Genomic DNA, 54,179 nt, shown 5'->3' with positions numbered 1-54,179 from the left:
AGCCAGCTGTACATGGCCAATGCGCGGCAGATACTTCTGCAGGGTCGCCGCCAACTCACCTTCCATGCGCTGTGCGTGGTAGAGGTCGTACTGCACGAAGGCGTTGTCAGCACTCACCTCGTCCAGAATTGACACGGCCTGCAGGGTGCGATTGAGGTAAAAGCCCGGAATGTCGAAAGTGTTGATTGGCTCAATCAGAAGCTTCAAGCCGGCCTTCTTCAGCTCGGTTGCAGCAAAGCGCAGGTTCTCGACAAAGGTTTGGCGCAGAACGTCCTCAGTTACTCCAAGCGGGGCCTTGCCCGCCAGGCAGTTGAGTTGTGTAACGCCCAAGGTTTTGGCATAGCCAATGGCCGTGGCCACGCCGTTGCGAAACTCGGCCACGCGGTCGGGGCGGCAGGCGATGCCGCGCTCGCCAGCGTCCCAGTCGCCGGCAGGCAGGTTGTGCAAGACGAGTTGCAGGCCGTTAGCGTCTAGCCCTTGCCGGATCTCCTCGGCGGAATAGGCATAGGGGAATAAAAACTCAACGGCCCCGAAGCCTGCTTTGGCGGCGCGTTCGAAACGGTCGAAAAATGGAACCTCGGTGAAAAGCATGGTGAGGTTGGCGGCAAACTTGGGCATTCGGGTCTCCGTTCAGTCAAGCATTGAAATGGCGGTGGGGGCATCGGCCTTTCCAGTGGCAAGTTCCTCGAACTCACCGACATTGTCGATTTCGCTTCCCATGGAAATATTGGTCACACGCTCCAGCATGACCTCGATCACGACGGGCACCTGAAACTCCATCATCCAGGCTTCGGCCTGCTTGATCGCTGGCGCCAACTCCTCCTGACGATGCACGCGAATCGCCTTGCAGCCCAGACCTTCAACGACCTTGACGTGATCGACACCGTAGCCCTCGACATTGGGCGAATTGATGTTGTCGAAGCCCAGCTGCACGCAATAGTCCATCGTGAAGCCGCGCTGCGATTGACGGATCAGGCCGAGGTAGCTGTTATTCACGACCATGTGGATATAGGGCAGCTTGAACTGCGCGCCCACCGCCAGCTCTTCGACCATGAACTGAAAGTCGTAGTCGCCCGAGAGCGCAACGATCTTGCGTGTCGGGTCGGCGGCACGTACGCCCAATGCGGCGGGAACGGTCCAGCCCAGCGGGCCGGCCTGGCCGCAATTGATCCAGTGGCGGGGCTTGTACACGTGTAGGAACTGAGCGCCGGCGATTTGCGACAGGCCTATGGTCGAGATGTAGCAGGCATCCTTGCCGAAGGCGTTGTTCATGCACTGGTAGACGCGTTGTGGCTTCATGGGAACGGTGTCGAAATTGGTCTTGCGCAGGTAGTCGACTGACGACTTGCGAGCCTGGCACTCTCTGGCCCAGTCAGACCAGTCGCGCAGCTTGCCGGCCTGCCTCCATTCGCGCGCTAATTCGACGAAAAGTTGCAGCGCGGCTTTCGCATCCGAGACGATGCCGTAGTCGGGCGCGAACACCCGGCCAATCTGCGTCGGCTCGATGTCGACGTGAATGAACTTGCGGCCCTTGCAGTAAACCTCGGGTGAGCCGGTATGCCGATTGGCCCAGCGGTTGCCTATGCCCAGCACGAAGTCGCTGGCCAGCATGTTGGCGTTGCCGTAGCGGTGGCTGGTTTGCAAACCAACCATGCCGACCATCAGCGGATGGTCGTCGGGAATCGTGCCCCAACCCATCAGCGTCGGAATCACCGGAATGCCAGTCAGCTCAGCAAATTCCACCAGGAGATCAGACCCGTCGGCGTTGATGATGCCGCCACCGGCCACCATCAGCGGCCTCTCGGCGCTGTTCAGCATCCCAAGCGCTTTCTCGATCTGCTTGCGGCTGGCGGCCGGCTTGTAAATGGGTAGCGGCTCGTAGGTATCAATATCGAATTCAATCTCGGCCATCTGCACATCAAACGGCAGGTCAATCAACACCGGGCCGGGGCGACCCGAGCGCATCAGGTGAAAAGCCTGCTGGAAGGCGCGCGGCACCTGCGCCGGCTCCATCACGGTGGTGGCCCACTTGGTGACCGGCTTGGCGATAGAGGCGATGTCTACCGCCTGGAAGTCTTCCTTGTGCAGGCGCGCGCGGGGCGCTTGGCCGGTAATGCACAAAATGGGGATGCTGTCGGCCTGCGCAGAATACAAACCGGTAATCATGTCGGTTCCGGCCGGGCCCGAGGTGCCTATGCACACGCCGATGTTGCCGGACTTGGCGCGGGTGTAGCCCTCGGCCATGTGCGAGGCGCCCTCAACGTGACGCGCCAGAATATGGCCAATAGATTGCCGCTCGCGCAGCTGCGAATAGAGCGGGTTGATCGCCGCACCCGGCACGCCGAAAGCCTGCGTCACGCCTTCTTTTTCCATCACCAGCACCGCGGCCATCGCGGCTTTCATTTTTGCCATTGCTTGCTCCTGTTAGGTGTTCGTATCATTCGCGCAGCAGGCCCCGCTGTGAACCCCAGTAAAAAGATAACTACTATTCCGTGATGGAATGCAGGCAGCCAACACTATTACAGTCGGGCACATGGACCGAATCACTGGCATTGAGCTTTTCATCCGCGTCGTCGAAATCGGCAGCTTCAGCAAGGCCGCCAGCGAGGTCGGTGTCACCCAACCCACGGCCACCAAGGCCGTGGCCGCCATGGAGCACAGGCTAGGCACGCGGCTACTGCACCGCTCAACACGCGGTGTGACGCCGACCGAGGTCGGAGCGCTGTACTACAACAAATGCAAGCTGATTGCGCGCGAAATCGACGAGGCCGACAACCTTGCGACACTACTGCAGAGCAAGGTAGGCGGCACGCTACGTGTCAGCACTTCGGTGGCCTTCGGGCGACGCGTGGTGACACCGCTGGTGCTGAGCTATATGCGGCAGCACCCCGAGGTGACTGTAGATCTAAGCTTTGACGACCGCTACGTGAACCTGGTTGAGCAAGGGGTGGACCTGGCCATTCGCATGGGTCCGCTGGCCGACTCGACCCTGGGTGCGCGTTACCTGGGCACCAACCCCTGGGTCATGGTGGCCGCGCCTTCGTATCTGAATGCGCGCGGCACGCCGCGCAGCGCGGCTGATCTTCCGTCGCACGCCTGCGTGGTGTACAGCAGCGTGCAGGGCGATGATCGCTGGAGTCTGATGACTGTGGCGGGCGAGAAACTGTCAATTCCCGTCAAGGGTCCCCTGCGCTCGAACAACCTTTCGGCCGTTCTTGCCGCGGCGCGCGCCGGCATGGGACTGGCGGTGCTGCCCTGGTACGTGGCGCGCGAATCACTGGCCGACGGCACGGTGCAGCCTGTGCTGACCGACCATAGCCTGCCGGAGCAGGAAGTGCATGCGGTCTTCCCTTCACCCAAGCTGGTGCCCCTGAAAGTGACGAGCTTCAGCAGCTTCCTGCAGCAGGCACTGGCCGACGATTGGTGGCGCGAAGCGCTGTAGATGAGCGATTGGCGCCCCGCGCTTGCACTGCAAACCGTAGACCGTAGACCGTAGACCGTAGACCGTAGACCGACCTTACGCTACACAATTATGTGTACCCCAACCATAGGTTGGTAGGCACGAATTTCAGATATTGAGACTGTGCATTTGGCGTCGGTTCAAGGCCGAGTTCGGTGGGTGACCAAACCACTCGGACTGTCCGCCCCCGCTGCACAGGAGCCGTTCGCGCTGCTCTCTTGGCCCGTGTGCTTACGCACTTTAGGAAATCGTCACCAAAATCCAACGCCCCGCAAACCAGTATGAATGCCCGAGGCGGGATTACGATTTTGTTAGCCGGTTTTCGGCGCACCAAATCTACAACAGGCAAAGTTAAAGTCGTAAACACATTTCCACGTCCATTCTGATTGGGAACTTCAGGTAAGCACCGCTCCCGAGAACGCGCTGGTTCAGACCGCCGCCAACACCGTTCGGACGTGGTTCAAAATGCGATTAGCGCGGCGTTTCCGCATTGCGGAATCACCCACACCCGCATCTATCAGCAAGGAAAAATTGAACACGGCTCTGGACAAGTTGCTGACAGCAAACCCGGCGGTGACCGAGGTCGAATTGGGTTCCGAGGCAAAAGGCCAACTTGGCAGGCCGAAAAAATACTACCGACGCTGTCAGAAATTGGCGAAATAAGTCCCGACATATTGAAAGTACCGGATGCAACCAACTTCGCCTATTTCTCAGGCGTATCCAAAAAAATGCGGTTCCTGCTGACGACGTGGAGGTGTTCTAAATGCCTGCCTGAGTCTCCACGACATAGGCCGAAAGCTTGGCATCCTTCATCGGTTTCTGGATGGGTGAGTCTGTTTCGGGTGGTCTCAAAAGTCCAAGTGCAACAATTGCGGGTCATTTGACGGTGCTGGGGAGGGGTGGCACCACCACCCTTCCTTGCCTACGCCGCCGGATTACCAGTTAACCAGCGTCCCATCATGCTGCAGCCGGTTCACCGGCAAATAGGCGCGCTGGTAGGGGTATTTGGCGGCCAGCTCTTCGTCGATGTCCACGCCGTGGCCAATCGTTTCGCCGCAGTGCATGTAACCGTCCTTGAACGAATAGCTGTGCGGGAAGACCTCGTCGGTCAGCTCGGTGTGGCGCATGTATTCCTGGATGCCGAAGTTGGGCACCCAGGTGTCGAAATGCAGGGCCGTGCCCATGCAGACCGGCGACAGGTCGGTGGCGCCGTGGCAGCCGGTGCGGACCTGGTGCATGGCGGCAAAGTCGGCGATGCGGCGCAGATGCGTCAGGCCGCCGGCATGCACGATGGTGGCGCGGATGTAGTCGATGAGCTGGTTCTGGATCAAGTCCTTGCAATCCCAGATGGTGTTGAAAATTTCGCCCACGGCCAGCGGCGTGGTGGTGTGCTGGCGAATCAGGCGAAAGGCCTCCTGGTTTTCGGCGGGCGTGGCGTCTTCCAGCCAGAACAGATGGAAGGGCTCCAGCGCCTTGCCCAGGCGGCCGGCTTCGATGGGCGTGAGGCGGTGGTGCACGTCGTGCAGCAGGTGAATGTCCGGGCCGACGGCCTGGCGCACGGCGTCAAATAGCTTGGGCGCATGCAGCATGTATTTTTCGGTGCTCCAGTCATGCTCGCTGGGCAGGCTGCTGTCAGCCGGCTCGTAAAACATATTGCCACGGCCGACGCCATAGACTTTTTCGAGGCCAGGCACGCCGCTTTGCGCGCGGATCGCCTTGTAGCCCATTTCCTTATAGCGCAGCACTTCATCGACCGTGTGTTCGATGTCGCTGCCGTTGGCGTGGCCGTAGACCATCACGCCCGAGCGGCTGCGGCCGCCCAACAACTGGTACAGCGGCATGTTGGCGGCCTTGGCCTTGATGTCCCACAGGGCGGTGTCGACGGCAGCGATCGCGCTCATGGTCACCGGGCCGCGGCGCCAGTAAGCGCCCTTGTAGAGGTATTGCCAGATGTCTTCGATCTGGTGGGCGTCGCGGCCTATGAGGCAGGGAATGACGTGGTCGTTCAGGTAGCTGACCACGGACAGCTCGCGACCGTTCAGCGTCGCGTCGCCGATGCCGGTCAGGCCTTCGTCGGTTTCGATCTTGAGGGTGACAAAGTTGCGGCCTGGGCTGCAGACGATCACGCGGGCGTTGGTAATTTTCATAACAAGTGGGGTCTTTAAAAGGCTGGATTGCCGGAAAAATGGGATGTCTGAAGGCAGGGGCAAGCGCGCGACTTTAGCCGTTCCAGCCCAGGTGGCCCAGGAAGTCGCGCGTGCGCGCCACCGTGGGGTTGTCGAAGATCTGCGAGGGCGGGCCCTCCTCCATGATGGCGCCGTTCTCGAACACCACGACCCAGTTGGCCACGCGCTGGGCAAAGCTCATCTCGTGGGTGACAACGATCATGGTCATACCTTCCTGGGCGAGCTTCTTCATCACGTTGAGCACCTCACCGACCGTCTCCGGGTCCAGCGCCGAGGTCGGCTCGTCGAACAGCATGACTTCGGGCTCCATCGCCAGGGCGCGCGCAATCGCTACGCGCTGCTGCTGGCCGCCGGACAGGTTGGCCGGAAAGTTGTCAGCCTTGGACGCCAGGCCAACCTTGTCGAGTAATGCGCGGGCGCGGGTGCGGGCATCGGCTTCGCTCATGCCCAGCACCGTGATCGGGCCCATGGCCACGTTGTCCAGGGCCGTCTTGTGCGGAAAGAGCTCAAAACTCTGGAACACCATACCCATGCGCTGGCGCACCTTGCGTACGTCGGCCTCGCGTGTCGGCAGCGGCACCCCATCGAGCAGCACGCGGCCGCCGTTAAGGGTTTCCAGCGCATTGGTACAACGCAACAGCGTTGACTTGCCGGAACCGGACGGGCCGATCAGGCACATCACCTCACCCTTGTTGACCTGCAGCGAAACGCCGTTGAGCGCCACAAAGTCGCCGTACATCTTGCGCACGTTCTCATAGACCAACACCGGCGGCTGGTCGGCGCCCTTGCGCGGCTTTGTCACGGAGGCAGCGCCTACGGCCAATTGTTCTGTTGATGCGTTCATTCCTTGACTCCATATTTTTTGTGAATCCAGTCCACGAGCTTGGCCTGCGGGTAACCCATCAGCCAGTAAAGCGCAGCCATGGCCGTGAGCATTTCCAGCACGCGGAAGGTCTGCGCGCGAATCTGCATTGACGTGTAGGCCAGTTCGCTGACCGCGATTACCGACACCAGCGAGGTGTCCTTGAAAAGCGCAACCCAGGTGCTGGCCATCACCGGCAAAATACGCCGCCCGGCCTGCGGGATCACAACCTTGAACATCGCCTGCCGGCGCGACATGCCCATGGCCAGCGCCGCCTCCATCTGCCCTTTGCGGATGGAGTTGATGCCGGCGCGAAAGGTCTCTGCGTTGTAGGACGACACATTCAGCACCAGGGCCACCAGCGCCGTCGTCAAGGCGGAGAACTGCACATTGAAGGCAATGGGCATGACATAAAAAGCCCAATAGATCACCAGGATCAGCGGCAGGTTGCGAAAGAACTCCACAAAGGCCAGCGAGGCGTTGCTGACGAGCTTGTTGGACGACAGGCGCATTAGCGCCAGCAGGATGCCGCCCGGAACGGCCAGCAGCATGGTCACGACCGTGAGGCCGATGGTCATCGCAGCGCCTTCAAGTAGCGCCGCGCGATGGGTCCAGATGACGTTCCAGTCGAAGTTCATGAGCGCCCCAGGTGTGCAAGTTTTTGGTACAGGCGATCGACCACGCGCGTGACCGGAAATAGGGTCAGGAAATACAGCACCATCACCGTGGTGAAGACTTCAACCGGCCGGTAACTTTGACCGGCGACGGTCTCGGCGCGGTGCATGAGTTCAGGCACCGCAATCACCGTCGCGATGGCTGTGTCCTTGATCGCCATGGTCAGCACCGAGCCGAAGGCCGGCAGCATGCGAATGGTGGCCTGCGGCAGGATGATCTTGCGCAGGATCTGCGCCCGCGACATGCCGAGCGCCAGGCCGGCCCGCGTCTGTCCGGGGCGTATGGACTCAATGCCGGCGCGGATGATTTCCGACGCATAGGCCGCGATGTGCAGCGTCAGCCCGACCAGCGCCGCCCAGAATGGCGGAAAGGTCACGCCAGCCAGCAGCGGGAAGGCAAAGTAAATCCACACCAGCACGACCAGAATCGGGATGGCACGCATGCTGTCGACATAAAACACCAGCAGCGTACTAAGCCAGCGCGGGCCGTACAGGCGCAGCAGCGCAATCACCAGCCCGGCCGCAATGCTGGTGATGGCGCTGATGACGCTAAGCAGGATCGTCACGCCGAGCCCGCTGGCAAAGAATTGCCAGTTGTCGACGATCGGTGAAAAATCCACGTCCATGGAAGGTGTCCGTCAAAGTTGGAGGAATGCAGCGGCCACGCAGGCTGCCTTTGAGGCAGGCCGCGTGGTCGTTACGGGAGGGATGGGAGGCCTGAGCCGCCCCTGGGCTTACTTCAGCGTCTGCGTCATACGCACTTCTTCGGCGGCCAGCGCCGGTTGCATGCGCTTTTCGACTTCACGCAGCCAGTCCAGGTAGACCTGCTCGTTCTTGTTCACGCCCATGCCGGCCTTAATCTCGAAAATCTTGCTGTCCTGGCAGTTGTTTTCCTTGGGGAAGGCGGCCAGGCCCTTGACCTTCTTCTGGATGTTGGGCCACAACATGCGGTTCAGCGGCGCCACGTCCGAGCGACCGGCCAGCACCTCCTCGATCGGTGCGACGGAGCCCGAGTTGGTCACGCCGCGCAGCGTGGCCTTGGAGAACTGCTCGCGCACCATGGGCTCTTCACCGGCGCCCGAGAAGTAGGCCATGGTGATCTCCGGCTTGTTGAAGTCCTCCACCTTCTTGGCATTGGTGAACTTCGGGTTGTCGGCGCGTCCGAACATGCAGACGCTGGTGCTGGAGAAGGTCACAAAGTCGATGATCTTGGCGCGCTCGGCATTCTGGTTCAGAGGGCCGATCATGATGTCCATCTGGTTGGCGATCAGCGCCGGCACCTTGGTTTCGTGGCTGACCGGCACCGGCACCATCTTCACGCCCAGCAGCTTGGCAAACTCCTTGCCCAGCAGCCAGGACGGACCCGACCAGTCCTCGCCCACGCCAGTGGTGTTCTGTGCCAGCCAGGGCGGGTTGTTGACGACGCCCACGCGCAGCACGCCAGCCTTGCGGATGGCATCTATGCGCGGGCTGGCGCCGGGTGCGGGCGGCGTCTGGGCGAAGGCAGCGCCTGCCGTGGCGGCCAGCGTAGCGGCCAAGGCAATGGCCTTACAGCCATGAAATATCGATGGAAAAGCTGTCATGTGATGTCTCTTGTTGTCGTAATGTGAACTGGGATGCCGTGTTGACTGCCGGTCTTACTACATGCTATCGATGACTTGCTTTTCCTCGCTGGCCAGGCGGGGTGCCAGGGTTTTTTCAACCTCGCGCAACCAGTTGAGAAAAGCTGGCTGGTTCTTGTCGATGGCCAGACCGATATCCGCCGCCATCTCGACCGAGTCCTGGCAGTTGTTGCCATCGGGTAGCGCCTTCAGGCCTTTGACCTTGCGATTCAGCGCCTGCCATGGCACGCGGTTGATCGGCGTCACATCGGCACGCTTGGCGATGATTTCCTCGACCGGTGCTGCCGTGCCGGCAATGGACACGGCGCGAAGCTTGGCTTTGGGGAAGCGCTTTTTGACCCAGTTCTCTTCGCCGCCGCCGGTGAAGTAGGCGACCGTGATGTCCGGGCTGTTGAACTCGTCGATTGACTTGGCATTGGCGACCTTGGGGTTATCGGCGCGGCCAAACACGCACAGCGCGGTGCGTGAGTAGGTCACAAAGTCCACCACGTTCAGGCGTTCGGGTGTGACCGAGAGCGGCGAGATCGTCATGTCCGCCTGATTCGACGCGAGCACCGGCACCTTGGTCTCGTGCGAGACAGGAACGGCTTGCAGCTTGACGCCGAGTTGCTTGGCCACCTCGTTCGCCAGCGACCATGCCGGGCCGGACCAGGCATCACCGGAACCGGAGGTGTTCTGGAGCAGCCAAGGCGGGTTCGACAGCACGGCCGCGCGCAACACGCCCGCCTTCTTGATCGCGTCAATGCGCGGGCTGACGCCTGCGGCGGGCGGTGTCTGGGCAAAGGCCGCCGCGCTCAGGCCGAACAACAAGCCGGCCACACTGGGCCGAAATCCGGGGAGTCGAAGGTGCATGGTCATGTCTCTTTTGATTTATGGTTGAAAGAAAACGCGCGTTAGCGCCAAGCCTGGGCAAACTCACTGATAACGCGCTCCAGGTGCGCGCGCATGGCGGCCCGCGCCGCGACCGGGTCGCGTGCCAACAGAGCCTTGAAAATGCGCTGGTGATCGGCATGCGAGGCCAGGCGCAGTTCGGGGGTATGAAAGTGGTGCTCGATCTTGGTCCAGACCGGGCCCCTGGCCTGCGCCCACATGGCGGTGACCATTTGCAGCAGTACGCTGTTCCCGGTGGATTCCGCGATGCGCAGGTGAAACAGGCAATCAGCCTCCTCGTTGGCGTCCTTGTCATCGATGTGCTCGCGCATGTCGGACAGGGCGCTGAAGATCCGGTCAAGATCGCCGTCCTTGCGCGTCTCGGCTGCCACCGAGGCGATTTCCGACTCGATCAGACAACGGGCGCGCAGCAGTTCAAACGGGCCCGGCCCGGTTTCCGGCATATATGAGGGGGTCGCCACGGAAGCGCTGGTTTGCGTAACGTAAATGCCCGAGCCACCGCGCACCTCGACCACGCCCTGCAGCTCCAGTGCGATCATGGCTTCGCGCACCGAGGTGCGGCTCACATCAAAGCGCTCTGCGAGGGCGCGCTCCGACGGCAGGCGTTCGCCAAGCTTGAACTCCCCTTGCACGATCAGCGCCAGCATTTGCGCGGCCAGGCGCTGGTAGGAGCGATCCGAGCCCGCCTTGGGTGCCTGCGCATCGTCGTTGGGAGAAATGAGGTGAAGTGCCATGTCTGCCTAAAGTGGTTGGACCAAATATAAAGTGGTAAGCCAAATATGCGCATAGTGGTTTACCACTATTGGTGGAGTGGTCTGTCCAGATGTTCAATCAAGCTCTTTTTCCTTGAGCACCCGGACCTTATGCACGCATTTTCCCAAGCCTCTCTCGACGAGCTCAAAGCCTCCACGCGAGGCCATGAAACCCGACTGCAACTGCCCCGCTACGAGCGCCAGCGGGCAGCGGCGGGAGTCGTGCATTTGGGTCTGGGGGCCTTTCACCGCGCGCACCAGGCGATGGTGTTTGACACCCTGCTGGCCCAAGGCGATGCGCGCTGGAGCGTGTTGGGCGTGGCCATGCGCAGCACCGCGCTGGCCGATGCGCTGGAGCCGCAAGACGGCCTCTATACGGTGCAGGTGGCTAGCGCGGCGGGCCGGCGCTGGCAGATCGTCGGCGCCGTGCAGAAAACCTGCGTGGCGGCGCGTGAACCGCAGCTGGTGATAGACGCCATCGCCGCGCCGTCCACGCGCTGGATCACGCTGACCGTGACCGAAAAAGCCTATGGCCCCGAGCTGGCCGCGCTGCTGGTGAAGGGACTTGCTGCACGACATGCCGCCGGACTGGGCGGCTTGACCCTGGCTTCCTGCGACAACCTGAGCGGCAACGGACACAAGCTGCGCCAGTTGTGCCTGGACGCCGCACAACACAAGGACGCCGCCCTGGCCGCCTGGATCAGCGCGCGCTGCACCTTCCCCAACAGCATGGTGGACCGCATCGTGCCGGCGGCCACGCCGCTGCACCGCACCGACGCCGCCGCAGTCACCGGCCTGGACGACGCCTGCGCGCTGGGCACGGAAAGCTTTTGGGAGTGGGTGATAGAGCGCGACTTTGCCGACCCGCTGGATGCCGCTGCCCTCGCATCAGCGGGAGTGACCGTGGTGGACGATGTGCTGCCCTTCGAGCAGGCCAAGCTCTGCATGCTCAACGGCAGCCACACCGCCATCGCGCTGATGGGCGCGGTGATGGGCCTGCCCACGGTTGCCGACTGCGTGGCCCAGCCCGACATCCACTGGTTTGTGCATCAACTGATGACCGGCGTAATGATGCCGCAGCTACGGCGCCCGGATCTGCCGGCCTACCGCGATGCCCTGCTGGCGCGCTTCGCCAACCCCGACCTGCGCCACAAGGTGCACCAGATCGCGTCCGACAGCTCACTGAAGATTCCCTTGCGCTGGCTGGGCACGGTCCAGGCGCGGCTGGCATCCGGCCAAGCGGTCGAGCCGCTGGCCTTTGCCAGCGCTGTCTGGCTGCGCTACCTGCTGGCCGAAGACGAGCAGGGCCAGGCCTATGCGATTTCCGACCCGCTGGGCGAGACGCTGCAAGCCCTGGCGCAGCAGCATCGCGGCGATGCCGCCGGCACGGTGCAAGCCCTGCTGGCGCTGCCCTCGGTCTGGGGCGACGCCCTGCCCGCCAACCCGCAATGGACCTCGCGCCTGAACTTCTGGCTGGAACGCATCCAGTCCGTGGGCGTGGCCGCTGCGCTGTCGCAACTGCGGGCGGCCGAGACCACTTCACGCTGAGCTGGCCGGACATCACAGACCAGCCTTCACTCTTTCAATTCATCCACATCAACCGAGCACTTATGAAACCTAACACCCCCCTCATCCAAGACCAGGTCGCCCTTGTCACCGGCGCCAATGCCGGCATGGGCCTGGCCACCGTGCGCGCGCTGCTGGAGGCCGGCTACCGCGTGGCGGCCACCGACCTGCGCACCGACCAGGTGGCCGGCCTGTCGGCCACGCACGGCGACCGCCTGGCCTGCTTCACCATGGACGTGAGCGACCATGGCGCGGTGTATGCCGCCTGCGACCTGATCGAGGCGCACTTCGGCCGCATCGACGTCTGCGTCAACAACGCCGGATTCTTGCAGTACGCCAATTGCGAGCAAACGACGCCCGAGCTCTGGCACAAGACCTTGCGCATCAACCTGGACGGCGTTTTTTATGTCAGCCAGCGCGTGGCGCCAGGCATGAAAGCGCGCGGTTTCGGCCGCATCGTCAACATCTCCTCCTACGGTGCCAAGACCGGCGGGCTGTCGCCCCTGCCCGCCTATGCCGCCAGCAAGGGCGGGGTCATCTCGCTGACCTTCAGCTTTGCCCGCGAATTCGCGCCCTTCGGCGTGACCTGCAATGCGCTGGCCCCGACCTTCGTCAAGACACAGATGCTGACCGAGCAGGTCAGCGCCGAACGCCAGGCCGAGCTGCGCAAACAAATACCCGTCGGCCGTTTCTGCGAATTGGAAGAACTCGCGCACAGCGTGCTCTTCCTGGCGCACCCACTCAGCGGTTTCATCACCGGCGAGGTGCTTGATCTCAACGGTGGCTTGCAGTTCGATTGAAGCACCCCCTGAAAGCCTCAGGCCCCTGGAACGGTCAGTTTGCATTTCGGCAGCGGCCCCTACACCCTGGAGTCGATCACCGCACGCACCTCGGCAAACTGGTACATTCGGCGCGATTGGCGCGATCAAGCACATCGCAAGCAATCGCCGAAGTGAATTTGATCTCGGGAAACAACCGCAACAACCACCACGCCTCTTCTTCCGCATGCGCAACCTTGGTGGCTTTCTTATTGGTTTGTCAAGTTTTCGTGCTGCACCATTTGCTATTGACGGAAAATTGAGACTCTCTATGCTGGGGTATCAGCGTTCATTGTGATCAAGAGCAAAGCTACCGGTAAGCTGACATTCGCGACCGGCAGCAACCGCTCTTGGATTCAACCGGTCGATGCAACAAGTTGGCTGAATCGACCGGTTGAATCCAAGCTGCATTGCGGACGCTCAAGCGAAACCCGTTGATCGGCTGGTTTGGGCCCGATGCAGCCGGTCACAGTTCTCGCTTGAAGGCCGGCTCCCAGTCTCTTGCAACCCATCACCGCCACAAGTTGATGAACCGGGTTGCAGCGTTTGCGGGCATTCGCCATCGGCAGCTTTCGGGACGTCGAATTTTTATGGTTGAATTGCCAGTCTGCGGTCGGTCGTGGCGGTCTGGGAACCGCGCGGCTGGCACGTGTGCCCGTGGCAATCAGCAAGCGGACTAAGAAGGCGCTCGCTATTCTGCTACGTCACGCCTCCGGACCACTGGAAGGCGCCATGAATAGCGCAGCGAGAGCAGGCGGATTGCAACGCAAACCAAAGCCCCTAACCACGGCGTGACAGCGAGGCTCCACTCCATGAGTTGTCCAAGCACTTGGGTGGCGGATCCAACTAACGCCGCAACCGCGTAAATTTCTTTCTCCAGGATGATGGGCACGCGGTTGAGCATTACGTCTCTTGCCACGCCACCGCCGACTGCGGTCACCATGCCGAGAATGATGGCCACCTCGACGTTGTGGCCAAACAGCAGCGCCTTGTGCGCGCCAATGACGGCGAAGAAGCCCAACCCAAGCGCGTCAAAGAAAACAATGGGCTGCTTGAGGTGCTCAATGATGGGACGTGCCCAGATGGCCATCCCGGCGGCTAACGCCGCAGTCGCGAGGTAGCGCCAATCAGAAATCGCGACCGGCGGTAGCGAGCCAAGGCACAGGTCTCGAACAAATCCGCCGCCACAAGCTGTCAGGTAGCTAATGGCCAGGACGCCAAACAGGTCGAGCCTTCTTTGCTCGGCGGCGAGAGCACCGCTGACTGCAAACGCGAAGGTTCCCAGCAAGTCGACCAATACAAAGAGGTTGTGTTCCATCATGCCTGCGGCGAAGGGCCGAGCCAGGCCGAGGTAGCCGTCAGCATGGCGTGCAGGCCCGTTTCCAGCGTTGGGTGAATCACCGGTGCGAACTTGGGCGAATGATTGCTTGGTATCTTGTTGACTTGTTTGGCCGCCTTGGCTTGTGCATATATGCCAGGGTCGGTCCCTCCGACGAACCAAAAGACGTAAGGCACATTCCAGGTCCGGCCGAAGACGCTGAAGTCTTCACTGGCCGAGGCGGGTGCCGCTTCGTAGGCCTTGTCGCCAAACTGGGCCTTGAAGGCATCGGAAACCTGATGCGTGGCAGCGGCATCGTTCTCGGTCAGCGGGTATTGGCTGAGCGTGGTGAACTCCGGTGGTCGCTCGGCATTGGACGCATCGCTCTCTGCGCAGCAGATTCGCTTGATGGATGCCAGCATGTACTCGCGCACGTCCTCGTCGAAGGTGCGCACATTCAGCTTGAGGGTGGCTTCGTCGGGGATGATGTTTTCTTTGGTACCCGCTTGCAGCGAACCAATGGTAAGCACGGCGTTATCCATCGGCGAAATTTCACGCGAGACGATGGTCTGCAGGCGCAGCGTCGTGGAAGCGGCCATGATAACCGGGTCAATGGAAGTTTGCGGCTGTGAACCGTGCGAGCCGCGCCCGAACAGCCTGATCTTCAGGCTGTCTCCTGCTGACAAAATAACCCCCGGGCGGTAGCCGACCGTGCCGCTAGACCCCACCATGACGTGCTGGCCCAAAATAATGTCTGGCTTGGGAAAGCGTTCAGCGTCCCAGTCGTCAACCATGCTGCTGGCACCGCGCCCAATCTCTTCGCCCGGTTGAAAGACCACCATGGCCGTGCCTTTCCAGGCGTCACGGTGCTCGGCAAGAACGCGAGAAGCACCCATCAGCCATGTCACATGCATGTCATGCCCGCAAGAATGAGCAACGTCGACTTCGACGCCATCTTCATCTTTGGATTTGACCGTGCTGGCATAAGGTAAGCCGGTGTTTTCGGCCATAGGCAGCGCGTCCATATCTGCGCGGAGCATCACCGTGGGGCCCTCGCCATTGCGGAGTACCCCAACGACACCTGTGATACCCACCTCACGTGTAACTTCGAAACCTAACGCCTCAATGTAGTCTGCCGCGACCTTGGCGGTTCGGACCTCCTGCATCGACAGCTCCGGGTGCTGGTGAAGGTCCTTGTAGATGGTTTCAAGTTCCGCCAACAGGGTGTCGCTGCGGCCCGGCAGCGCTTGGACGAGCGAGTTCATGGAGAACCTCCAGACTTTGGATATTCAGTATGCCCCATGCAGCGGTCTCCGCCAAGAGGAGCTACATGCTCATGAGACCAGGTAGCAGGTTCGCGAAGAAAACCGCCATCTGCTCGCGCTTGACGGCATCTCCCGCGACCGCACATAGATGTCTATGACCGAGGTAGGTCTCGCACCGCTTCATCGGTCAGCCTAGCGGCAGCCACAATTTCCTTGAGGCGCTGCTGGGTTGCCTGCGGACCGCGTGCACCGGCACTCAGGTCGCCGAAGGTGTAAATACCGAGTTCCAAGATGACTACTCCTTCACCGGTTCAAGCGTGACTTGCGCAAAGCTCAGGTGGTGCATAAATTCCCGCAGCATCAACATGGCAGCGAAGAAGCGGGCATCCGTCGGCAGGGTTTCCTGGCTTGCCGGTCGGCCTTGGCTGACCGACACCAATCGGTTGAACAGCGCCTCCACCTCATCCAGGGTGAGCGCAGTCTGCGCGATGCCACCGGTCTTCAGGCTGTGGGCGATCAGGGATGCGCCCAGGCCTTGCAGGATGAGCCCGGAGCTGCCTGCAAACTGGGCCGCCAGCGGCATCACCGCTTCTTCCGTCAGTTCAATAGCATGTTCGAGTTCGATGGGCCGCGGCAGTTCATGCCTGAAGCTTTGCCGCACCAGCGAGTCGACGCCCAGTGGGAATTCCCTGAGGAGCAGCGTTTGCGCACCAGCCACACGTTGCACCAGGCTGGTGTTGCCGCGCATTTCCAGCACGGTGACATCGACGACAGTCATTGTTGATCTGACTGGATCGTGTTGCAGTGCATCAGGGCTCACTGAAAACCCTGCCATGCCGGAGCGATGGCGGTGCCACGTCCTGCGCCATAGGCGAAGTAGATGTTCAGTCCGGCCACGGGTTCCAGGTAGCGCGCGTTCTTCAGACCACCGGCATCGGCTGTAGCAAAGCCCAGGCTCTCGGCCAGTGCTTTCACGGTCGTCTTGGCGGCTTCGTTGTCACCGGCAACGAACACGGTGACCTTGCTGCCGTCGGCCAATACAGCGCCCTGACCCAGCACCTGCGCGAGCACAGTGTTGAAGGCCTTGACCACTTGCGCACCGGGAACAGCCTTGGCAATTTCTTCCGAGGCCGAAGTGCTGTGACCCAGGGTCAAGCCCATGTAGTCGGCGGTCAGCGGGTTGGTGATGTCCACCACCACTTTGCTTTGCAGGTTGCCAACGGATTGCAGCGCTGAGACGGCATCGCCGTAGCCCGTGGCCAGAATCACCACATCCTGGCCTTCGGCAGCACCGGCGGCAGGGACTGCCTTGGCGTTGGCGTACGGAGAGGCTGTGGAAGCAGCTTTGGTGGCATCACGAGCGGTAACGCTCACGATGTGGCCAGCGGCAGAGAGTTGTTTGACAAAGCCGGAGCCCATGTTGCCGGCACCAATAACGAGAACTTTCATACGATGTCCTTTCAAAGATTTAAGGTGGCCTTCCCGGCAATCGACTGCTTGCGCTCAAGGCATGGGTTGAACTTTATTTGTTTCTTAATTAAAGATAAATATGACTTAATGGAATTAATCGTTCCTAAAAATGAGACAAATGGATAAGTTTCTGGAAATGCAAACCTTTGCCGCGGTGGTGGATGCCGGCAGCTTTGTGCGGGCGGCGCAGGCGCTGGACATCTCCAAGGCCGCGGTGTCCCGCTATGTAGCGGACCTGGAAGAGCCGCTGGGCGTGCGCCTCTTGCACCGGACCACACGCAAACTCTCACTCACCGAAGAAGGGCGTGCCTTCCACGTCCGGTGCAAAGCGCTGCTGAGCGAATTGGAAGAGGCCGAATCCGAGATCACGGCCAGTTCTGCGCAAGCCAGCGGGCTGGTCAAGATCAATGTGCCGGTGAGCTTCGGCATCATGCACTTGGCACTTGGCACTTGGCACTTGGCACTTGGCACTTGGCACTTGGCACTTGGCACTTGGGGCGATCTTCATCCCAGGAAAATTCAAAGTTAAATGAACGAAATACCGAAAAATTCAGAGTTAGGTGAAACAGCAATTCAGAGCTGGCTGAGTAAGGGGCCGCTAAGTTATTGATCTATATGGATCATCGGTATAGAGTTAAATGGGAATCGACAGTGTCGGCTTACCGGCAATCCAATTGATTTCCTGTCAAAGGTCGTTCATGACGCACACGCCGCGAATGAGCAATATCTCGGCGGAAAGAGGGCTGCAGTCCCACACTGACCAAGCGTGCTGCCAGTCCCACCGGAAGTCGTTTTAGACGTACACAGCAGCGCCTGCCCGGTGGCTACCAGCCTGTGTCCTCGTCGCTGGAGGATGCGCCTAGCTTGGCGATCACCTCATCCAATGTGGTGTAAAGGCGTTCGATGAATTCGGCGCCAATCTGCTTCTCGAGCTCGCGGTAAGTCGCCTCAATCGTGGGCGCCAACTTCGCAGCCAAGGCCTGCCCCTTCACGGTCACCGAAACCTTCACCCTACGCTGATCATTCTCCAGGCGCTCGCGCAGCACCAGACCAAGGTCGGCCATGCGCGCCAGCATGCCTGCCAGACTTGGGCTCGACAAACGGCAAATTTCGCCAATCTGGCGTGGCTCCAAGGGGCCATGGTCGAGCAAGGCGCGTATCACACGCCATTGCTGCTCCGTGACGCCTGCGGCATTGAGGATGGGCCGAAATCGGGCAAAGATGCTCTCACGTGCCTGTAAAAACAGCAGTGGCAGGTTGCGGTGGACAAGGTCCAGTGAATTTGAATCCATAAGCGTGAATCATCCTCGAAACGCGTTGAGACGCAGCTTCTGCGTACAAACCCGGAGAAAAAAAGTTGTCGAGCCGTTGACTTACTCACATGTTAGCAAATAAACTACTCACATATTAGCAATGTACTCAATCATGAACACTGCCCCCTCTCATCTGGAATTCGATGTCGCGCCCTACCGGCTGTCCGGCGTCGTGTACGGCACCCTGCTTAATCATCAGCCGGCGATCGCCGCGCTGGACGCAGCCGCCCGGCAGCCGCCCTACAAGGCCCCAGCCAAGGCGCCGGTACTTTATGTCAAGCCGCGCAATACGCTGATCGGTCACGGCGATGCCGTCAGCGTGCCGGTGGACGCGCCCGAGCTGGAGATCGGAGCCTCCCTGGGTATCGTCATCGGCCGAACAGCCTGCCGTGTGACTGAAGAGCAGGCGTTGGACTATGTGGCCGGTTACACCATCGTGAGCGACATCAGCGTGCCGCACGACGTGTTTTATCGGCCGTCGATACGCCTCAAAGCGCGCGACGGCTTTTGCCCGGTCGGACCCGCGGTGGTGCCCTGCAGCGAGATTGCCAATCCCGACACCTTAGCGGTGCGGGTCTATATGGATGGCGCCTTGGTTCACAGCACCACCACCGGCGAGCGCCGGCGCACGGTGGCCCGCCTGCTGGCCGACGTCAGCGAATTCATGACCCTCTCACCCGGCGATGTGCTCATGCTGGGCGTCTCCGCCGGCGCCCCGCGCGTGCGCGCCGGGCAACAGGTTCGCATTGAGATCGAGGGCGTGGGCCAGCTCGATAACCGATTCGTGAACGAAGGAGCTTCGCAATGAAAAAGGCCAGAGTTGCCTACGCAGGCGCCATTCACGAGGCGACGCCTCATGGCGAACAGATCCGCCTCGCGGACGGCCGTGTGCTGGCGCAAGACGCCGTCGTCTGGCTGCCGCCGTTCGAAGTCGGCACCATCATCGCGCTCGGCCTGAACTATGCCGACCACCTGAAGGAGCTGTCCGGGGAGTTGACCATCACCGCGAAGGACGAACCACTGGTGTTCCTCAAGGGGCCGGGGGCCTTGATCGGCCACAACGGCCAGACCCGCCGCCCGGCCGACGCGACCTTCATGCACTACGAATGCGAGTTGGCCGTGGTCATTGGCCGGACGGCCCACCAGGTGAAAAAAGCCGACGCCCTGCAGCATGTGGCCGGCTACACGGTGTGCAACGACTATGCGGTTCGCGACTACCTGGAGAACTGGTATCGGCCGAACCTGCGCGTGAAAAACCGCGACACCTGCACCGTGCTCGGTCCCTGGTTCGTCGATGCCGAAGATGTGCCGAACCCGCACGACCTGAAGCTGCGCACCCTGGTCAATGGCCAGGTGACGCAGCAGGGTCACACCGGCAACATGGTCAACGACATCCCGGAGCTGATCGAGTACCTGAGCAGCTTCATGACGCTGCGCGCGGGCGATGTCATCCTGACTGGCACGCCGGAAGGCGTGGTGAACGTCAACGTGGGCGACGAAGTCGTGACCGAGATCGACGGCATCGGCCGGCTCGTCAACACCATCGTCGGCGACGAGGCCTTTGGCCGCTGAACACACAACCCTCTATTTCTGGAGACCCATTTCATGCGCATTAACCATCTGATTGGCGGAAAATCCGTCGAAAGCACGGACTATTTCGAGACTGTCAACCCAGCGACCCAGGAAGTGCTGGCCGAGGTGGCCAGTGGCGGTACAGCCGAAGTCAACGCGGCAGTCGCTGCGGCCAAGGACGCTTTCCCGGCCTGGGCCGGCCTGCCATCCACCGAGCGCGCCAAGCTGCTTCGCAAGCTCGGCGACCTGATCGCCAAAGAGGTGCCCGAGCTGGCACAGACCGAAACCAAGGACACCGGCCAGGTCATAGGCCAGACCGGCAAGGCACTGATCCCGCGCGCCGCCGACAACTTCTACTATTTCGCCGAGATGTGCACCCGCGTTGATGGCCACACCTACCCGACGCCTACGCACCTGAACTACACGCTGTTCCACCCGGTGGGCGTCTGTGCCCTGGTCTCGCCCTGGAACGTGCCCTTCATGACGGCGACCTGGAAGGTGGCCCCTGCGCTCGCTTTCGGCAACACCGCCGTGCTCAAGATGAGTGAGTTGTCCCCCATGACGGCAGCGCGCCTGGGCGAACTAGCGCTCGAAGCCGGTATTCCGGCCGGCGTTTTGAATGTGGTGCATGGCTACGGCAACGAAGCGGGCGAACCCCTGTGCACCCACCCCGACGTGCGCGCCATTTCGTTCACCGGCTCCACGGCGACGGGTAACCGCATCGTGCAGGCGGCCGGCCTGAAGAAGTTCAGCATGGAGCTCGGTGGCAAGAGCCCGTTCGTGGTCTTTGCCGATGCCGACCAGGATCGCGCACTCGACGCCGCCATTTTCATGATCTTCTCCAACAACGGCGAGCGCTGCACCGCCGGCTCGCGCATCCTGGTGCAGAAATCCATTTATGCGGACTTTGCGCAGAAGTTTGCCGCGCGCGCCCGACGCATTGTGGTCGGCGACCCGCTCGACGAAAAGACCATCGTCGGCCCGATGATCAGCCAGGCCCACCTGGCCAAGGTACGCAGCTATATCGAACTCGGCCCCAAGGAGGGCGCGACGCTGCTGTGTGGCGGACTGGCCGCGCCGGACCTGCCGGCCCATCTGCAAAAGGGCAACTTCGTTCTGCCTACCGTCTTTGCCGACGTGGATAACCGCATGCGGATTGCGCAGGAAGAAATTTTCGGCCCGGTGGCCTGCCTGATCCCGTTTGAAGACGAAGCCGAAGCAATCCGCCTGTCCAACGACATCCAGTACGGCCTGTCGAGCTACGTCTGGACCGAAAACATTGGCAAGGCGCACCGTGTGGCGGCGGGCATTGAGGCCGGCATGTGCTTCGTCAACAGCCAGAACGTGCGCGACCTGCGCCAGCCCTTTGGCGGAACCAAGGGCAGCGGGACTGGACGCGAGGGCGGCACCTGGAGCTACGAGGTATTCCTTGAACCGAAGAATATTGCGGTGTCGATGGGCAGCCACCACATCCCGCGCTGGGGTGTCTGAACCGCAGCCTGCGTTGCCCCATTGCCGAACAATTACACAGGAGACAACCCATGAAAACTTCTCGCCGCGAACTGTTGCACATCGCCCTGGCCGCCGCTGCTGGCAGCCTGCCCCTGATCAGCCGGGCGCAAGCCATTGAAACCGCGAAAATCCTGTCGGGCTTCGCGGCCGGTGGCACCTTGGACACGCTCGCCCGCCGTGTCGCCACCCAGCTGAACGGCAGCTACGCCAAGGCCACAGTCGTCGACACCCGCACCGGTGCGGGCGGGCAGATCGCCATTTCGGCGCTAAAAGCTTCGGCGCCGGACGGCGCCACCTTGCTGGCGACGCCGATGTCGATGCTGGGCATCTACCCGCACACCTACAAAAAGTTGCCGTACGACCCGATGCTTGACTTGACGCCGGTATCGCTGGGTGTCGTGTTCGACATGGGGTTCGCCGTGGGCCCCCAAGTGCCGGTGTCGGTCAAGACCGTCCCTGAATTTCTGGAGTGGTGCAAAGCCCATCCCAGCAACGCCAACTTCGGCTCGCCAGCGCCGGGGTCCGTTCCGCATTTTGTCGGCGAGCTGATCGGCCGGGCCGGCAAGGTCAACATGCAGCATGTGGGTTTCCGCGGTTCGCAGCCCGCCATCCTGGACCTGCTGGGTGGGCAGATCGCCGCCGTGTCGGCACCAGTGGGCGAGTTCTTGCCGCATTTGAGCGGTGGCAAGGTCCGCCTGCTGGCCACCTCGGGGGCCAGCCGCAATAAATTCGTCCCCGGCACCAGTACCTTGGTGGAACAAGGGCTCAAGGACCTGGTCTTCGGTGAGTGGTTTGGCTTCTACCTCCCGGGCAAAGCGTCCGTGGACATGGTGTCAAGAGCCAATGCCGCCATTCGCACCGCCCTGGCCAACAAGGAGGTGGTCGAGGGTCTGGCCGTCATGGGCCTAGAAGTCCGATCGTCCAGTCCGGCGGAACTGGCCGCCATGCTCAAGGCCGACACCGAAAAGTGGGGCCCGATCGTGAAGGCGATCGGTTTCACCGCCGAATCCTAGGCCCGTGCTCACCCAACGAAGGAGACAAGCTCATGACTGCATTGCCTCGCCGCGCCCTGCTGGGCGCCGTTGCTGCGCTGGCCGGGGCGCCCTGGCTGGCCAGCGCCCAAAGCGCCTGGCCCGCCAAGCAGCTGCGGGTCGTCGTGCCCTTTACGCCCGGCGGAACCACCGACTTCGTGACGCGCTTGGTGGCGATCGAGTTGGCCAAGTCCCTGGGCCAGCCTGTGGTCGTGGAAAACAAGCCCGGCGCCGGCACCGTGATCGGTGTGGACGCGGCCGCCAAGTCCGCGCCCGACGGCTACAGCTTCGTGACGGTTGCCAACAGCTTCACGGCCAACCAGACCCTGGTCAAGCGGCTGCCGTACAGCACCTTGGGTGACTTGCGGCCGGTGGCGCTCATGGGCATGTCCGAGCATGTGCTGGCCACCCATCCGGGCAGCGGCCTGCGCACGCTGTCCGATCTGCGCGAGCAGGCCCGGCGCCGCCCTGGTCAGTTGAGCTATGCCTCGTTCGGCAACGGCACTTCCGCGCACCTGTCGGGCGAGTTGCTCAAGCAGCGGCTCGGCGTGGACCTGATCCATGTGCCGTACAAGGGACAGGGACCGGCGCTTGCCGACCTGCTGGGCGGGCAGGTCAGCGTGATGTTCGGCAACTGGCCGGAATTTCGCAGCCACGTGCAGTCGGGCAAGCTGGTGGCACTGGGCATGGCCACGGCCAAGCGCTCGGGCTACGCCCCCGACATCCCGACCCTGGCCGAGCAAGGAACGCTGCTCGAATCCAACTCCTGGAACGGACTGCTGGCCCCCGCCGGCACGCTAGACGCCGTGGTGCAGCGCATGAACGCGGAAGTCAACAAGGCGCTGGGCAGTCCTGCGGTCATGCAGGCCTTCGCACAGGGAGGCATTGCCTCGCAGTCGGGCACACCGGGGCAGTTTGCTGACTTCATTCGCAGCGAGATCGACAAGTACGCCGAGATCGCCCGCAAGGCCAACATCCAACTGGATAACTGAGAAGACTGGAAAAAAAATGGGAAAACTCGCACTCGCGGCCAAAATCACCCACGTGCCCTCCATGTATGTGAGTGAACTGGAGGGACCGCAAAAAGGGTTTCGCCAGGCCGCCATTGATGGCCACCTTGAAATTGACCGCCGCTGCCGTGAGCTCGGCGTGGACACCATTGTGGTGTTCGACACGCATTGGTTGGTCAACGCCAACTACCACATCAACTGCGCGCCGCACTTCAAGGGCACCTACACCAGCAACGAGCTGCCGCACTTCATCAGCAACATGGACTACGAGTTTCCGGGCAACCCGGAACTCGGCCTGCTGCTGGCCAAGGCCTGTAACGAGCACGGTGTGGAAACACTGGCCCACCCGGCCACCACGCTGGCGCCCGAGTACGGCACCCTGGTGCCCATGCGCTACATGAATGCCGACCAGCATTTCAAGGTGGTGTCGGTTTCGGCCCTGTGCCAGGTGCACTACCTCAACGACAGCGCCCGTCTGGGCTGGGCCATGCGGCGGGCGGTGGAAGAGCATTACGACGGCACCGTGGCCTTCCTGGCGAGCGGTAGCTTGAGCCACCGCTTTGCGCAAAACGGCCTGGCGCCTCAGTTTGCCGAAAAAATCTGGAGCCCCTTCCTGGAAACGCTGGACCACCGCGTCGTTGAAATGTGGCAGTCGGGCGACTGGAAGACCTTCTGCGACATGCTGCCAGAGTATGCGGCCAAAGGCCATGGCGAAGGCTTTATGCACGACACCGCCATGCTCATGGGCGCGTTGGGTTGGTCGGAGTACGACGGCCAGGCCGAAGTGGTGACGCCCTATTTCGGCGCGTCAGGCACGGGGCAGATCAACGCCATTTTCCCGGTCACGCCCCAAACGGGCCGTGCCATCCCCGCAGCCCAGGCGTCTTCGGCCAACGGGTACCAGTCCTTCAGCCGCCTTTGATCCGGAGCCTGCGCCATGCCCCATCTGGTGATTTTGTACACGCCTAATCTTGATCAACCCGCCGACCGGGGCGGCAGCGACCTGACGGCGCTGTGCCGTGCGTTGGCGAGCACCATGTGCGCCCAGGTGGACGAGGCTGGCAAGCCGGTTTTCCCCACCGGTGGCGTGCGCGTGCTGGCTTACCCGGCGGCGCATTACGCGGTAGCCGATGGCGGAGCGGCCGGGCAGGCCGCAGGCGGCAGCGGCGACTATGCCTTCGTCTACCTGAACCTGCGCATGGGGCGTGGCCGCAGTGCCGCCACTCATCTGTCCGTGGGCCGGGCGCTGGAGACGACGGCCCAGGCTCATTTCGCTGCGCTGCTGGCGTCGCGCCACATTGGCATCACCTTGCAGATCGATGAAGGTCCCGAGGTGTTTGACGCCAAGCACAGTTCCCTCCACCCCTTGTTTCAAAAGCCGGCAAACGGCTGACACCATGCTTTCACAAGACATCCTTAGCGCCCTGGCGCGCCAGCTCCAGGAGGCGCGCAAGACGCGCACCCAGCTGCGCCACTTCTCCATGCAATACCCCGAGATGACGATTGAAGACGGCTACGCCATCCAGCGTGAATGGGTCAAGCTGGAGCTGGCCGACGGTCGCACCATCAAGGGCCGCAAGATCGGTCTGACCTCGCGCGCGATGCAGCTGTCTAGCCAGATCACCGAGCCCGACTATGCGCCGTTGATGGACGACATGTTCTTTGATGCCGGCGGCGACATTCCCTTCTCGCGCTTTATCGCGCCGCGCGTCGAGGTGGAGCTGGCTTTCATCTTGGGAAAGCCCCTGAAAGGCCCCGGCGTCACGCTGTTCGACGTGCTCTCAGCCACCGACTATGTGGTGCCTGCCATCGAGATCATTGACTCGCGCATCGAGCAGTTCGACCGTGAGACCAAGGCGATGCGCAAGGTCTTCGACACCATCTCCGACTTCGCCGCCAACGCCGGCATCGTGCTGGGCGGCCGGCCGGTGCGGCCGCTGGACGTGGATTTGCGCTGGGTCGGCGCACTGCTGCACAAAAACGGTGTGATCGAGGAAACCGGCCTGGCCGCCGCGGTGCTGAATCACCCGGCCACGGGCGTGGCCTGGCTGGCCAACAAGATCGCGCCCTATGACGAGCAGCTCAATGCGGGTGATGTCGTTCTGGCGGGCTCGTTCACGCGCCCGACCCCTGCCGCGCCGGGTGACAGCTTTCACGCCGACTATGGCCCGCTGGGTTCGATCTCGTTCCGCTTCGCCTGAAAACTTATTGTGAGGAGACACAACATGAGCCAAGCCTTCATTCGCCCCACCCGGTTTTCTCCCGAGGAGTGGGAGGCGCGCGTTCAGCTCGCCGCCGCCTACCGTATCTTTGATCACCTCGGCTGGGCCGAGCTGATCTACAACCACATCTCGCTGCGCGTCCCCGGCGAGGACGCTCACTTCCTACTCAACCCCTTTGGCCTGCACTACCGCGAGGTCACGGCGTCCAACCTGGTGAAGGTCGACGTGAACGGAAAAATCGTGGGCCACAGCGACTGGCCTATCAATCCGGCCGGCTTCACCTTCCACGGCGCCATCCATTCCACCCTGCCCGATGCGCACTGTGTGATGCATGTTCACACCACGCCGACCCTGGCCGTGTGCTGCCTGGAAGAAGGTTTGTCCTTCACCAACTTCTACGCCGCGCAACTATGGGGCAAGGTGGCCTACCACGACTTCGAGGGCATCACCGTCCATCTGGACGAGGGTCGGCGCATCCTCGCCAGTGCCGACAACAAGCCTGTGCTGCTGTTGCGCAACCACGGCCCGGTGGTAATCGGTCACACGCTGGCACAGGCCTTCTCGCTGATGTGGCTGGTCAACCGGGCGTGTGAAGTGCAGCTGGCCTCACAGGCGCTGGGCCCGTTGCGCGCCATTCCGGTGCCGGTGCTGGAAAGCTGCGTTAGGGACTCGCTGAACTTCAACCCCAAATTCGGTGCGGGAGAAGACTCATTCGCCGCTCTGCAGCGCTTGATCGACCGGGTCGATCCGAGCTACCGCGCCTGAACCCCTATGACTTCAACTCCGAAGACCAAAGTCGCCATCGTCGGCGCGGGTGCGATTGGTGGGCTGTTCGCTGGCTGGCTGGGCTCTCGTCTGCCCGTCGGCCAAATACAACTCGCCGCGCTGGCGCGTGGCGAGACCTTGCGCGCATTGCGTGAGCAAGGCCTGACCTTGAGCGATGCGGCCGGCACCGTGCAGGTGCCGATCCAGGTCAGTGACGACGCCGCGGCGCTGGGCCCGCAGGACTTGGTCGTGGTGGCTGTCAAGGGACCAGCGCTGGCCACGGTCGCGCCGGCGGTGCGCGCATTGATGGGGCCGCACACCCAGGTTTTGCTAGCAATGAACGGGCTACCCTGGTGGTTCTTCGACGGCCTGCCCGGCGAATGTGCCGGCCTGGCACTGCACTCGGTGGACCCGGAAGGCGTGATTGCAGCAGCGATCCCGTCGAACCAGGTGATCGGCTGCGTGGTCCACATCAGCAGTACCGCGCCAGCACCGGGCCAGGTACGACATGTCATGGGCAACGGCCTGATCATCGGTGAGCCTGCCGGAGGCCCTAGCGGGCGTGTCGCATCGCTCGCGGCGCTTCTGGACGGTGCCGGTTTCCGGGTCACCGTGTCCGAGCGTATCCAGCGCGACATCTGGTTCAAGCTCTGGGGCAACATGACGATGAACCCGGTCTCGGCCATCACCGGCGCCACCTGCGACCGCATCCTCGACGATCCTTTGGTGCGCGGCTTCTGCAACGCGGTGATGAGCGAAACGCAGGCCATCGGCGCGCGCATCGGCTGCAAGGTTGATCAGAGCGCTGAGGACCGCCACGCCGTCACGCGCAAGCTGGGCGCCTTCAAGACCTCCATGCTGCAGGACGTGGAAGCCGGCCGAACACTGGAAATAGATGCCCTCGTCGGCGCCGTGTACGAGATTGGTCAACACCTGGGCCTGGCCACACCCAACATCGGCGCGCTGCTAGGCCTGGTTCGGCTGATGGCGCAAAGCCGAGGTCTCAATCCTGCTTCTTAAGCACTCACAACCAATGATTCAACTCCCCCTCAACACCTTCCGTGATGCGCTGCGCGCTGGCCGGCCTCAGATCGGCCTGTGGGTCGGCCTGGCCGATGCGAATGCCGCTGAAGCACTGGCCGGCTGCGGCTTTGACTGGCTGCTGCTCGACGGCGAGCATGCACCCAATGACGTTCGCACCGTGCTCGAGCAGCTCCGTGCTGTCGCCCCCTATCCCGTGCATCCCGTGGTGCGCCCGGTGCAGGGCGATGTGGCACTGGTCAAACAGTACCTTGATGTGGGCGCACAAACCCTGCTGATCCCGATGATCGACACCCCAGAGCAGGCGGCGCTCATGGTGCGCGCCATGCGCTACCCGCCCGAGGGCATCCGGGGCATGGGCGCCGCGCTGGCGCGCGCGTCACGCTGGAACCAGGTGGAGGATTACCTGAACCGGGCCAACGACGAGATGTGTCTGCTGGTCCAGGCAGAAACGCCGCTGGCGATGAAAAACCTGTCGGCCATCGCTGCGACGCCGGGTGTCGATGGCGTGTTCTTTGGCCCGGCGGACTTGTCCGCCTCCATGGGCTACCGCGGTCAGGCCAGCCACCCCGAAGTTCAGCGCGCCATCCTGGAGGGCATTGCCACGGTGCGTGCCGCCGGCAAGGCCGCCGGCATTCTGATGGCGGACCGTCAGCTCGCCCAGACCTACCTGGACGCCGGCGCCTTGTTTGTGGCCGTCGGGGTCGATACCACGCTGCTGGTGCGCGCTGCCACCGAGCTGGCGCGCAGCTTTGGCACAAAGCCGGCGCAGGCGCCGGCTGCCCCTGCAGCCGCTGGAAATCCCTATTAACCCTGGTGGGCTCTGGTGACATCCACCGAAACCGCCTTCGATTTCATTTCCCGCAGCGTCAGCCACCCGGCCGACTTTTTAACTATCAGTTTGTAAGGAGACACCCCATGTCCAGATTTAACCTGTCCCGTCGCGCTGCCCTGTGCACCGCCGCAGTGGCCCTGAGCGGCCTGTCCTTGACCGCCATGGCGCAAGACAAGCGTCCGCTCGAATGGGTGGTCGGTATGTCGGCCGGGGGCGGCACCGATATTGTTGCGCGTACGGTTGCAGACCAAATGGGCAAGACGCTGAACCAGACCATCGTGGTGGTCAACAAGCCGGGCGCGGCACACAACATCGCTGCTGACTATGTGGCGCGGTCCTCCACCCCAGCCAACCTTCTCCTGACCGGCGACTATGCCGTGCTGGCCACCAATCCGTGGCTTTACAGCAAGCTGTCTTACAACGCAGACCGGGACCTGTCTTCGGTTGGCATGCTGGTGCGCTTTCCGCTGATCCTGGTGGTGTCACCCAAACTGCCGGTCAAGAACTTCAAGGAGTTCGTCGCCTGGGCCAAGGCACAGCCGGGCGGTGCCAACTATGCCTCGCCCGGTGCCGGCGCGCCGCACCACCTGGCCATGGAACTGTTGCGCCAGAGAACCGGGCTGAATATGACGCATGTGCCTTATCGTGGCGTCACGCCCGCCATCCAGGACATCATGGGGGGTCAAGTCCCCTTCATGTTCGTCGAGTCGGCAGGCGGCATGCCGAATATTGTCGGCGGCAACCTGCGTGCCATTGGCGTGGCCAGCGCCAAGCGCATGGATACGTTACCCGAGGTGCCAACGCTGATGGAGCAGGGCCTCAAGGACTTCGAAGCTTTCGCCTGGCAGGGCCTGTCGGTTCACTCGTCCACGCCGCCCGCCGAAATCCAGCGCTTGAACAACGCACTGCAGGCCGCGTTGAATTCCACGCCGGTCAAGGCCCGATTCCAGGCGCTGGGCGTTGAGGCCATGCCCGGAACGCCCGAGCAAATGAACACCTTCGCCAAGGCCGAGCGTGAACGCTGGGGCAAGTTGATCAAGGAAATCGGCCTGAAGATCGATTGACCCCCTGCGATTTCCCTACCCTCCGTCCAACCTCTTTCATCCGACAACACCATGCACGCACTTGCACTCACAGACCCCGGCCTACTCAAGGCCAGGTGTTACATCGACGGCCAGTGGGTCGATGCCGACAACGGCGCGACCCTCGAGGTGCGTAACCCCGCCACCGGTGCGCTGATCGGCACCATCCCGAACGCGGGCGCCGCTCAGACGAAGACGGCCATTGCTGCCGCCGAACGGGCATTTGCACCATGGAAGGAGCGAACAGCGGAGGAGCGGGCGCGTATTTTGCGCCGCTGGTTCGAACTCATGATGCAGCACCAGGACGACCTGGCCCTGCTCATGACCAGCGAGCAGGGCAAGCCACTGGCCGAAGCCAGGGGTGAGATTGCCTACGCTGCGTCGTATATCGAGTGGTTTGCCGAAGAGGCACGCCGCATCTATGGCGAGGTGATCCCCTCACCCTGGCCGGACAAGCGCATCATCGTGACGCGTGAGCCGGTCGGCGTCTGCGCGGCTATCACGCCGTGGAACTTCCCCGCCGCCATGATCACGCGCAAGGTGGCGCCGGCCCTGGCCGCGGGCTGCACCATCATCGTCAAGCCGGCCACGCAAACGCCGCTCTCGGCGCTGGCCATGGCCGAATTGGCAGCGCGTGCCGGCGTGCCTGCCGGTGTATTCAGCGTCATCACCGGCGATGCGCGCCCGATCGGCGGCGAACTCACGGCCAGCCCGGTGGTGCGCAAGCTGACCTTCACCGGCTCAACCGAAGTCGGCCGCGTGCTGGCCGCGCAATGCGCATCCACGCTCAAGAAAATGTCGCTGGAACTGGGCGGCAACGCACCCTTCATCGTGTTTGACGACGCGGATCTTGACGAGGCCGTGATCGGTGCCATGGCCTCGAAATACCGCAACACCGGACAGACCTGCGTCTGCGCCAACCGCTTGCTGGTGCAGGACGGCGTCTATGACGCTTTTGCAGAAAAACTGGGCCGGGCCGTCGCGGCGCTGAAGGTCGGCAATGGCCTGGAAGAAGGCGTCGATCAGGGCCCGCTGATTGATGAACCATCGGTGGCCAAGGTGGAAGAACTAGTCGCCGATGCCACGTCCAAGGGCGCCCGCGTGGTGACAGGCGGCAAACGCCATGCGCTCGGACGAACCTTTTATGAGCCCACCATTCTGGCGGACATCACACCTGACATGCGCATGGCCAGGGAAGAAATTTTCGGCCCAGTCGCCCCGTTGTTCCGCTTCAAGAGCGAGGCCGAAGCGATCCAGATGGCCAACGACACGGAGTTTGGCCTCGCCGCCTATTTTTACTCGCGGGACGTCGGGCGCGTCTGGCGCGTCAGCGGCGCACTGCAGTACGGCATGGTCGGTATCAACTCGGGGGTGATTTCCACGGCGGTGGCCCCGTTCGGCGGCGTCAAACAGTCGGGCATGGGCCGCGAAGGGTCAATGCATGGCATCGAGGGGTATGTGGACACCAAGTACCTCTGTATGGGTGGCGCCTGAAGTCGGGCATGACTTCGACCAGTAAGCCTGTATCCATCAAATGCAGTGAGCCACGAATAGGTGCTTGGATGAGACCCAGGAGCTCTACAAGTCGTTGACATGGGATCGGGGTCATGAGATTGCTGACCACAAGCGTTTCACATTGGCCACAGACATCAGTGTCGACTTCTGTGATCCCCAGAGTCCTTGGCAGCGTGGGAGCAATGAAAATACGAACGGACTATTGCGGCAGTATTTCCCCAAAGGGATCGATCTTTCCGATTACTCACAGGCACAGCTAAATGTAGTGGCGAGAAAACTGAACGAACGCCCAAGGAAAACTCTAAACTACGAAACGCCCGCTGAACGATTCAGTCAACTTGTTGCATCGACCGGTTGAATCCAAGAGCGACAGCAGACGGTACGCTCCTGGTCTCCTGCCCGCATTTTCACGCGACAAATTGGCAAGCACAAGTGCCAAGAAAGACGAGATAGGCTCGCGCCGAAAAGCGAAGACGTCTGTTTCGAACACTACTCCATGTAACTGCGAAGCTTATAAAAGTCAGGAAGCCCTTGCGTCACACTACAACTCAGCCCCACCTTTGATCCAGACGGCGTCATCAGAAAGACGCTGTAGTTTTTCTGTTTCAAACTCTATTTTTTTCAGCCCAGATCAAGGTAATAGAATTCAAAACAAATGCAGAATGGGTGGCAACGCGAACATCCAGCTCGAGACTGAGGGTCGGCAGGGATTCATGTAAAAAACCGCAGAAACAAGCTTAAGTCCTTGCCCATGCTTGGTTTTTTGTGAACTCAACCAACTCACATTCGATAATCCACCATTATCCAATGTAACAAACCAAAATTCACCGGTTTTGCTGAGGCGCCGACGGTATGTACTTTCATATTACATACCACGGTACGATTGCCATCTCTTACACAGTCCAAGGGTTCACGAGCGCTACGCCCGTATCGGCAAAATCTGACACGTTGCGTGTCACGACCGTAAAGCTGTGCTCAATCGCCGTTGCAGCGATCATCGCATCACGCTCTGAGCGTGGGTTAGGCACATGCAGTGAAGCACACACCGTAGCGGTGATGTCGGTGAATGGCAAAATCTGTCCAGCGAATGCTTCCCGCACTCCAGAAAGCCAGCTGCGCAGCGCGCTCCCCTGAGGTGGCGTGCGTCGCTCCAGTGCCAGGATGCCCATTTCCAACTCAAGGATGGTGATGGCCGACAGGAAAAGCCTGCTGCTCGGCTGCCCTGCGGCCCAGGCCCGCACCTCGGCAGATTGATGGGGTTTGCCATGGCGCAGCTCGGAAATGACGTTGGTATCCAGTACGAACATTAAGCGCCCTCAATCAAACGATGCGCCTTGGATCTGGAGATTGAGTCGAGGCGGGTCGAAATCGATAGCGTCCCCACCAGGGATGCCATCCATGACATCGAGGAGCGAAGGCTTGCTTTGCCCGGCGATGCGGTAGTAGTCGTCGATTTTTAGCAGCGCAAATGCAGGACGCCCACGGTCGGTAATAAACACAGGGCCATCCACAGCCGCACGCTTGGCCGCTGACACGTCACGTGTGAAGTCGCGGCTAGAAAACGTATGAATACTCATGTTGACCTCCCGAATCGAAGCAATGTCCGTATGTTACGACAAACGCAAAGAGTTGTCAATTTCATGATACCAGCGCAAGCTAAATGTTCAACTCTGACAATGAGTTAGGTTTGTTTCTGCGGTTTTTTACATGAATCCCTGCCGACCCTCAGACTGAACCAAAGCAAGAGAAGTGCTGAAAAAAATGGGGCGTGAGCACGAGATCCACGCCCCAAGGCGCTTGTCGCCGACCTCATTCTCGTGCGCAGCAACAGTACCAAGCCTCCTGACTACCGCCAGGAGGCCAATTTGCAGCTACACCATGTTTCGTAGCTGGACCGGTATCGCGCGGTGAATTCGCGCAGATGACGGGCCTGGATGAGAGAATCGCTCGGAAGGTTCTTTCGCAACTCATCAAGGACGGCCTGCTGGTCAGCGACAGCCCGACAGGTGATGTCGGCATTGGCTTCCCGCTCGACGCCCTGAACTTGCTATTTCCAAAACTCTACCCGGAGGCGGCGGCGCATCCAATGGAAAACTGAGAAGGTCATGTGAAAACTTCGTCCCAGTATTCTGCGTATTCGACCTTATCCGGCGTTTATTGAAACGGGTCAAATCCATTCCGGTGGCCAATCGAGCTTTCGAGCCACGCTCGAAACGAGCCAAACAATCTCCGGATGCGTGAGCCCTGTTTCAAGCGAGAGCACCCCATCATGTATCCGTCGAAGAATCTGAGATGTCGACCACATTGGATTTTCTTCACGTTTGCGTTGCCCGTACGGCACAAGCTGCTGCATCAAGTCCAGGCAAATGGCGTAACGCTCCTGACGCTCTTCCTCTGTGAGGCCAACAACAAACCTGTCGCCTATTTTTCGCGCCACAAACTTCGGTTGAGCGCCGCCCATACCACTCGGATATGGATTACCAGGATAGTCGGATGGGATTTCGTGTTTCATGTTGCCTGCCGATTGCAGATACCTGTCTATGATGAAAGTTACGCTATCGTGCGCCCCTGGTAAGTCAGTACTGGTTGATGCGCAATAGAACCCATTCCTTTGTTGACGCCAACCCTCCATTGATCAGCTGCGCCGATCTTAAGGTGCCCAGGTCAACTCTCCGAATTATCATATCCAGCAACCTTCTACAAGAAGTGCAAGTGATCACTCCATAGTCAGCACAGGCCCTTTTGAATGGTCAATTCGGCATTGGCACACACCTAGGGCGTTTGAACAATGATGCGTACCTGTTTACTATCAGGATTCCTTCTGAGGTTATATGACTCGCATGCACAACCCGCCACACCCAGGCGAAGTCCTTCGGGAATATTTGGGAAACGTCTCTGTGACAGAAGCAGCTGTGAAGCTTGGCGTAAACCGAGCCACTCTATCGCGAGTTGTCGCCGGCTCGTCTGGTATTTCAGCTGACATGGCGTACCGATTGGGGGACGCCTTTGGGACCAGTCCGGAATTATGGGGATGCATGCAATTGCAGTACGACTTGTACCAAGCCGGCAAGATCAAACGACCACCGATAAATCTTATTGTCTCGAAAGCGTATAGGTCGCGATGCCCCCGGTGATTGCGGCTCGCACGACGTGTTCATACGCAATTGGCATGTCAATTATTTTGCATATAGATGCTCGAAAGCATCTCTGCTTTTTCGCGATAAACCGTTGAGCAAAGTTCGACGTGAACCCTACTGCATACACAGTCACGTTCATGTTTCAAACTCTATTAAATCTACAGAGAAGATTTTTCTTGCTCCGAGGTGTTTGTTTCAAACTATCAGGCTGAATTTGAACAAGCTTCGTTTCAGCCGTCAGAGGGAATAAGATATTTTTTGTTTCAAACACTATTTCTTCGTACCACGCCAAGGCTGGCCAGAAAAACCGGCTCAGCCACCTAGCGCTCCGCGCATTGTGTCAATCACCGCCTTGTAGTCGGGCTTGCCAAAGATGGCACTGCCGGCCACAAAGGTGTCAGCCCCGGCGGCGGCGACGCGGGCAATGTTGTCGGTCTTGATACCGCCGTCGACTTCCAGGCGGATGTCCTTGCCGCTGGCATCTATGCGTTTGCGCACCGCTTCAATCTTGCGCAAGGCGCTGTCAATAAAGCTTTGGCCGCCAAAACCGGGATTGACGCTCATGATCAGAATCAGGTCAATATCGTCGATCACCCAGTCCAGCACATCCAGCGGCTCCGCCGGATTAAACACCAGCCCCGGCTTGCAGCCCTTGGCACGGATGGCCTGGATGCTGCGGTGCACATGGCCGGAGGCGTCGGGGTGAAAGCTGATGTAGTCGGCGCCGGCGTCGGCAAAGGCGGCGGCCAGGCTGTCGACCGGCTGCACCATCAGGTGCACGTCAATCGGCACGGCCGAACCATCGACGCGCACGGCATGGGGCTTGAGCGCCTGGCAGATCATGGGCCCAAACGTCAGATTGGGTACGTAGTGATTGTCCATCACGTCAAAGTGAATCCAGTCGGCGCCGGCCGCGATGACGGCCTTGAATTCGTCGCCCAGGCGGGCGAAATCGGCGGACAGGATGGACGGAGCAATCCGGTAGGTGGGCGGCGTGGTTTTACTCATGGCGAGATTGTCGCAGTAAGCGCCTTATGTCGCCGCGCCCCGGCCTGCCGGAGCGGGCGTTAAACTGGCACCCAACCGTTTCTCCTGCCATGTCCAAATACCAATTCTCCTGCGAAGTCATTCCCCACTACCGGCCCGAGCAATCGGCGCCGCAAGAGCAGGTCTATGGCTTTTCCTATACCGTCACCGTGACCAATACCGGCGAGGTGGCAGCGCAGCTGATTTCGCGCCACTGGATCATCTGCGACGCCAACGGCCACACCGAGGAGGTCAAGGGCCTGGGCGTGGTGGGCCACCAGCCGCTGCTCAAGCCCGGCGAGTCCTTCCAGTACAGCAGCGGCTCGCGCCTGCGCACCGCCAGCGGCACCATGCACGGCAGTTATTTTTTCGTCGCCGAGGATGGCGAGCGCTTCGAGGTGAGCATTCCACTGTTCGTGCTGGAAGCGACGCAGGACGGTAACCCACCCAGCCGCGTGCTGCACTAGGTCGGTTCATGAAGGACCTGTCCACCCTGCTCGCCAGGCTGAATCCCGAAGCCGACCTGGCACAGCGCCATGTCTGGCTGATCCAGTTGTTTGCCTGGATTCGCGGTGACCAGACCTCGACCCAGGCCGCCGTGGCCAGGGTTCAGGCTCTGATTGACGCCGTGCAGCGCCAACCCGAGATTCAGGCACGGCTGCAAGCCTGGTGGGAAACGCTGCTGCAAACGGTTGATGTGACGCCTTTACTGGCCGATTTCGGTTTTGCGCCACGCACGGCTTTTGTCAGTGAACTGGCCGAAAGGCTGCGCCGCAAGCTCTTGCCCGGCACGCCCGAAACCACGGATGCCTCTGAACTGTTCCCGCTGATAGCGCCCACCCGCTTCGATGCGCAGTGGATGAGCGCGCTGGACGAGTCGCAAATCGGGCAGCTCACGGTGCTGCTGTCGGCCCACCCCGAGCGCGACGCCAGGCGCTGGCACCACAGCCTGATGGACTCCCTGACCTATTGCACGGCACAAATTCGCGCCACCGGCTTTGCTCCCGAACTGCGGCTGCGCATGGACCGGGCCGACCCCCATGTGCGGGCCTTTCATGCCCTGCCGGCCGATGTGCAGGCGCTGCGCTCGGTGTTTTTTCAGCCCCAGCGCGACGAGGCGGCCCTACAGGCCGCCGTCATGCAGTACCGCGAGCGGCTGGACGCCTGCCGCCAGGCCATCAACAGCATTTATGCGCACCTGGAAGAAAACGGCATTTCCGTCGGCATGGTGTTCAGGCTGCGCCAGTTGCGTGCCCGCATGCTGCGCGACCGCGAGCTGCTAGAGGCCTTGCTGTCGGCCAAACCGGCCATGGCCGCGCTCAAGCTGATGGTGCGCCGCGTCACCATCGCGCAGGAAAGCAAAAGCATAGGTGCGCTGATCAGCGCCAATTCCACTTTGCTGTCGGCCAAGATGGCCGAGCGCAGCGCCGAGACCGGCGAGCACTACATCACCAGAAACCGTGCCGACTACAAGGAAATGCTGGGCAAGGCGATGGGCGGCGGCGCCGTCACCGCACTCACCACACTGCTCAAATTCATGATTGTGGGCATAGGTTTGTCGGCCTTCTGGAGCGGTTTCTGGGCCAGCGTGGCCTATGCCGGCACCTTCATCATGATCCAGCTGCTGCATTTCACGCTGGCCACCAAGCAGCCCGCCATGACCGCACCGGCCATGGCGGCGAAGCTCAAGGACATTGCCTCGGACGAAACCACGACCACGCTGGAAGACTTTGTCGACGAGGTCACGCACCTGGTGCGCTCGCAGGTGGCGGCGGTGTTTGGCAATGTGTTCATGGTGGTGCCGGCGGTGCTGCTGGTCAACGCCATGGTCCAGCTGCTGCTGGGCCACCCGATGATAGGCAGCGAGAGCGCCCATCATGTGCTGGAATCACTGACCCTGCTGGGGCCGACGCTGCTTTGGGCGGCGTTTACCGGCGGGCTGCTGTTTGCCTCCAGCATGATCGCCGGCTGGGTGGAAAACTGGTTTGTGCTGCACCACCTGGACTCAGCCATGCGCCACAACCCGCGCTTTACCGCCGTGCTGGGCGCCGAACGCGCCACGCGCTGGTCGGCCTTCATGCGCAAAAACATTTCCGGTTTCGCCTCTAACATCGCCCTGGGCTTCATGCTCGGCCTGATTCCGGCTTTCACCGGCTTTTTCGGCATAGAACTGGAAGCGCGCCACGTCACGCTCTCCACCGGACAGCTGGCCGCCGCCGGCGCTTCGCTGGGCCTGGAAGCCTTCAGCCATGCGGCGATCTGGTGGTGCATGGCCTCCATCCCGCTGATTGGCGCGCTCAATCTGGGCGTGAGTTTTTACCTGGCATTTCGCCTGGCCCTGCAGGCCCACAACGTCAGCGGCCTGGACCGGGCCCGCATCCGTTCGGCCATCTGGGCGCGCTGGCGCAGCCATCCGCGCAGCTTTTTTGTGCCGGGATAAAACCGGCGCGACTGCATCGGTCAGGGCCAAGCACGGCCGGGGCGCGGGATTTTTCGGATTTGTCCTACAGCCCGGCTGGCGCACTGACGCTAGAGTAACTGGACAACCCTGTTGTTGCCCGATCGTCAGCAGCGCCTGGCCAATAATGCTGACGAATCCTTAATGCCCCCGCCTCCCGCAGGCGTGGCGGCAGAAATTCTGCTCATGGAGAAAACTCCCTATGAACGACATCCTGGCCATCTGGGCTGAATGGGTCAAACCATCGGCCGGATTACCCACTGTGCAGTGGTCCATCTTGCTGGCGCTGGCCGCCGCAGCCGGCCATCTTGTGAACCGCTACAGCGGCCTGCCCAAGGTGATTGGCTATTCGGCGGTCGGCGCCTTCGCCGGTCTGGCCGGTTTCACCGGCGCCGCCTGGCCGCTGCAGGGCACCGGGCTGTTCCTGCTGGAGCTGGGCGTGGCCGTGGTGCTGTTCGAGGCCGGCGGCCGCATTCCCCTGCGCTGGTTTCGCCACAACCCCATGGTGCTGGTGCAAAGCCTGGCCGAATCGACGCTGACCTTTTTGCTGGTGTATTGGCTGATGGGCCTGATGGGCGTGCGCGAAGTGGTTGCCGAATCGCTGGCGCTGCTGGCCATGGCCGCCTCGCCGGCGGTGCTGTCGCGCGTCGCCATAGACACGCGGGCCGCCGGCCCGGTGACCGAGCGGGCCCTGGTACTTTCCACCCTGAGCACCCTGTACGCACTGACACTGTGCAGCGCCCGCGCCGGCATGATGCCGCGCGGCGAGGCGGGCTTGAGCAGCACGCTCTACCCGGTGCTGGTGGTGCTGGGCATGTCAGTGGTGGTGGGGGCGGTGCTGGCCCTCACGCTGCGCACCGCGCTGCGTGTCATGAGTCCGACCAGCGAGAACACCGCCATCTTGCTGCTCGCGCTGATCGCGGCAGGTGCCGCGCTGGCGGCCAACTTTGGCGGCTCGGCGCCGCTGGCGGCGCTGCTGGGCGGCATGCTGCTCAAGCAGCTCAATCCACGGCCCTGGTCATGGCCACGGCAAATGGGCACCGCCTCGTCCATGCTCACCATGCTGATGTTTGTGCTGGTGTCGGTAGTCGCCGCGCAGGCCGACTGGAGCCGCTCCGTGCTCAGCCTGGTAGTGGCGCTGGTGGTGGCCCGCATGCTGGCCAAGATTGCCGGCGTGGCGCTGGGCAATGTCGGCAGCGGCACCAGCTGGAAGCAGGCCTTGTGGGTAGGCTGCGCCATGTCGCCCATGTCCTCGGTGGCGCTGCTGCTGGTGTCCCAGTATGTGGCGGCGTCCGGGCCACTGGGCCGGCAGATTGCCAGCATCGCCTTGCCCGCCATCTTGCTGATGGAGGTGCTGGGGGCCGTGCTGGCCACCGTCTCCATTTATCGCGCCGGCGAAAGTTCCAAACCCTGGGAGCCGCTGACGCGCGGCCCCGCCACAGGACCTGTCCATGAGTCTTGAACCCTTCCATAAATCTGCCGCCCTATCGCTGGGTGTGGAGCTTGAGCTGCAGCTCGTCAACACCCACGACTATGACCTGGCGCCCTATGCCGAGGACATGCTGCGCCTGATGAAAAAAATCCCGCTGCCCGGCGCCGTGGTGCCAGAGATGACCTCAAGCATGATTGAAGTCTCCACCGGCGTCTGCCAGTCGTCTTCCGAAGTGCTGGGCCAGCTCTCGCAAATCCGCGATGCGCTGGTCAAAAGCGCCGACAAGCTCAATATTGCCGTGGTCGGCGGCGGCACCCATCCCTTCCAGCAGTGGCACGAGCGCCGCATTTACGACAAGCCGCGCTTTCGCGAGCTGTCCGAGCTCTACGGCTACCTGTCCAAGCAGTTCACGATTTTTGGCCAGCATGTGCATGTGGGCTGCCCGGATGCCGACAGCGCGCTGCTGACCTTGCACCGCATGTCGCGCTACATTCCGCACTTCATCGCGCTGTCCGCTTCCAGCCCCTATGTGCAGGGCCAGGACACGGCCTTTGACTCGGCGCGGCTCAACTCGGTATTTGCCTTTCCCCTCTCGGGTCGGGCACCCTTTGCGCTGACCTGGGACGAGTTCACGGTCTACTTCGACAAGATGACGCGAACCGGCGTGGTCAAGAGCATGAAGGACTTCTACTGGGACATCCGGCCCAAGCCCGAATTCGGCACCATAGAAATCCGTGTCTTCGACACGCCACTGACCGTCGAGCGCGCCGCCGCGCTGTCCGGCTACGTGCAGTCGCTGGCCTCGTGGTTCATGAGTGAGCAGCCCTTCATACCGACCGAGGACGACTACCTGGTCTATACCTATAACCGCTTTCAGGCCTGCCGCTTCGGCCTGGACGCGGTCTATGTGGACCCGGCCACCGGCAGCCATATGCCGCTACGCGAGCACATCCTGATGACCATGAGCCAGATCGATCGCCATGCCGCCAGCGTAGGCGCCAGCTCCTCGCTTCACCTGCTGCGCAGCAGCGTGGACCGTGCCGACAACGATGCCCGCTGGCTGCGCGAAAAACAGGGCGAAGAACGCCTGCTGGCCGAAGTGATACGGCAGTCAGCAGAGCTGTTCAGAGGGCGCGCTACTGCGAATCTACGGCCTTGAGTACTTGGCCGAAAAATTCGTCGGCATGCGCGGAGTTGAGCCATCGCACCACCACGACCATTTGCCGCTCGGGCTCGATCCAGGTGAATGAGCTACCGGCCCCCACCGCGAAATAGCTGCTCGCAGGCAGACTAGGAAACATCTTGCGCTCATGATTGAGCCAGATCAGGTAACCGTAATACGGCGCCAGCGCGCAAGGTGTTTGCATGCGCCGCAGCCAGGCAGAAGACAGAATCTGCCGCCCGTTGGCCCGTCCCTCATTGAGAAGCATCTGTCCGATCAGCGCCTGGTCTTCGCTGGAAATCGACAGCCCGCCGCCCCAGTGCGTGCCCCCCGGCACCGATTGCACGCGCTGACCGGCAATCTCGACCCAGGCCTTGTCGTAGCCGACCCAGCGCCAGTTCTCAGTCGCACCCACAGGCCGCGTGATGAACTCGCGAAAAACATCAGGCAAGGGCCGCTGAAACAGATGGAGCAATGCCAGCGATAACTGGTTGATCCGCACATCGTTGTATTCCCAGTAAGTGCCTGGCGCCGCCAAGGGACGCAGATCCCCCTTCTTGCCATCAGGCGGAACCCCGAATGTCACCGCGCGGTAGTGATCCGCCTGATCCGGCAGACCGAAGTAGCTACCGCCCCACTCGCTGGTTTGCTGCAGCATTTGCGACCAGGTGACCTGCGCATTGGCGCCGTCGTCAAACCCGATGCCAGGAACACGCTTGCCAATGGGCTCATCCACATCGGGCAACAGGCCCTGATCATGGGCGACGCCGGCCAGCAGTGCGAGGTAGGTTTTGGCCACGCTAAAGGTCAGGTCTGCGCGTTGCGGCTCACCCCAGGAGCGCAGTTTTTCACCCCGCAGCATGATGGTTCCGGAAACCGGTCCACGGGCATGAACCGGACCCAGCAAACGGTTCCAGGGATGTGGATCATGCCGATGCACGCCCCAGTTTTCTGTGACGTCCCTATCCCAGGTGCTTTCATGATCAATGGAAAACTGAACCGCCTGCTCTAGCACTTTGTCTCTCATGAAAACTCTCTTCCGTTTTTCGTTTTAGGTGAATGAAAATCCGTTGGACCGCACTCGTTTCGCCGACTCGGGAGGCATGGCGCATAGGCCATCGATGACGCGGCTTTTGGCGAAAAAAGCCAGGCGACAAGCCGCCCGAAGCTGGCCATCACACACTTGCGACTGGCTCTGCAGCGCATCGCTAGGGAAAGCCCTCTCTCTGTTTCAAATAAGTGTACACAAAATACAAAATTGGCACGACCCCATTCACACGCTCCATTTCCCTATAAAAATAGTTATGGATGTGATTAAAGAGTCCGGACAAACTGCATACAAAACCAAAGTCGCTAGCAATTCAAGTCCTGAAGTCAAGCTCAAAAAAGGAAACTGACCATGAGAAAACCCCACGCACGCGTTTCACAGCAACTCACTCGGCATGCGATGAAAGCCGTTTCGGCCTGCCTGTTAGCGGCGGGGCTTTTCTCCTTGAGCAGCCCGGCGCTGGCGGACAAGAAAAGTGACACCCTTCGCATGGCCTACGACCAGGCCCCCGAAAGCGTCGACCCTTACTTCAACAATGTCCGCATTGGCGTCATCATTGCCGCTAACGTCTGGGACACCCTGCTGTATCGCGACCCGATGACCAACGAGTACAAAGGTCAACTCGCCAAGAGCTGGAAGCAGATTGATGACAAGACGCTGGAATTCGAGCTTCGCGAAGGCGTGAAATTTCACAACGGCGAAGAGTTCGACGCGGACTCTGTGGTCTACACGCTGACCTTCGTGGCCGACCCCAAGAACAAGGCGGTCACCCAGCAAAATGTCAGCTGGATCGACAAGGTCGAAAAGCTGGGCAAGTACAAGGTCCGCGTGATCAGCAAGAAGCCCTTCCCCGGCGCCAAGGAATACCTGTCCACCACCGTCGCCATCCATCCCGCCAAATACTACAAAGAAGTCGGCCCCAGCGGCATGAACGCCAAGCCCGTGGGCACCGGACCCTACAAGGTCGCGGAATACATTCCAGGCAAGTCCATCACGCTGGAAAAAAATACCAACTATTTCAAGGACTCGCCCAAGGTACAGCCGACCATAGGCAAGGTCCAGGTCCGCTTCATCCCCGACCGTCAGACACAGATGGCCGAAGTCATCTCAGGTGGCGCGGACTTCATCATGCACGTGCCGCAAGACCAGGCCAATCAGCTGAAATCTGTGCCATCCGTGCAGGTGGTCAGCGGCAACACCATGCGCATCGTGTTCATGCAAATGAACATCCAGGAAGGCACGCCATCGCCCGAGCTCAAGGATGTCCGTGTCCGCAAGGCCATTGCGCACGCGATTGATCGCAAGGCCATCATCAAGAACATCGTTGGCCAGGGCTCAGAACTGCTCAACACCATGTGCACGCCCTCGCAGACCGCTTGCACCGAGGAAGGCGCCACCGTCTACAACTACGACCCAGCGCTGTCGAAAAAGCTGCTGGCCGAGGCCGGCTACCCCAACGGCTTCAGCATTGACATCGTGGCCTATCGGGAGCGCCAGCAAACGGAAGCCATCATCAACTACCTGCAGGCCGTGGGCATCAAGCCCAAGCTGAGCTATCTGCAATATGCCGCGATGCGCGACATGATCCGCGCCAACAAGGCCGGCCTGACGCACCAGACCTGGGCCTCCAATCTGGTGAATGATGTTTCCGCCTCGACACCGGTGTACTTCGGCTTCGGCAGCGACGACATCACCCGCGACCCGGAAGTGCGTGACCTGCTGGAAAAAGGCGATCACACCATAGACACCGCGCCACGCAAGGAGTACTACAAAAAAGCCTTGAACCTGATCGCCGACAAGGCCTACGCCGTTCCACTGTGGTCGCTGCCGGTCTATTACGTCGCGCAAAAGGATGTCGCCTTCAAGCCCTACCCGGATGAGCTCGTGCGCTTCTGGGAAATGAGCTGGAAGAAGTAAACAGGAAGCTGCCCCCATGTTCGTTTACGTACTCAAACGCTTGGGGTTGGCGGTCCTGGTTTCCTTCACGGTTTCCATACTTGCCTTCCTCTTGCTGCATCTCTCGGGCGACCCCGCCGTCGCCCTCGCGGGCGAGGGGGCCAGGCAGGCCGATATAGACATGGTCCGGCAAACCTATGGCCTGGACCGTCCGATTCCGATTCAATATGCCGACTGGCTCTGGAAGCTGGTGCACGGCAACTTTGGCACCTCGGTCTATTTCAAGACCGACGTCGGCCCGCTGATCATGGACAAGCTGGGCACGACCTTGCTGCTAGGCATCTGCGCCCTGGGTGTGGCACTGGTGGTTTCCGTGCCGCTAGGCGTGCTGGCAGCGATTTACAAGAACAGCTGGATAGACCGTCTGTGCCTGGCCATTGCCGTGCTCGGGCAGGCACTGCCCAACTTCTTCTTCGCCCTGTTGCTGATCATGCTTTTTTCGATCTCCTGGCGCATGCTTCCGGTTTCGGGCAGCGACACCTGGCAACACTTCGTCATGCCTGCCATTGCCCTGGGCTATTACGTGGCACCGGCCTTCATGCGGTTGATACGCGCCGGCATGATTGAAGTGCTGGGCGCCGACTACATCCGGACAGCCCGGGCCAAAGGCCTGCCGGTCAGCACCGTGATCTTCAAGCACGCACTGCGCAACGCCATCGTGCCGGTGGTCGCACTGGCGGCCGTGCAACTGGGCTTTTTGCTCGGCGGCTCCGTCGTCATAGAAACCATCTTTGCCCTGAACGGCATAGGCTACCTGGCCTACCAAAGCATCACCTACAAGGACTTCCCGGTGATGCAGGTAATCGTCTTGCTGCTCTCCGGCATCTATGTGCTGCTGACGCTGGCCTCCGACATCGCCAACGCCTGGCTGGACCCCCGCATCCGAGTGGCCTGAACCATGAACACCACCACACTCGCCACTTCACGGCCTGCCGTCGGGAACCCCATGTCAAAAACCAGCGTCCTGATTCGTCGGGTAAGACGCAACAAGGCCCTCATGTTCGGCGGCGGCCTGCTGCTGGCCATGCTCTTCATGGCCATCTTTGCGCCCTTGCTGTCGCCGCACGACCCTTATACCCAGGATCTGGTCAACCGCACCGTGCCTCCGTTCTGGTACGACAAGGGCAGCTGGCTGCACCCTCTGGGCACCGACCAGCTCGGCCGTGACTATCTTTCCCGCCTGTTTTACGGTGCCCGCATTTCCCTGCTGATAGGCGTGAGCGTCGCGCTCATTTCCGGCGTCATAGGCACCACCATGGGCATGCTGGCCGGCTACTTCGGCGGCAAGACCGATATGCTCGTCTCGTTCATGATCACCACCCGGCTGGCCATGCCGGTCATCCTGGTGGCCCTGGCCACGGTGGCGATCCTGGGCGGCTCGCTGTGGGTCATCATCGCCGTGCTCGGCCTGCTCAAGTGGGATCGCTTCGCGGTGGTCATGCGTAGCGCCACCCAACAGGTTCGCTCGCTCGAGTACGTCTCCGCGGCGCAGGCCGCGGGCGCCTCCACCACGCGCATCATTTTGGGCGAGGTGCTGCCCAATGTGGTGCCGCACCTGATCGTGATTGCCACACTGGAAGCGGCCAGCGCCATCTTGCTGGAAGCTTCGCTGTCCTTCCTCGGCCTGGGTGTGCAGCCGCCGCTGCCATCGTGGGGCCTGATGATTTCAGAAGCCAAGGCCTATATGTTTTTCTCGTTCTGGCTGATCGCCATTCCCGGCAGCGCGCTGGCCCTGCTCATCTTCGCCATCAACCTGGCGGGTGACGGCCTGCACGAAGCCCTGACGCCCCAGGATAAGGCCGACGCATGACCAACCCAAAACTGGTGCTGGACGTTCAGGGCCTGAACGTCGACATCAAAACCCCCAAAGGCATGCTGCACGCGGTACGCAATGTCTCCTTCCAGGTGCATCGCGGTGAAACGCTGTGCCTGGTAGGCGAGTCCGGTTGCGGAAAATCCATGACCTCGCTGGCCATCATGGGCCTGCTGCCCAAGGCGGCGCAGCGCACGACCCAAACCCTCTCCCTGCTGGGCGAAGATCTCAACCAGGTGTCATCCAAGCGCCTCAATGACCTTCGCGGCAACAAGATGGCCATGGTGTTCCAGGAGCCCATGACGGCGCTCAACCCCGCCTACACCATAGGCGAGCAGCTCATAGAGCACTACTGCCACCACAAGAAGGCGCCGGCAGAGCAGGCCCGCAAGCGCGCCATAGAACTGCTGGACAAGGTCGGCATCGCCTCGGCCGCGCAACGCCTGGGCCAGTACCCGCACCAGTTGTCGGGCGGACTGCGCCAGCGCATCATGATCGCCATCGCCCTGATGTGCGAGCCCGAACTGCTGATCGCCGATGAGCCCAGCACCGCGCTAGACGTCACCATACAGGCGCAAATCCTGCGCCTGCTGGCCAATCTGCAAAAAGAGCTGGGGCTGGCCATGGTGCTCATCACCCATGACCTGGGCGTGGTGGCGCGCATTGCCGACCGTGTCGGCGTGATGTACGCCGGCCAGGTGGTCGAATCGGGCAGCGCCGAGCAGATTTTCTCGGCACCCAGGCACCCCTATACCACCGGCCTCATGAGCTGCATCCCCATCCCGGGTCGCACCCCGGCGGGCGGAAAACTCGGCACCATTGCCGGCGTGGTGCCCTCGCTGATAGGCGAACTCAAGGGCTGCGCCTTCCGCGACCGCTGCGAGCACGTGCAGCCCGCCTGCGAGCGGCCAATCCCCAGCTACGGCGTGCCCGAAGAACACAGCTGGCGCTGCATCCACCAAGAGGGAGTGGGCCTATGACCGCCTTGATCCAAGCCAATGACCTGAACCGGTCGTTCACCGTCAACGCCGGCATGTTCAAGCCGCGCCAGACCCTGCATGCCGTCAATGGCGTCACGCTCAAACTGGCGCGCGGCGATGTGCTGGGCATTGTGGGCGAGTCCGGCTGCGGCAAATCCACGCTGGCCCGCATGCTGCTGGGCCTGACGCCGGCGAGCAGCGGCACGGTCGAGATCGATGGCCAGGACATCGCCAAGCTGGGCCGGCGCGAACTCACTCGCCGCGTCCAACCGGTGTTTCAAGACCCCTACTCCTCACTCAATCCGCGCAAGAGCATCGTCTCCATCGTGTCCTTTCCGCTAGAGGTCCATGGCATAGGCACGGCCGCCGAACGGCGCGCCAAGGCCATGGAAATGCTCGAGCGTGTGGGCCTGCCCGCCCGCTACGCCGACAACTCGCCGGGTCAGCTGTCCGGCGGACAACGCCAGCGCGTGGCGATTGCAAGGGCGCTGGTGATGAAGCCGGAAATCGTCATTTGCGACGAGCCGACTTCCGCCCTTGACGTCTCCGTTCAGGCGCAGATTCTCAACCTGCTGATGGAGCTGCGCCAGGAGTTCGACCTGACCTATGTATTCATCAGCCACAACCTGGCGGTGGTCCAGCACATCGCCACGCACGTGGCCGTCATGTACCTGGGCCGGGTGGTGGAAACGGCCGCCACCGAAACGCTGTTCAAGCAGCCGCGCCACCCCTACACACAGGCCTTGCTCGCCTCGGTCCTGACACCCGAAACCGGCCTGGGCATTCCCGACATGGGCCTGGGCCTGTCTTTTCCCGATCCGCTACATCCGCCAACGGGATGCCCTTTTCATCCACGCTGCAAGCAACGCCTGGCCAGCTGCGACAGCCTGCGCCCGCCGCTGGCGGCGCTGGCCGGCGACGCATCGGCCCAGGTCGCCTGCCATCTGTACGCACCCACTTCTCAAGAAAGCATCTTGTCATGACACGAGACCAAGCCATCAGCCACGTCCAGCAGCATTTCGACAGCGGCGGCTTTCAGGCCACCATGACGCGCCGCGTCGCCATCCCCAGCGAAAGCCAGAACCCCGAGCGCGGCCGCGAGCTCAAGGCCTACCTCGAAGACGAGATGCGCCCGGCCTTCGAGGCCATGGGCTTTAGCTGCGAGCTGATGACCCACCCCAAGGCGCTGGCGCCTTTCTTGTACGCCGAACGCCTGGAAGGCAGCGATCTGCCCACGGTCTTCGGCTACGGCCATGGTGACGTCATTCGCGGCCTCGACAAGGAATGGAAAGAAGGCACCAGCCCCTGGCAGCTGACCGAAAAAGACGGCCGCTGGTACGGCCGCGGCATTGCCGACAACAAGGGCCAGCACACGGTCAACATGGAGGCTTTGCGCGCCGTGATCGAGACGCGCGGCAAGCTCGGCTTCAACGCCAAATACCTGATTGAAATGGGGGAAGAGACGGGCTCGGGCGGCCTGCGTGAACTCTGCGCCGAAAACCGCCAGCGTTTTGCCGCCGACCTGCTGATCGCCTCCGACGGCCCCCGACTGCGCGCCGAACGCCCCACCGTATTCCTGGGCTCACGCGGCAGCGCCAACTTTGACCTCTCCATTGAAGCCCGCGCCGGCGGCCACCACTCGGGCAACTGGGGCGGCCTGATCTCCAACCCCGGCATACAGCTGGCCCATGCCATTGCCAGCATCGTCTCGCCCAGCGGCCAGATCCGCGTGCCCGAGTGGGTGCCCAAGGAGCTGCCGGCCTCGGTGCGCCGCGCGCTGAGCGATTGCGAGGTCGACGGCGGCGCAGACGGTCCGGTCATAGAACCCGAATGGGGCGAGCCCGGCCTGTCGCCGGCAGAGCGCGTTTTTGGCTGGAGCTCCTTCGAAGTGCTGGCCTACAAGACCGGCAACCCCGACACCCCCGTCAACGCCATCCCGCCGCGCGCCTGGGCCCGCTGCCAGCTGCGCTTCGTCGTCGGCGTGGACGCGCAGGAAATCGTGCCGGCCCTGCGCCGCCACCTGGACCGCCAGGGCTTTCCCATGGTCAATATCTCGACCACCGGCGAGGCGCTGTTCGTGGCCACCCGTGTCGATCCCGATGACGCCTGGGTGCAATGGGCGACGGCATCCATCGCCAAGACCAGCGGCAAGAAACCCGCCGTGCTGCCCAACCTGGGCGGCTCGCTGCCCAACGACATCTTCACCGATGTGCTGGGCCTGCGCACCGTCTGGGTGCCGCACTCCTACCCCGGCTGTTCGCAGCATGCGCCCAACGAGCATCTGCCGCCGGAGTTGCTGCGCGAGGGCCTGACGGTGATGGCCGGCCTGTATTGGGACCTGGGCGCGGGCCAGACGCCGGCCCGTAGCTAAATAGCCGGCGGCGGCGCCTTCGTGGGGCGACATCCGCCGTGGGAGAATGGCCCCCAACCATGGGTGAATTCGACCTGATCGCACGCTATTTCACACGCCCCGCGGCACGGGCGGCACTGGGCGTGGGCGACGACTGCGCGCTCCTGGCGCCCAAGCCCGGCACGCAGCTGGCCATCTCCAGCGACATGCTGGTGCAGGGCCGGCACTTTTTTGCCGATGTCGAGCCCAGCGCCTTGGGCCACAAGGCGCTGGCGGTCAATCTGAGCGACCTCGCCGCCTGCGGCGCCACGCCGCTGGCCTTCACGCTGGCGCTGGCCCTGCCCAGCGCCGACGAGGCCTGGCTGGCGCCGTTCTCGCGCGGCCTGCTGGCCCTGGCCGATGCCCATGGCTGCGAGCTGGTGGGCGGCGACACCACGCAAGGCCCGCTCAACATCTGCATCACCGTGTTTGGCGAAGTGCCCGTGCTCAATGGCAAAAGCCAGGCGCTGCTGCGCTCTGGTGCCAGCGCCGGCGACGACGTTTATGTGAGCGGCACGCTGGGCGATGCCCGGCTAGCGCTGCAAGCCCTGCGCGGCCAGCTGACGCTGCCGGCCAGCGTGATGGCGCAGGCCCGGCAGCGGCTGGAACAACCGACGCCACGCGTCGCGCTGGGCCAGGCGCTGCGCGGCGTGGCCTCGGCGGCGCTGGACGTCAGCGACGGCCTGCTGGGCGACCTGCAGCACCTGCTGACGGCCTCTGGCGTGGGCGCCACCATAGACAGCTCGATCACTACCAATTTAATAGCTGCCTGCGCTCACCCTGATTGGGCTACAGGCCTTATTTCCTTAAATCAGCAGCTGGAATACACGCTCGCCGGCGGCGACGACTACGAGCTGGTCTTTAGCGCGCCGGCAGCGGCGCGCCAGGCCGTGCAAGCCGCCGCCCGCCAGGCCGACACCGCCGTCACCCGCATTGGCCGCATAGAAGACCAGCCCGGCCTGCGGCTGGTGGATGCCCAAGGCCAGCGCCTGTCCAGTAGTTTTTCCTCCTTCGACCACTTTTGCTGAGCCCGCGCATGACTGCTCCCTTTCCGTCACCCGAGCCCACCTCTGCCGCGCCACGCCGGCCCACGGCCAGATTCATGCTGGCCCATCCGGCCCATTTCATCGCCCTGGGGTTTGGCTCAGGCCTGAGCCCCATCGCCCCCGGCACCGCCGGCACCTTGTGGGCCTGGCTGTCATTTCTGGTGCTGCAGCTGTGGCTGACGCCGGCCGCCATGGGCTGGCTGATCGCCGTGTCCATTCCCCTGGGCTGGTGGGTCTGCACCGTCACGGCGCGCAACATGCGGGTGCTGGACCCCAGCAGCATCGTCTGGGACGAGATCGTGGCCTTCTGGCTGGTGCTGTGGCTGGTCACGCCGGCCGGCTTCTGGGGCCAGTTGATCGCCTTCGCCCTGTTTCGCTACTTTGACGCCGCCAAGCCCGGCCCGGTCGGCTGGGCCGATCGCCTGTCGCACGGCGTGGACCCGGCCAGCGACCGCCACGCCTGGACCTGGGCCGGCTTCGGCATCATGATCGACGATCTGGTGGCGGCCGGCTGCAGCTTGCTGGTGATCGCCTTGTGGAGGTTTTTCTCATGACCGAGCCGCTATCAAATTCAGAGCCACCTGCGCCCGACCTGCCTGCGCTAACAGCCGATTTAGCTGAAAAGCTGCGGGCCAAGGGCCGCTTCATGGCGACGGCCGAAAGCTGCACCGGCGGCATGATCTCCGCCGCCTGCACCGACTTGGCCGGCTCCAGCGACTGGTTTGAGCGCGGCTTTGTCACTTATTCCAACGAAGCCAAAACCGAGCTGCTGGGCGTGGACGCCGCGCTGATTGCGCAGCACGGCGCCGTCAGCGAAGAAGTCGCCTGCGCCATGGTGCAGGGCGCCATCGCTCACTCGCGCGCGCAAGTGGCCGTCGCCGTCACCGGCGTGGCCGGCCCCAGCGGCGGCAGCAAGGCCAAGCCCGTGGGCACCGTCTGGTTCGGCTGGGCCACACCGGCCGGCGTGGTCAGCGAACTGCGCCGTTTTGACGGCGACCGCTCCGCCGTCAGATCGGCCACCGTGCATCACGCCTTGCAGCGCTTGGTGGAGCTGCTGAGCCGGTGACTTTGGGCCTCAGCGGCAGAAATTTCCTGGGTTGTTGGTATGCGCCCGCCAAGCCCAAGGCGTTTTTTCCGGAGCTGAACTATGACCACTTTTGAGAAATACCCGCCCTTGCGCATCGCGCTTCACTGGCTCACGGTGCTGCTGCTCGTCGCCGTGTACGCCAGCATGGAGTTGAAGGGCATTTTTCCCAAGGGCAGTGACGCCAGGGAGGTACTCAAGACATGGCATTTCATGCTGGGCCTGAGCGTGCTGCTGCTGGTGCTGCTGCGCCTGCTGGCCCGCTGGATGCAGCCCGGCCCGCCCCAACTGCCAGGACCGGCCTGGCAAGCGTGGCTGGCCAAGGCGACACACCTGGCCTTGTACCTGTTCATGCTGGGCATGCCGCTGGCCGGTTGGCTGGTTTTAAGCACGGCCGGCAAGCCGGTGCCGTTTTTTGGGCTTGAGCTGCCCGCGCTGATGGGGCTAAACAAAACCCTGTCCGGCCAGATCAAGGACCTGCATGAGACGGTGGCCACCATCGGCTACTTCCTGATCGGCCTGCACGCCCTGGCCGCGCTGTTTCACCACTACATCCTCAAAGACAACACCTTGCGGCGCATGTGGCGCTAGGCTTGCCGGCTAGGGCTTAGGCAGCGCGCACCCTCACCACCAGCTCGTCATAGCCCGTCAAGGCATCCGGCTCGCGCGTCAAGGTCCATTCGGGCAACAGGGCCAGCAGCACTTCGGCGGTGGTGCGCACCAGGCAGCCCGGCGCCACATGGCCGCCCAGGACCTCGCCGCTGGCCGTGGCCAGCGCCATGTGCAGGTGCGAACTGCTGTGCAGGCCGCTGTCGGTCTCATTCACGGCCACGCTGCCGCACAAGCTGAGGATTTCGCTGTCACCGCTCAGGCCTAGCGGCTGATCCGCCCCGGCCAGGCGCAGGCGCGCCTCGGACAAGCTGCCTATGCCGCAGAGCACAAAGGCCGCGCGGCAGTGGTGACTGCGCACGGCGGCCTCCAGCGCGGCGCGCAAGTCCTGGCCGGGGTTCAGACGTAGTGGCAGGGTTTGCATAGTTTCTTAAGCAAAATAGGCCTCTGGTGCAGTGGCAGCAAGCGCTAACAGCTATCCTTTTTATAGTATCCAGAGCGACGGCAAAGCCGGCCGGCGTCCGCTCAAGCAGCCTTGTGTTTCTGGCTGGAGCCGCGCGCGCTGGCCACCGGGTACTTCCGGGCGTTGACGACCATTTTCAGGCGCGCCGCCTCGACCAGATCTATGTCCAGCTTGTCACAGAGTTGCAGCAGATACAACAGCACATCGGCCGCCTCGGCGGCAACCTCAGCCTTTTTATCGGCGTTCAGGCTCTGGCTTTGCGCCTCGGTCAGCCACTGAAAATGCTCCAGCAACTCGGCCGCCTCCACGCTCAAGGCCGATGCCAGGTTTTTGGGCGAGTGAAACTGCGCCCAGTCGCGGGCCTCGGCAAAGTCGCGCAAGGCCTGGGTGAGGGATTGAAGATCGTTGTCCATGGCTCGATTCTGGCCTGAACGGCTGGCCCGCCCCGCGCAGGTATAAAGTTTGCAGGCCGCAAGCCACACAAGCGGCACTCACGAAGGAGTCTTCATGCACCCCAACCAGACCCGGCTAGAGCAGTTTTACGCCGCCTTCGCCCGCCTCGATGCCGACGCCATGGCCGCCTGCTACGCGCCCGATGCGCAGTTTGACGACGAGGTGTTTTCGCTGCGCGGCCACGAGCAGGTCAGCGGCATGTGGCGCATGCTTTGCGCGGCAACGCAAGCCAAGGGTCGCGATGCGTGGCAGCTGACTTACAGCGGCATGGCAGCCGACGCCGACAGCGGCCAGGCCCACTGGGAAGCCGACTACCGCTTCAGCGCCACCGGACGCCTGGTGCACAACGTCATCGATGGCGTGTTTGAGTTCAACGACCAAGGCCTGATCAGCCGCCACCGCGACCGCTTCGACTTCTGGGCCTGGTCGCGCCAGGCCTTGGGCCTGCCCGGCCTGCTCTTGGGCTGGACGCCTTTTCTGCGCCGCAAGGTGCGCGCCCAAGCGGCGGCCAATCTGCAAAAATACCTGGCCCAGCGCCAGCGCTGAAGCTTTTTAGGGAATGGAGTGAACATGTCAAGCTATAGCGCCCAAGTGTCATGGCAGCGAAACGGCGAAGACTTTCTCGGCAACCGCTACAGCCGCCGCCACCTGCTGCGCTTTGACGGCGGCCTCGAAGTGCCGGGCTCGTCCTCACCGCATGTCGTGCCGCTGCCGATGTCCGACCCCTCTGCGCTGGACCCGGAGGAGGCCTTCGTCGCCTCGCTGGCCAGCTGCCACATGCTGTGGTTTCTATCTATCGCCGCCAAGCGCCGGTTTTGCGTGGACAGCTACCAGGACGCGGCCGAGGGTGTGATGGCCAAAAACGCCGACGGCAACCTGGCCATGACCGTCGTCACGCTGCGGCCCGCCGCGACTTTCTCGGGCGAGCGCAGGCCCACGCGTGAGGAGCTGGACCAGCTGCATCATGAAGCGCATGAGGCCTGCTTTATTGCCAACTCGGTGAAGACTGAGGTGCGATGTGAGCCGGTGCTGACCCTGTAAGCCCTTCCGCCAGACCGCTGGCGTCTAAGTGGAGGGCCAGTCAACCGCTACGAAATTGGTAGCTGCTTGCGCTCATGACTATTGGGCTAGCACCTAAAAACACTCTCAACAACCGACTTTCAAGCTGACGCATGCGGCAGCGACTGCTTTGACAGGGCTTCTTGGTGTTCTTTGCTTTTGCGGCGTTGGTGGATTTGTTAGCGCAGCAAAGTCCTTTCCGGCCAAGGCAATGCTGATATAAACCAATGACTTACGAACAAGGGAGTTGCCAGCATGAAAGATCAGCCATGTTATTGCGCAGGTTTGCGGTCTAAATCACGTTAGGCTCGCGAAAAACCATGATCCCATCTGGTCTCAAGAAGGTGCACCTGAAGAAAGCCGCCGCAGAGATTGATCTCAACGGTGCTCCGAAGGATCGAGAGTCGGTGCACTACGACCTTGTTCTGCGCGGAAAACTCTATCCACCAAAGTATGTGATCTCGCTCGCTCAAGGCTATGCGACAGGGGAGGATCTTCCTGCTCGGAGCTTCAGCGCAGTTGAGGCTAAAAACTACTTCATTGGTCGTGGCTATACCGTCATTGATCGTCGTCACGACGCTCTTCAAAAGGTCGCACCGGAAGATGAAGAGTCATCGTTTCCGGAAGGTGCAGCAATCTACCGTTTGCATAGACACCTTGAGCGGGATGGTGCGATTTCTCGCAAGGCCAAGGCGAAGCGTCTAGCTGAGACAGGAAAGCTTGAGTGTGAGGTGTGTCAGTTCGACTTCGTCGCGCGCTATGGCTCGATCGGGAATGGATTCATCGAAGCACACCACAAAACACACGTCTCCAAGAACTTGGGAACCGCAAAAACAAAAGCCAGTGACCTTGCGTTGGTCTGCTCCAACTGCCATCGAATGCTGCACACAAGCAAGAATGGGCTCAGCATAGAAGAACTTCGTGCGCATGTGACGAAAACGCGAGCCTAGCAGCGCGCCTGCTCGGTCGCAAAGTCTCCCTTGAAGTCGATCTGCCACAGCGCGTTGGGACGCTCGTGCTCGAAGCGCTGCCAGTGCTGGGCGGCCAAACTGGCCTGGGGGCTGATCAGGCCATGGCGATGCAAGATGGCGGTAATGGTGCTCGCTGGCGGCACCTTGTCCATCCCAAGGTCTGCCAGGCGCCGGGCGATCTTGCGGCCACCCCAGGCGGGATGCGTGGTGCGCAGATCGATCACGGCTTTCTCTACTTCTGGCGAGGTGCGTGTAGGACTTTCTTTGGGTCTTCGGGAGCGGGGCATATAAGCCGCAGATCCCTCCTGCGC

58 protein-coding genes and 2 pseudogenes (1 of these 60 running past the window's edge) are annotated in these 54,179 nt (G+C 61.9%); 37 read left to right on the top strand and 23 right to left on the bottom strand.

The genetic code is table 11. From position 1 onward, the window contains the following. Nucleotides 1-618: the 5' portion of a hydroxypyruvate isomerase gene (gene hyi, locus BM160_RS17935; protein WP_092007539.1), read on the bottom strand. 162 nt of this gene lie to the left of the window's left edge; 618 of the gene's 780 nt are visible here — the first part of the coding sequence; it begins with the start codon at nt 616-618; its stop codon lies off the left edge, out of view. 12 nt (nt 619-630) lie between these two features. After that, nucleotides 631-2,412: a glyoxylate carboligase gene (gcl, locus tag BM160_RS17930; RefSeq protein ID WP_092007538.1), complete on the bottom strand. Its 1,782-nt coding sequence runs from the start codon at nt 2,410-2,412 to the stop codon at nt 631-633. A 121-nt stretch (nt 2,413-2,533) separates the two neighbouring features. Here gcl and BM160_RS17925 point away from each other — a divergent pair, with 121 nt between their 5' ends. Continuing rightward, entirely contained in the window at nt 2,534-3,442 is a 909-nt protein-coding gene (locus tag BM160_RS17925) for a LysR family transcriptional regulator (RefSeq protein WP_092007537.1), read from the top strand. A gap of 953 nt (nt 3,443-4,395) precedes the next feature. On the opposite strand, the gene manD is transcribed toward BM160_RS17925, so the two are convergent. From manD to BM160_RS17890, 7 genes are all read right to left on the bottom strand, one after another. Beyond that, nucleotides 4,396-5,607, bottom strand: a complete 1,212-nt coding sequence (gene manD / locus BM160_RS17920) for a D-mannonate dehydratase ManD (protein ID WP_092007536.1) — start codon at nt 5,605-5,607, stop codon at nt 4,396-4,398. 73 nt (nt 5,608-5,680) lie between these two features. Then, nucleotides 5,681-6,490, bottom strand: a complete 810-nt coding sequence (locus BM160_RS17915) for an amino acid ABC transporter ATP-binding protein (protein ID WP_092007535.1) — start codon at nt 6,488-6,490, stop codon at nt 5,681-5,683. Further along, the gene (locus tag BM160_RS17910) at nt 6,487-7,146 is read right to left on the bottom strand and encodes an amino acid ABC transporter permease (RefSeq protein WP_092007534.1); all 660 of its coding nucleotides are present in this window, start codon (nt 7,144-7,146) and stop codon (nt 6,487-6,489) included. The genes BM160_RS17915 and BM160_RS17910 overlap by 4 nt, the downstream gene beginning before the upstream one ends. Continuing rightward, nucleotides 7,143-7,808 carry an amino acid ABC transporter permease gene (locus tag BM160_RS17905; RefSeq protein ID WP_092007533.1) on the bottom strand — a complete coding sequence of 222 codons (666 nt, stop codon included), beginning with the start codon at nt 7,806-7,808 and terminating at the stop codon, nt 7,143-7,145. Before BM160_RS17905 ends, BM160_RS17910 begins: the two co-directional genes overlap by 4 nt. 108 nt (nt 7,809-7,916) lie before the next feature. Then, nucleotides 7,917-8,765, bottom strand: a complete 849-nt coding sequence (locus BM160_RS17900; protein ID WP_092007532.1) for a transporter substrate-binding domain-containing protein — start codon at nt 8,763-8,765, stop codon at nt 7,917-7,919. Nucleotides 8,766-8,822: 57 nt separating this feature from the next. Continuing rightward, nucleotides 8,823-9,656, bottom strand: coding sequence for a substrate-binding periplasmic protein (locus tag BM160_RS17895; protein WP_092007554.1), 834 nt, complete (start codon nt 9,654-9,656; stop codon nt 8,823-8,825). A 41-nt stretch (nt 9,657-9,697) separates the two neighbouring features. Beyond that, a complete protein-coding gene (locus BM160_RS17890) occupies nt 9,698-10,429 on the bottom strand; it encodes a FadR/GntR family transcriptional regulator (RefSeq protein ID WP_092007531.1) in 732 nt (243 codons plus the stop codon). Nucleotides 10,430-10,558: 129 nt separating this feature from the next. Here BM160_RS17890 and BM160_RS17885 point away from each other — a divergent pair, with 129 nt between their 5' ends. Next, nucleotides 10,559-11,995, top strand: coding sequence for a mannitol dehydrogenase family protein (locus tag BM160_RS17885; RefSeq protein WP_092007530.1), 1,437 nt, complete (start codon nt 10,559-10,561; stop codon nt 11,993-11,995). A 62-nt stretch (nt 11,996-12,057) separates the two neighbouring features. After that, the gene (locus tag BM160_RS17880) at nt 12,058-12,813 is read left to right on the top strand and encodes an SDR family NAD(P)-dependent oxidoreductase (RefSeq protein ID WP_092007529.1); all 756 of its coding nucleotides are present in this window, start codon (nt 12,058-12,060) and stop codon (nt 12,811-12,813) included. A gap of 709 nt (nt 12,814-13,522) precedes the next feature. On the opposite strand, the gene BM160_RS17875 is transcribed toward BM160_RS17880, so the two are convergent. The 5 genes from BM160_RS17875 to BM160_RS17860 form a co-directional block, all read right to left on the bottom strand. Continuing rightward, the gene (locus BM160_RS17875; protein WP_177219062.1) at nt 13,523-14,152 is read right to left on the bottom strand and encodes a trimeric intracellular cation channel family protein; all 630 of its coding nucleotides are present in this window, start codon (nt 14,150-14,152) and stop codon (nt 13,523-13,525) included. Beyond that, complete coding sequence (locus BM160_RS17870) at nt 14,149-15,414, bottom strand: M20 family metallopeptidase (protein ID WP_092007528.1); 1,266 nt, start codon at nt 15,412-15,414, stop codon at nt 14,149-14,151. Before BM160_RS17870 ends, BM160_RS17875 begins: the two co-directional genes overlap by 4 nt. A 152-nt stretch (nt 15,415-15,566) precedes the next feature. Further along, nucleotides 15,567-15,704, bottom strand: coding sequence for a hypothetical protein (locus BM160_RS22680; RefSeq protein WP_177219061.1), 138 nt, complete (start codon nt 15,702-15,704; stop codon nt 15,567-15,569). Nucleotides 15,705-15,709: 5 nt separating this feature from the next. Beyond that, nucleotides 15,710-16,192 (bottom strand): hypothetical protein, encoded by a 483-nt coding sequence (locus BM160_RS17865; RefSeq protein WP_092007527.1) that lies wholly within the window; start codon nt 16,190-16,192, stop codon nt 15,710-15,712. Between the two features lie 38 nt (nt 16,193-16,230). Next, nucleotides 16,231-16,863, bottom strand: a complete 633-nt coding sequence (locus tag BM160_RS17860) for an NADPH-dependent F420 reductase (RefSeq protein ID WP_092007526.1) — start codon at nt 16,861-16,863, stop codon at nt 16,231-16,233. A 139-nt stretch (nt 16,864-17,002) separates the two neighbouring features. Here BM160_RS17860 and BM160_RS17855 point away from each other — a divergent pair, with 139 nt between their 5' ends. Then, a complete protein-coding gene (locus tag BM160_RS17855; RefSeq protein ID WP_218156627.1) occupies nt 17,003-17,413 on the top strand; it encodes a LysR family transcriptional regulator in 411 nt (136 codons plus the stop codon). Between the two features lie 295 nt (nt 17,414-17,708). Here BM160_RS17855 and hpaR read toward each other — a convergent pair whose 3' ends face one another. After that, nucleotides 17,709-18,176: a homoprotocatechuate degradation operon regulator HpaR gene (gene hpaR / locus BM160_RS17850; protein ID WP_092007525.1), complete on the bottom strand. Its 468-nt coding sequence runs from the start codon at nt 18,174-18,176 to the stop codon at nt 17,709-17,711. A gap of 133 nt (nt 18,177-18,309) precedes the next feature. Here hpaR and BM160_RS17845 point away from each other — a divergent pair, with 133 nt between their 5' ends. From BM160_RS17845 to BM160_RS17780, 14 genes and pseudogenes are all read left to right on the top strand, one after another. Then, complete coding sequence (locus tag BM160_RS17845) at nt 18,310-19,005, top strand: fumarylacetoacetate hydrolase family protein (protein ID WP_092007524.1); 696 nt, start codon at nt 18,310-18,312, stop codon at nt 19,003-19,005. Further along, a complete protein-coding gene (locus BM160_RS17840; protein WP_092007523.1) occupies nt 19,002-19,769 on the top strand; it encodes a fumarylacetoacetate hydrolase family protein in 768 nt (255 codons plus the stop codon). Before BM160_RS17845 ends, BM160_RS17840 begins: the two co-directional genes overlap by 4 nt. Nucleotides 19,770-19,802: 33 nt before the next feature. After that, a complete protein-coding gene (hpaE, locus tag BM160_RS17835) occupies nt 19,803-21,260 on the top strand; it encodes a 5-carboxymethyl-2-hydroxymuconate semialdehyde dehydrogenase (protein ID WP_092007522.1) in 1,458 nt (485 codons plus the stop codon). Nucleotides 21,261-21,310: 50 nt separating this feature from the next. Then, complete coding sequence (locus BM160_RS17830) at nt 21,311-22,294, top strand: Bug family tripartite tricarboxylate transporter substrate binding protein (RefSeq protein WP_092007521.1); 984 nt, start codon at nt 21,311-21,313, stop codon at nt 22,292-22,294. Nucleotides 22,295-22,335: 41 nt separating this feature from the next. Further along, entirely contained in the window at nt 22,336-23,304 is a 969-nt protein-coding gene (locus tag BM160_RS17825; RefSeq protein WP_369821804.1) for a tripartite tricarboxylate transporter substrate binding protein, read from the top strand. 16 nt (nt 23,305-23,320) lie between these two features. Then, nucleotides 23,321-24,244 carry a 3,4-dihydroxyphenylacetate 2,3-dioxygenase gene (gene hpaD, locus BM160_RS17820; RefSeq protein ID WP_092007519.1) on the top strand — a complete coding sequence of 308 codons (924 nt, stop codon included), beginning with the start codon at nt 23,321-23,323 and terminating at the stop codon, nt 24,242-24,244. 15 nt (nt 24,245-24,259) lie between these two features. Next, nucleotides 24,260-24,715: a 5-carboxymethyl-2-hydroxymuconate isomerase gene (locus tag BM160_RS17815; RefSeq protein ID WP_092007518.1), complete on the top strand. Its 456-nt coding sequence runs from the start codon at nt 24,260-24,262 to the stop codon at nt 24,713-24,715. Then, complete coding sequence (gene hpaH / locus BM160_RS17810; RefSeq protein ID WP_369821803.1) at nt 24,597-25,523, top strand: 2-oxo-hept-4-ene-1,7-dioate hydratase; 927 nt, start codon at nt 24,597-24,599, stop codon at nt 25,521-25,523. The genes BM160_RS17815 and hpaH overlap by 119 nt, the downstream gene beginning before the upstream one ends. 24 nt (nt 25,524-25,547) lie before the next feature. Beyond that, the gene (locus BM160_RS17805; RefSeq protein ID WP_092007516.1) at nt 25,548-26,309 is read left to right on the top strand and encodes a class II aldolase/adducin family protein; all 762 of its coding nucleotides are present in this window, start codon (nt 25,548-25,550) and stop codon (nt 26,307-26,309) included. Nucleotides 26,310-26,315: 6 nt separating this feature from the next. Continuing rightward, on the top strand, nt 26,316-27,329 hold the full coding sequence (locus BM160_RS17800; protein WP_092007515.1) for a 2-dehydropantoate 2-reductase: 1,014 nt from the start codon (nt 26,316-26,318) through the stop codon (nt 27,327-27,329). 13 nt (nt 27,330-27,342) lie between these two features. Then, nucleotides 27,343-28,161, top strand: a complete 819-nt coding sequence (hpaI, locus tag BM160_RS17795; protein ID WP_092007514.1) for a 4-hydroxy-2-oxoheptanedioate aldolase — start codon at nt 27,343-27,345, stop codon at nt 28,159-28,161. A 107-nt stretch (nt 28,162-28,268) separates the two neighbouring features. Beyond that, nucleotides 28,269-29,249, top strand: a complete 981-nt coding sequence (locus BM160_RS17790; RefSeq protein ID WP_092007513.1) for a Bug family tripartite tricarboxylate transporter substrate binding protein — start codon at nt 28,269-28,271, stop codon at nt 29,247-29,249. A gap of 51 nt (nt 29,250-29,300) precedes the next feature. Continuing rightward, nucleotides 29,301-30,761 carry an NAD-dependent succinate-semialdehyde dehydrogenase gene (locus BM160_RS17785; RefSeq protein ID WP_092007512.1) on the top strand — a complete coding sequence of 487 codons (1,461 nt, stop codon included), beginning with the start codon at nt 29,301-29,303 and terminating at the stop codon, nt 30,759-30,761. Nucleotides 30,762-30,837: 76 nt separating this feature from the next. Next, a pseudogene (locus BM160_RS17780) lies at nt 30,838-31,140 on the top strand (IS30 family transposase); the annotation flags it as partial. Between the two features lie 535 nt (nt 31,141-31,675). On the opposite strand, the gene BM160_RS17775 reads toward BM160_RS17780, so the two are convergent. Further along, nucleotides 31,676-32,089, bottom strand: coding sequence for a type II toxin-antitoxin system VapC family toxin (locus BM160_RS17775; protein WP_092007511.1), 414 nt, complete (start codon nt 32,087-32,089; stop codon nt 31,676-31,678). A 9-nt stretch (nt 32,090-32,098) separates the two neighbouring features. After that, nucleotides 32,099-32,359: a type II toxin-antitoxin system Phd/YefM family antitoxin gene (locus BM160_RS17770; RefSeq protein ID WP_092007510.1), complete on the bottom strand. Its 261-nt coding sequence runs from the start codon at nt 32,357-32,359 to the stop codon at nt 32,099-32,101. A 344-nt stretch (nt 32,360-32,703) separates the two neighbouring features. On the opposite strand from BM160_RS17770, the gene BM160_RS22675 reads away from it, so the two are divergent. After that, nucleotides 32,704-32,880 carry a hypothetical protein gene (locus tag BM160_RS22675; RefSeq protein ID WP_177219060.1) on the top strand — a complete coding sequence of 59 codons (177 nt, stop codon included), beginning with the start codon at nt 32,704-32,706 and terminating at the stop codon, nt 32,878-32,880. Nucleotides 32,881-32,949: 69 nt separating this feature from the next. On the opposite strand, the gene BM160_RS17765 is transcribed toward BM160_RS22675, so the two are convergent. After that, entirely contained in the window at nt 32,950-33,294 is a 345-nt protein-coding gene (locus tag BM160_RS17765; RefSeq protein ID WP_143093283.1) for a hypothetical protein, read from the bottom strand. Nucleotides 33,295-33,613: 319 nt separating this feature from the next. Between BM160_RS17765 and BM160_RS17760 the strand changes: the two genes are divergently transcribed. After that, on the top strand, nt 33,614-33,916 hold the full coding sequence (locus tag BM160_RS17760) for a HigA family addiction module antitoxin (protein WP_092007508.1): 303 nt from the start codon (nt 33,614-33,616) through the stop codon (nt 33,914-33,916). A gap of 315 nt (nt 33,917-34,231) precedes the next feature. Here the strand turns inward: BM160_RS17760 and rpe are convergent, their stop codons facing one another. Then, on the bottom strand, nt 34,232-34,927 hold the full coding sequence (rpe, locus tag BM160_RS17755) for a ribulose-phosphate 3-epimerase (RefSeq protein WP_092007507.1): 696 nt from the start codon (nt 34,925-34,927) through the stop codon (nt 34,232-34,234). Nucleotides 34,928-35,016: 89 nt separating this feature from the next. On the opposite strand from rpe, the gene apaG reads away from it, so the two are divergent. The 4 genes from apaG (at nt 35,017) to BM160_RS17735 (ending at nt 39,994) form a co-directional block, all read left to right on the top strand. Beyond that, the gene (gene apaG / locus BM160_RS17750) at nt 35,017-35,412 is read left to right on the top strand and encodes a Co2+/Mg2+ efflux protein ApaG (RefSeq protein WP_092007506.1); all 396 of its coding nucleotides are present in this window, start codon (nt 35,017-35,019) and stop codon (nt 35,410-35,412) included. 8 nt (nt 35,413-35,420) lie between these two features. After that, nucleotides 35,421-37,385, top strand: a complete 1,965-nt coding sequence (locus BM160_RS17745; protein WP_092007505.1) for a site-specific recombinase — start codon at nt 35,421-35,423, stop codon at nt 37,383-37,385. Nucleotides 37,386-37,605: 220 nt separating this feature from the next. After that, entirely contained in the window at nt 37,606-38,865 is a 1,260-nt protein-coding gene (locus BM160_RS17740) for a cation:proton antiporter domain-containing protein (RefSeq protein ID WP_092007504.1), read from the top strand. Next, entirely contained in the window at nt 38,855-39,994 is a 1,140-nt protein-coding gene (locus BM160_RS17735; RefSeq protein ID WP_092007503.1) for a YbdK family carboxylate-amine ligase, read from the top strand. The genes BM160_RS17740 and BM160_RS17735 overlap by 11 nt, the downstream gene beginning before the upstream one ends. On the opposite strand, the gene BM160_RS17730 is transcribed toward BM160_RS17735, so the two are convergent. Continuing rightward, nucleotides 39,972-41,024, bottom strand: coding sequence for a serine hydrolase domain-containing protein (locus BM160_RS17730; protein ID WP_092007502.1), 1,053 nt, complete (start codon nt 41,022-41,024; stop codon nt 39,972-39,974). The two genes, BM160_RS17735 and BM160_RS17730, sit on opposite strands and share 23 nt — an antisense overlap. 372 nt (nt 41,025-41,396) lie before the next feature. On the opposite strand from BM160_RS17730, the gene BM160_RS17725 reads away from it, so the two are divergent. The 10 genes from BM160_RS17725 (at nt 41,397) to BM160_RS17680 (ending at nt 50,904) form a co-directional block, all read left to right on the top strand. Continuing rightward, the gene (locus tag BM160_RS17725) at nt 41,397-42,962 is read left to right on the top strand and encodes an ABC transporter substrate-binding protein (protein WP_218156626.1); all 1,566 of its coding nucleotides are present in this window, start codon (nt 41,397-41,399) and stop codon (nt 42,960-42,962) included. A gap of 16 nt (nt 42,963-42,978) precedes the next feature. Next, the gene (locus tag BM160_RS17720) at nt 42,979-43,896 is read left to right on the top strand and encodes an ABC transporter permease (RefSeq protein WP_092007500.1); all 918 of its coding nucleotides are present in this window, start codon (nt 42,979-42,981) and stop codon (nt 43,894-43,896) included. Between the two features lie 3 nt (nt 43,897-43,899). Next, nucleotides 43,900-44,811, top strand: coding sequence for an ABC transporter permease (locus BM160_RS17715; RefSeq protein WP_092007499.1), 912 nt, complete (start codon nt 43,900-43,902; stop codon nt 44,809-44,811). Next, complete coding sequence (locus BM160_RS17710) at nt 44,808-45,794, top strand: ABC transporter ATP-binding protein (protein WP_092007498.1); 987 nt, start codon at nt 44,808-44,810, stop codon at nt 45,792-45,794. Before BM160_RS17715 ends, BM160_RS17710 begins: the two co-directional genes overlap by 4 nt. Further along, nucleotides 45,791-46,777: an ABC transporter ATP-binding protein gene (locus BM160_RS17705; protein WP_092007497.1), complete on the top strand. Its 987-nt coding sequence runs from the start codon at nt 45,791-45,793 to the stop codon at nt 46,775-46,777. The genes BM160_RS17710 and BM160_RS17705 overlap by 4 nt, the downstream gene beginning before the upstream one ends. Continuing rightward, nucleotides 46,774-48,165, top strand: a complete 1,392-nt coding sequence (locus BM160_RS17700; RefSeq protein WP_092007496.1) for a M20 family metallopeptidase — start codon at nt 46,774-46,776, stop codon at nt 48,163-48,165. Before BM160_RS17705 ends, BM160_RS17700 begins: the two co-directional genes overlap by 4 nt. A gap of 59 nt (nt 48,166-48,224) precedes the next feature. Continuing rightward, nucleotides 48,225-49,211 carry a thiamine-phosphate kinase gene (thiL, locus tag BM160_RS17695; RefSeq protein ID WP_092007495.1) on the top strand — a complete coding sequence of 329 codons (987 nt, stop codon included), beginning with the start codon at nt 48,225-48,227 and terminating at the stop codon, nt 49,209-49,211. A gap of 8 nt (nt 49,212-49,219) precedes the next feature. Continuing rightward, on the top strand, nt 49,220-49,783 hold the full coding sequence (locus BM160_RS17690) for a phosphatidylglycerophosphatase A family protein (RefSeq protein ID WP_092007494.1): 564 nt from the start codon (nt 49,220-49,222) through the stop codon (nt 49,781-49,783). Then, on the top strand, nt 49,780-50,295 hold the full coding sequence (locus BM160_RS17685) for a CinA family protein (RefSeq protein ID WP_092007493.1): 516 nt from the start codon (nt 49,780-49,782) through the stop codon (nt 50,293-50,295). The genes BM160_RS17690 and BM160_RS17685 overlap by 4 nt, the downstream gene beginning before the upstream one ends. A gap of 81 nt (nt 50,296-50,376) precedes the next feature. Beyond that, nucleotides 50,377-50,904, top strand: coding sequence for a cytochrome b (locus BM160_RS17680; protein ID WP_092007492.1), 528 nt, complete (start codon nt 50,377-50,379; stop codon nt 50,902-50,904). A 16-nt stretch (nt 50,905-50,920) separates the two neighbouring features. Here BM160_RS17680 and BM160_RS17675 read toward each other — a convergent pair whose 3' ends face one another. Together BM160_RS17675 and BM160_RS17670 are read right to left on the bottom strand one after the other, a co-directional pair. Next, nucleotides 50,921-51,346: a PPC domain-containing DNA-binding protein gene (locus tag BM160_RS17675; RefSeq protein ID WP_092007491.1), complete on the bottom strand. Its 426-nt coding sequence runs from the start codon at nt 51,344-51,346 to the stop codon at nt 50,921-50,923. Between the two features lie 101 nt (nt 51,347-51,447). Next, nucleotides 51,448-51,798: a nucleotide pyrophosphohydrolase gene (locus tag BM160_RS17670; protein ID WP_092007490.1), complete on the bottom strand. Its 351-nt coding sequence runs from the start codon at nt 51,796-51,798 to the stop codon at nt 51,448-51,450. A gap of 94 nt (nt 51,799-51,892) precedes the next feature. Here BM160_RS17670 and BM160_RS17665 point away from each other — a divergent pair, with 94 nt between their 5' ends. From BM160_RS17665 to BM160_RS17655, 3 genes are all read left to right on the top strand, one after another. Beyond that, entirely contained in the window at nt 51,893-52,384 is a 492-nt protein-coding gene (locus BM160_RS17665; RefSeq protein ID WP_092007489.1) for a nuclear transport factor 2 family protein, read from the top strand. Between the two features lie 24 nt (nt 52,385-52,408). Continuing rightward, on the top strand, nt 52,409-52,879 hold the full coding sequence (locus BM160_RS17660; RefSeq protein WP_092007488.1) for an OsmC family protein: 471 nt from the start codon (nt 52,409-52,411) through the stop codon (nt 52,877-52,879). 338 nt (nt 52,880-53,217) lie between these two features. Then, nucleotides 53,218-53,847 carry an HNH endonuclease gene (locus BM160_RS17655; RefSeq protein WP_092007487.1) on the top strand — a complete coding sequence of 210 codons (630 nt, stop codon included), beginning with the start codon at nt 53,218-53,220 and terminating at the stop codon, nt 53,845-53,847. Nucleotides 53,848-53,849: 2 nt separating this feature from the next. Here BM160_RS17655 and BM160_RS17650 read toward each other — a convergent pair. Beyond that, a pseudogene (locus tag BM160_RS17650) lies at nt 53,850-54,179 on the bottom strand (helix-turn-helix domain-containing protein); the annotation flags it as partial.

The organism is Polaromonas sp. OV174, from assembly GCF_900112285.1.
GTDB lineage: Bacteria > Pseudomonadota > Gammaproteobacteria > Burkholderiales > Burkholderiaceae_C > Polaromonas.
This window is presented reverse-complemented; position numbering and strand designations above follow the sequence as displayed.

Excerpts from the sequence above, each read along its gene's own strand:
- gcl (WP_092007538.1), bottom strand. The coding sequence starts at position 2,412 with ATGGCAAAAATGAAAGCCGCGATGGCCGCGGTGCTGGTGATGGAAAAA.
- BM160_RS17925 (WP_092007537.1), top strand. The coding sequence starts at position 2,534 with ATGGACCGAATCACTGGCATTGAGCTTTTCATCCGCGTCGTCGAAATC.
- manD (WP_092007536.1), bottom strand. The coding sequence starts at position 5,607 with ATGAAAATTACCAACGCCCGCGTGATCGTCTGCAGCCCAGGCCGCAAC.
- BM160_RS17915 (WP_092007535.1), bottom strand. The coding sequence starts at position 6,490 with ATGAACGCATCAACAGAACAATTGGCCGTAGGCGCTGCCTCCGTGACA.
- BM160_RS17910 (WP_092007534.1), bottom strand. The coding sequence starts at position 7,146 with ATGAACTTCGACTGGAACGTCATCTGGACCCATCGCGCGGCGCTACTT.
- BM160_RS17905 (WP_092007533.1), bottom strand. The coding sequence starts at position 7,808 with ATGGACGTGGATTTTTCACCGATCGTCGACAACTGGCAATTCTTTGCC.
- BM160_RS17900 (WP_092007532.1), bottom strand. The coding sequence starts at position 8,765 with ATGACAGCTTTTCCATCGATATTTCATGGCTGTAAGGCCATTGCCTTG.
- BM160_RS17895 (WP_092007554.1), bottom strand. The coding sequence starts at position 9,656 with ATGCACCTTCGACTCCCCGGATTTCGGCCCAGTGTGGCCGGCTTGTTG.
- BM160_RS17890 (WP_092007531.1), bottom strand. The coding sequence starts at position 10,429 with ATGGCACTTCACCTCATTTCTCCCAACGACGATGCGCAGGCACCCAAG.
- BM160_RS17885 (WP_092007530.1), top strand. The coding sequence starts at position 10,559 with ATGCACGCATTTTCCCAAGCCTCTCTCGACGAGCTCAAAGCCTCCACG.
- BM160_RS17880 (WP_092007529.1), top strand. The coding sequence starts at position 12,058 with ATGAAACCTAACACCCCCCTCATCCAAGACCAGGTCGCCCTTGTCACC.
- BM160_RS17875 (WP_177219062.1), bottom strand. The coding sequence starts at position 14,152 with ATGATGGAACACAACCTCTTTGTATTGGTCGACTTGCTGGGAACCTTC.
- BM160_RS17870 (WP_092007528.1), bottom strand. The coding sequence starts at position 15,414 with ATGAACTCGCTCGTCCAAGCGCTGCCGGGCCGCAGCGACACCCTGTTG.
- BM160_RS17865 (WP_092007527.1), bottom strand. The coding sequence starts at position 16,192 with ATGACTGTCGTCGATGTCACCGTGCTGGAAATGCGCGGCAACACCAGC.
- BM160_RS17860 (WP_092007526.1), bottom strand. The coding sequence starts at position 16,863 with ATGAAAGTTCTCGTTATTGGTGCCGGCAACATGGGCTCCGGCTTTGTC.
- BM160_RS17855 (WP_218156627.1), top strand. The coding sequence starts at position 17,003 with ATGGATAAGTTTCTGGAAATGCAAACCTTTGCCGCGGTGGTGGATGCC.
- hpaR (WP_092007525.1), bottom strand. The coding sequence starts at position 18,176 with ATGGATTCAAATTCACTGGACCTTGTCCACCGCAACCTGCCACTGCTG.
- BM160_RS17845 (WP_092007524.1), top strand. The coding sequence starts at position 18,310 with ATGAACACTGCCCCCTCTCATCTGGAATTCGATGTCGCGCCCTACCGG.
- BM160_RS17840 (WP_092007523.1), top strand. The coding sequence starts at position 19,002 with ATGAAAAAGGCCAGAGTTGCCTACGCAGGCGCCATTCACGAGGCGACG.
- hpaE (WP_092007522.1), top strand. The coding sequence starts at position 19,803 with ATGCGCATTAACCATCTGATTGGCGGAAAATCCGTCGAAAGCACGGAC.
- BM160_RS17830 (WP_092007521.1), top strand. The coding sequence starts at position 21,311 with ATGAAAACTTCTCGCCGCGAACTGTTGCACATCGCCCTGGCCGCCGCT.
- hpaD (WP_092007519.1), top strand. The coding sequence starts at position 23,321 with ATGGGAAAACTCGCACTCGCGGCCAAAATCACCCACGTGCCCTCCATG.
- BM160_RS17815 (WP_092007518.1), top strand. The coding sequence starts at position 24,260 with ATGCCCCATCTGGTGATTTTGTACACGCCTAATCTTGATCAACCCGCC.
- BM160_RS17805 (WP_092007516.1), top strand. The coding sequence starts at position 25,548 with ATGAGCCAAGCCTTCATTCGCCCCACCCGGTTTTCTCCCGAGGAGTGG.
- BM160_RS17800 (WP_092007515.1), top strand. The coding sequence starts at position 26,316 with ATGACTTCAACTCCGAAGACCAAAGTCGCCATCGTCGGCGCGGGTGCG.
- hpaI (WP_092007514.1), top strand. The coding sequence starts at position 27,343 with ATGATTCAACTCCCCCTCAACACCTTCCGTGATGCGCTGCGCGCTGGC.
- BM160_RS17790 (WP_092007513.1), top strand. The coding sequence starts at position 28,269 with ATGTCCAGATTTAACCTGTCCCGTCGCGCTGCCCTGTGCACCGCCGCA.
- BM160_RS17785 (WP_092007512.1), top strand. The coding sequence starts at position 29,301 with ATGCACGCACTTGCACTCACAGACCCCGGCCTACTCAAGGCCAGGTGT.
- BM160_RS17775 (WP_092007511.1), bottom strand. The coding sequence starts at position 32,089 with ATGTTCGTACTGGATACCAACGTCATTTCCGAGCTGCGCCATGGCAAA.
- BM160_RS17770 (WP_092007510.1), bottom strand. The coding sequence starts at position 32,359 with ATGAGTATTCATACGTTTTCTAGCCGCGACTTCACACGTGACGTGTCA.
- BM160_RS22675 (WP_177219060.1), top strand. The coding sequence starts at position 32,704 with ATGACGGGCCTGGATGAGAGAATCGCTCGGAAGGTTCTTTCGCAACTC.
- BM160_RS17765 (WP_143093283.1), bottom strand. The coding sequence starts at position 33,294 with ATGAAACACGAAATCCCATCCGACTATCCTGGTAATCCATATCCGAGT.
- BM160_RS17760 (WP_092007508.1), top strand. The coding sequence starts at position 33,614 with ATGACTCGCATGCACAACCCGCCACACCCAGGCGAAGTCCTTCGGGAA.
- rpe (WP_092007507.1), bottom strand. The coding sequence starts at position 34,927 with ATGAGTAAAACCACGCCGCCCACCTACCGGATTGCTCCGTCCATCCTG.
- apaG (WP_092007506.1), top strand. The coding sequence starts at position 35,017 with ATGTCCAAATACCAATTCTCCTGCGAAGTCATTCCCCACTACCGGCCC.
- BM160_RS17745 (WP_092007505.1), top strand. The coding sequence starts at position 35,421 with ATGAAGGACCTGTCCACCCTGCTCGCCAGGCTGAATCCCGAAGCCGAC.
- BM160_RS17740 (WP_092007504.1), top strand. The coding sequence starts at position 37,606 with ATGAACGACATCCTGGCCATCTGGGCTGAATGGGTCAAACCATCGGCC.
- BM160_RS17735 (WP_092007503.1), top strand. The coding sequence starts at position 38,855 with ATGAGTCTTGAACCCTTCCATAAATCTGCCGCCCTATCGCTGGGTGTG.
- BM160_RS17730 (WP_092007502.1), bottom strand. The coding sequence starts at position 41,024 with ATGAGAGACAAAGTGCTAGAGCAGGCGGTTCAGTTTTCCATTGATCAT.
- BM160_RS17725 (WP_218156626.1), top strand. The coding sequence starts at position 41,397 with ATGAGAAAACCCCACGCACGCGTTTCACAGCAACTCACTCGGCATGCG.
- BM160_RS17720 (WP_092007500.1), top strand. The coding sequence starts at position 42,979 with ATGTTCGTTTACGTACTCAAACGCTTGGGGTTGGCGGTCCTGGTTTCC.
- BM160_RS17715 (WP_092007499.1), top strand. The coding sequence starts at position 43,900 with ATGAACACCACCACACTCGCCACTTCACGGCCTGCCGTCGGGAACCCC.
- BM160_RS17710 (WP_092007498.1), top strand. The coding sequence starts at position 44,808 with ATGACCAACCCAAAACTGGTGCTGGACGTTCAGGGCCTGAACGTCGAC.
- BM160_RS17705 (WP_092007497.1), top strand. The coding sequence starts at position 45,791 with ATGACCGCCTTGATCCAAGCCAATGACCTGAACCGGTCGTTCACCGTC.
- BM160_RS17700 (WP_092007496.1), top strand. The coding sequence starts at position 46,774 with ATGACACGAGACCAAGCCATCAGCCACGTCCAGCAGCATTTCGACAGC.
- thiL (WP_092007495.1), top strand. The coding sequence starts at position 48,225 with ATGGGTGAATTCGACCTGATCGCACGCTATTTCACACGCCCCGCGGCA.
- BM160_RS17690 (WP_092007494.1), top strand. The coding sequence starts at position 49,220 with ATGACTGCTCCCTTTCCGTCACCCGAGCCCACCTCTGCCGCGCCACGC.
- BM160_RS17685 (WP_092007493.1), top strand. The coding sequence starts at position 49,780 with ATGACCGAGCCGCTATCAAATTCAGAGCCACCTGCGCCCGACCTGCCT.
- BM160_RS17680 (WP_092007492.1), top strand. The coding sequence starts at position 50,377 with ATGACCACTTTTGAGAAATACCCGCCCTTGCGCATCGCGCTTCACTGG.
- BM160_RS17675 (WP_092007491.1), bottom strand. The coding sequence starts at position 51,346 with ATGCAAACCCTGCCACTACGTCTGAACCCCGGCCAGGACTTGCGCGCC.
- BM160_RS17670 (WP_092007490.1), bottom strand. The coding sequence starts at position 51,798 with ATGGACAACGATCTTCAATCCCTCACCCAGGCCTTGCGCGACTTTGCC.
- BM160_RS17665 (WP_092007489.1), top strand. The coding sequence starts at position 51,893 with ATGCACCCCAACCAGACCCGGCTAGAGCAGTTTTACGCCGCCTTCGCC.
- BM160_RS17660 (WP_092007488.1), top strand. The coding sequence starts at position 52,409 with ATGTCAAGCTATAGCGCCCAAGTGTCATGGCAGCGAAACGGCGAAGAC.
- BM160_RS17655 (WP_092007487.1), top strand. The coding sequence starts at position 53,218 with ATGATCCCATCTGGTCTCAAGAAGGTGCACCTGAAGAAAGCCGCCGCA.